At 70.8% G+C, this 48,555-nt stretch carries 39 protein-coding genes and 1 pseudogene; 14 read left to right on the top strand and 26 right to left on the bottom strand.

From position 1 onward, the window contains the following. Positions 1 to 446 precede the first annotated feature (446 nt). The 4 genes and pseudogenes from BFF77_RS01125 to BFF77_RS36450 form a co-directional block, all read right to left on the bottom strand. Positions 447 to 2,132, bottom strand: a complete 1,686-nt coding sequence (locus tag BFF77_RS01125) for a ribonuclease J (protein ID WP_066942816.1) — start codon at positions 2,130 to 2,132, stop codon at positions 447 to 449. 189 nt (positions 2,133 to 2,321) lie between these two features. Further along, entirely contained in the window at positions 2,322 to 3,221 is a 900-nt protein-coding gene (gene dapA, locus BFF77_RS01120) for a 4-hydroxy-tetrahydrodipicolinate synthase (RefSeq protein WP_066942814.1), read from the bottom strand. 227 nt (positions 3,222 to 3,448) lie between these two features. Continuing rightward, positions 3,449 to 4,366: an FAD-dependent thymidylate synthase gene (gene thyX, locus BFF77_RS38020; RefSeq protein WP_425424323.1), complete on the bottom strand. Its 918-nt coding sequence runs from the start codon at positions 4,364 to 4,366 to the stop codon at positions 3,449 to 3,451. Continuing rightward, positions 4,364 to 4,663: pseudogene (locus BFF77_RS36450) on the bottom strand (FAD-dependent thymidylate synthase); the annotation flags it as partial. The gene thyX and the pseudogene BFF77_RS36450, both read right to left, overlap by 3 nt. A 265-nt stretch (positions 4,664 to 4,928) precedes the next feature. Here BFF77_RS36450 and BFF77_RS01110 point away from each other — a divergent pair. Next, the gene (locus BFF77_RS01110) at positions 4,929 to 5,477 is read left to right on the top strand and encodes a hypothetical protein (RefSeq protein ID WP_066942810.1); all 549 of its coding nucleotides are present in this window, start codon (positions 4,929 to 4,931) and stop codon (positions 5,475 to 5,477) included. Between the two features lie 163 nt (positions 5,478 to 5,640). Here the strand turns inward: BFF77_RS01110 and BFF77_RS01105 are convergent, their stop codons facing one another. The 6 genes from BFF77_RS01105 to eccD all read right to left on the bottom strand — a co-directional run bounded on the left by BFF77_RS01105 (position 5,641) and on the right by eccD (position 12,837). Continuing rightward, positions 5,641 to 6,093, bottom strand: a complete 453-nt coding sequence (locus BFF77_RS01105; protein WP_066942808.1) for a tetratricopeptide repeat protein — start codon at positions 6,091 to 6,093, stop codon at positions 5,641 to 5,643. A 5-nt stretch (positions 6,094 to 6,098) separates the two neighbouring features. Next, entirely contained in the window at positions 6,099 to 6,851 is a 753-nt protein-coding gene (dapB, locus tag BFF77_RS01100; protein WP_066942806.1) for a 4-hydroxy-tetrahydrodipicolinate reductase, read from the bottom strand. Positions 6,852 to 6,924: 73 nt separating this feature from the next. Beyond that, positions 6,925 to 8,301, bottom strand: coding sequence for a M16 family metallopeptidase (locus BFF77_RS01095; RefSeq protein WP_066942804.1), 1,377 nt, complete (start codon positions 8,299 to 8,301; stop codon positions 6,925 to 6,927). Continuing rightward, complete coding sequence (locus tag BFF77_RS01090) at positions 8,298 to 10,523, bottom strand: polyribonucleotide nucleotidyltransferase (RefSeq protein ID WP_066942802.1); 2,226 nt, start codon at positions 10,521 to 10,523, stop codon at positions 8,298 to 8,300. The genes BFF77_RS01095 and BFF77_RS01090 overlap by 4 nt, the downstream gene beginning before the upstream one ends. A 341-nt stretch (positions 10,524 to 10,864) precedes the next feature. Then, entirely contained in the window at positions 10,865 to 11,155 is a 291-nt protein-coding gene (gene rpsO / locus BFF77_RS01085; protein WP_066942800.1) for a 30S ribosomal protein S15, read from the bottom strand. Between the two features lie 200 nt (positions 11,156 to 11,355). Next, the gene (gene eccD, locus BFF77_RS01080; RefSeq protein WP_066942798.1) at positions 11,356 to 12,837 is read right to left on the bottom strand and encodes a type VII secretion integral membrane protein EccD; all 1,482 of its coding nucleotides are present in this window, start codon (positions 12,835 to 12,837) and stop codon (positions 11,356 to 11,358) included. Between the two features lie 162 nt (positions 12,838 to 12,999). On the opposite strand from eccD, the gene eccCa reads away from it, so the two are divergent. After that, the gene (gene eccCa, locus BFF77_RS01075) at positions 13,000 to 16,956 is read left to right on the top strand and encodes a type VII secretion protein EccCa (protein WP_066942796.1); all 3,957 of its coding nucleotides are present in this window, start codon (positions 13,000 to 13,002) and stop codon (positions 16,954 to 16,956) included. Positions 16,957 to 17,072: 116 nt separating this feature from the next. Then, positions 17,073 to 17,318: a DUF397 domain-containing protein gene (locus BFF77_RS01070; RefSeq protein ID WP_066942794.1), complete on the top strand. Its 246-nt coding sequence runs from the start codon at positions 17,073 to 17,075 to the stop codon at positions 17,316 to 17,318. A gap of 96 nt (positions 17,319 to 17,414) precedes the next feature. Here the strand turns inward: BFF77_RS01070 and BFF77_RS01065 are convergent, their stop codons facing one another. The 4 genes from BFF77_RS01065 to eccB form a co-directional block, all read right to left on the bottom strand. After that, positions 17,415 to 17,711, bottom strand: a complete 297-nt coding sequence (locus tag BFF77_RS01065) for a WXG100 family type VII secretion target (RefSeq protein ID WP_066942792.1) — start codon at positions 17,709 to 17,711, stop codon at positions 17,415 to 17,417. A gap of 47 nt (positions 17,712 to 17,758) precedes the next feature. Then, complete coding sequence (locus BFF77_RS01060; RefSeq protein ID WP_066942790.1) at positions 17,759 to 18,097, bottom strand: WXG100 family type VII secretion target; 339 nt, start codon at positions 18,095 to 18,097, stop codon at positions 17,759 to 17,761. 154 nt (positions 18,098 to 18,251) lie between these two features. Then, a complete protein-coding gene (gene mycP, locus BFF77_RS01055) occupies positions 18,252 to 19,514 on the bottom strand; it encodes a type VII secretion-associated serine protease mycosin (RefSeq protein WP_066942788.1) in 1,263 nt (420 codons plus the stop codon). A 32-nt stretch (positions 19,515 to 19,546) separates the two neighbouring features. Then, on the bottom strand, positions 19,547 to 21,103 hold the full coding sequence (gene eccB, locus BFF77_RS01050) for a type VII secretion protein EccB (RefSeq protein WP_066942786.1): 1,557 nt from the start codon (positions 21,101 to 21,103) through the stop codon (positions 19,547 to 19,549). Positions 21,104 to 21,303: 200 nt separating this feature from the next. Here eccB and eccE point away from each other — a divergent pair, with 200 nt between their 5' ends. The 8 genes from eccE (at position 21,304) to BFF77_RS01010 (ending at position 33,149) form a co-directional block, all read left to right on the top strand. Beyond that, positions 21,304 to 22,584: a type VII secretion protein EccE gene (gene eccE, locus BFF77_RS01045; RefSeq protein ID WP_066942784.1), complete on the top strand. Its 1,281-nt coding sequence runs from the start codon at positions 21,304 to 21,306 to the stop codon at positions 22,582 to 22,584. Then, positions 22,584 to 23,354, top strand: a complete 771-nt coding sequence (locus BFF77_RS01040) for a hypothetical protein (protein ID WP_066942782.1) — start codon at positions 22,584 to 22,586, stop codon at positions 23,352 to 23,354. The genes eccE and BFF77_RS01040 overlap by 1 nt, the downstream gene beginning before the upstream one ends. 322 nt (positions 23,355 to 23,676) lie before the next feature. After that, on the top strand, positions 23,677 to 26,886 hold the full coding sequence (locus BFF77_RS01035; RefSeq protein WP_066942780.1) for an SCO5717 family growth-regulating ATPase: 3,210 nt from the start codon (positions 23,677 to 23,679) through the stop codon (positions 26,884 to 26,886). 194 nt (positions 26,887 to 27,080) lie between these two features. After that, positions 27,081 to 28,961 (top strand): ABC transporter substrate-binding protein, encoded by a 1,881-nt coding sequence (locus BFF77_RS01030; RefSeq protein WP_066942778.1) that lies wholly within the window; start codon positions 27,081 to 27,083, stop codon positions 28,959 to 28,961. Between the two features lie 3 nt (positions 28,962 to 28,964). Continuing rightward, a complete protein-coding gene (locus tag BFF77_RS01025) occupies positions 28,965 to 30,035 on the top strand; it encodes an ABC transporter permease (RefSeq protein ID WP_066942776.1) in 1,071 nt (356 codons plus the stop codon). Then, positions 30,032 to 31,009, top strand: coding sequence for an ABC transporter permease (locus BFF77_RS01020; RefSeq protein ID WP_066942774.1), 978 nt, complete (start codon positions 30,032 to 30,034; stop codon positions 31,007 to 31,009). Before BFF77_RS01025 ends, BFF77_RS01020 begins: the two co-directional genes overlap by 4 nt. Further along, a complete protein-coding gene (locus BFF77_RS01015) occupies positions 31,006 to 32,007 on the top strand; it encodes an ABC transporter ATP-binding protein (RefSeq protein WP_066942772.1) in 1,002 nt (333 codons plus the stop codon). Before BFF77_RS01020 ends, BFF77_RS01015 begins: the two co-directional genes overlap by 4 nt. A 146-nt stretch (positions 32,008 to 32,153) precedes the next feature. Continuing rightward, positions 32,154 to 33,149: an ABC transporter ATP-binding protein gene (locus BFF77_RS01010; RefSeq protein ID WP_066942769.1), complete on the top strand. Its 996-nt coding sequence runs from the start codon at positions 32,154 to 32,156 to the stop codon at positions 33,147 to 33,149. Between the two features lie 52 nt (positions 33,150 to 33,201). Here the strand turns inward: BFF77_RS01010 and BFF77_RS01005 are convergent, their stop codons facing one another. The 8 genes from BFF77_RS01005 to rimP all read right to left on the bottom strand — a co-directional run bounded on the left by BFF77_RS01005 (position 33,202) and on the right by rimP (position 41,725). Continuing rightward, entirely contained in the window at positions 33,202 to 34,155 is a 954-nt protein-coding gene (locus BFF77_RS01005) for a bifunctional riboflavin kinase/FAD synthetase (protein WP_211280123.1), read from the bottom strand. Positions 34,156 to 34,492: 337 nt separating this feature from the next. Next, complete coding sequence (gene truB, locus BFF77_RS01000) at positions 34,493 to 35,392, bottom strand: tRNA pseudouridine(55) synthase TruB (RefSeq protein ID WP_066942765.1); 900 nt, start codon at positions 35,390 to 35,392, stop codon at positions 34,493 to 34,495. Then, complete coding sequence (gene rbfA, locus BFF77_RS00995; RefSeq protein WP_066942763.1) at positions 35,389 to 35,880, bottom strand: 30S ribosome-binding factor RbfA; 492 nt, start codon at positions 35,878 to 35,880, stop codon at positions 35,389 to 35,391. The genes truB and rbfA overlap by 4 nt, the downstream gene beginning before the upstream one ends. 55 nt (positions 35,881 to 35,935) lie before the next feature. Next, positions 35,936 to 36,229 carry a DUF503 domain-containing protein gene (locus BFF77_RS00990; RefSeq protein WP_066942761.1) on the bottom strand — a complete coding sequence of 98 codons (294 nt, stop codon included), beginning with the start codon at positions 36,227 to 36,229 and terminating at the stop codon, positions 35,936 to 35,938. Between the two features lie 144 nt (positions 36,230 to 36,373). Continuing rightward, positions 36,374 to 39,550, bottom strand: a complete 3,177-nt coding sequence (gene infB, locus BFF77_RS00985) for a translation initiation factor IF-2 (protein ID WP_066942759.1) — start codon at positions 39,548 to 39,550, stop codon at positions 36,374 to 36,376. A 149-nt stretch (positions 39,551 to 39,699) separates the two neighbouring features. Beyond that, the gene (locus BFF77_RS00980; protein ID WP_079124701.1) at positions 39,700 to 39,990 is read right to left on the bottom strand and encodes a YlxR family protein; all 291 of its coding nucleotides are present in this window, start codon (positions 39,988 to 39,990) and stop codon (positions 39,700 to 39,702) included. 176 nt (positions 39,991 to 40,166) lie between these two features. Continuing rightward, entirely contained in the window at positions 40,167 to 41,225 is a 1,059-nt protein-coding gene (nusA, locus tag BFF77_RS00975; protein WP_066942755.1) for a transcription termination factor NusA, read from the bottom strand. Between the two features lie 2 nt (positions 41,226 to 41,227). Further along, positions 41,228 to 41,725, bottom strand: coding sequence for a ribosome maturation factor RimP (rimP, locus tag BFF77_RS00970; RefSeq protein ID WP_066942753.1), 498 nt, complete (start codon positions 41,723 to 41,725; stop codon positions 41,228 to 41,230). A 187-nt stretch (positions 41,726 to 41,912) separates the two neighbouring features. Here rimP and BFF77_RS00965 point away from each other — a divergent pair, with 187 nt between their 5' ends. Genes BFF77_RS00965 through BFF77_RS00955 form a run of 3 tightly spaced genes read left to right on the top strand, consistent with a single transcriptional unit; the run spans position 41,913 to position 43,847 of the window. After that, positions 41,913 to 42,452: a hypothetical protein gene (locus tag BFF77_RS00965; RefSeq protein WP_066942752.1), complete on the top strand. Its 540-nt coding sequence runs from the start codon at positions 41,913 to 41,915 to the stop codon at positions 42,450 to 42,452. Then, entirely contained in the window at positions 42,449 to 42,871 is a 423-nt protein-coding gene (locus BFF77_RS00960; protein WP_066942750.1) for a DUF4439 domain-containing protein, read from the top strand. Before BFF77_RS00965 ends, BFF77_RS00960 begins: the two co-directional genes overlap by 4 nt. A 31-nt stretch (positions 42,872 to 42,902) precedes the next feature. Further along, positions 42,903 to 43,847 carry an aminoglycoside phosphotransferase family protein gene (locus tag BFF77_RS00955; RefSeq protein ID WP_066942748.1) on the top strand — a complete coding sequence of 315 codons (945 nt, stop codon included), beginning with the start codon at positions 42,903 to 42,905 and terminating at the stop codon, positions 43,845 to 43,847. Positions 43,848 to 43,973: 126 nt separating this feature from the next. Here the strand turns inward: BFF77_RS00955 and BFF77_RS00950 are convergent, their stop codons facing one another. From BFF77_RS00950 to ispG, 4 genes are all read right to left on the bottom strand, one after another. Continuing rightward, positions 43,974 to 45,671, bottom strand: coding sequence for a proline--tRNA ligase (locus BFF77_RS00950; RefSeq protein WP_066942746.1), 1,698 nt, complete (start codon positions 45,669 to 45,671; stop codon positions 43,974 to 43,976). Between the two features lie 102 nt (positions 45,672 to 45,773). Then, positions 45,774 to 46,352 carry a GNAT family N-acetyltransferase gene (locus tag BFF77_RS00945; RefSeq protein ID WP_066942744.1) on the bottom strand — a complete coding sequence of 193 codons (579 nt, stop codon included), beginning with the start codon at positions 46,350 to 46,352 and terminating at the stop codon, positions 45,774 to 45,776. A gap of 15 nt (positions 46,353 to 46,367) precedes the next feature. Next, positions 46,368 to 47,228, bottom strand: coding sequence for a GNAT family N-acetyltransferase (locus BFF77_RS00940; RefSeq protein ID WP_066942742.1), 861 nt, complete (start codon positions 47,226 to 47,228; stop codon positions 46,368 to 46,370). A gap of 260 nt (positions 47,229 to 47,488) precedes the next feature. Then, positions 47,489 to 48,555 (bottom strand): flavodoxin-dependent (E)-4-hydroxy-3-methylbut-2-enyl-diphosphate synthase (ispG, locus tag BFF77_RS00935; protein WP_066942818.1); only part of this gene is annotated, 1,067 nt, incomplete at its 5' end.

The raw sequence follows: 48,555 nt of genomic DNA, 5'->3' as shown, positions 1-48,555 counted from the left end.
CATGCTCACAAGGAGCGCGGGCTGCACCACGAGAGCGGAACCACCAGCCGGAATAGGACCGGTGGTTCACAGCGTCCTCGCTGTGTTTATTTCAAAGGAACCTCAACCCGCCAAAACTATTGGCAGGCCGGGGTATCAACATATTTGGCGTTGACTTTTGGCACGCTGTTGAGTTCTCAAGGAACGGACGCTTCCTTCGTACTCACCCTCACGGGCTTTCCTCCGGGCATTTCCCTTCGGTGTTGCTGTCTTGCGTCTCCGACTTTATCAGAGTTATCTGAGCCGGATTTCCCTCTGCCGGAGAAGGGCTCCGGGCGCTTGTTTGCCCGGCTTCCCCCTCAGGTGGAGCCGTAAACGTACTGGAGCGGGGGGCGTCGACGCAAATCGAGGCCCCCCGCTCCCGTAGCCGACGTCAGATGTCGGCCATCGGACGGCAGTTGCCGACGTCAGACCTCGACCACCACGGGGAGGATCATCGGGCGCCGGCGGTAGGTGTCGGAGACCCACTTGCCCACCGAGCGGCGCACGAGCTGCTGGAGCTGGTGCGGTTCCGCGACACCGTCCTGCGCCGATCTGGCGATCGCCTCTTCGACCTTGGGGAGCACGGCGGCGAACGCCGCGTCCTCGATACCGGATCCACGCGCGTGGAAGTGCGGGCCGCCGACGACCTTGCCGGTGGTCGAGTCGACCACCACGAAGACCGAGATGATGCCCTCGTCGCCGAGGATGCGGCGGTCCTTGAGAGAGGTCTCGGTGACATCGCCGACCGACAGACCGTCGACATAGACATAACCGGCCTGGACCTTGCCCACGATCTTGGCCTTGCCGTCGACCAGGTCCACGACCACGCCGTCCTCCGCGATGACGATGTGGTCCTTGGGGACTCCTGTCAGCGCGCCCAGTTCGGCGTTGGCGCGCAGATGGCGCCATTCGCCGTGGACGGGCATCAGGTTCTTGGGCTTGCAGATGTTGTAGAAGTACAGGAGCTCGCCGGCCGAGGCGTGGCCGGAGACATGGACCTTGGCGTTGCCCTTGTGGACGACGTTCGCGCCCCATCTGGTCAGGCCGTTGATCACGCGGTAGACCGCGTTCTCGTTGCCCGGGATGAGCGACGACGCCAGGATCACCGTGTCGCCCTGGACGATCCGGATCTGGTGGTCGCGATTGGCCATGCGTGAGAGCGCGGCCATCGGTTCCCCCTGGGAGCCCGTGCAGACGAGCACGATCTCGTGCTCGGGCAGGTCGTCCAGGGTCTTGACGTCGACGACCAGGCCCGCCGGGACCCGGAGATAGCCGAGATCTCGGGCGATGCCCATGTTGCGGACCATCGAGCGGCCGACGAAGGCGACCCGGCGGCCGTGTTCGTGCGCGGCGTCGAGGATCTGTTGGATCCGGTGGACGTGGCTGGCGAAGCTGGCCACGATGATGCGCTTCTGGGCGCTGCCGAACACCTGCCGCAGGACGTTGGAAATGTCCCGCTCGGGCGGGACGAAACCCGGGACCTCGGCATTGGTGGAGTCGGCGAGCAGCAGGTCGATGCCCTCCTCGCCGAGCTTGGCGAAGGTGGGCAGATCGGTCAGTCTGCGGTCCAGCGGGAGCTGGTCCATCTTGAAGTCGCCGGTGTGGACCGCCATGCCCGCGGGTGTGCGGATGGCGACCGCCAGGGCGTCCGGGATGGAGTGGTTGACCGCGACGAATTCGCAGTCGAAGGGGCCGATGCGTTCCCGGTGGCCCTCGGTGACCTCAAGGGTGTAGGGACGGATGCGGTGCTCCTGGAGCTTCGCCTCGATCAGCGCGAGCGTCAGCTTCGAGCCGATCAGCGGGATGTCCGCCTTCAGCCGGAGCAGATACGGAACACCGCCGATGTGGTCCTCGTGGCCGTGCGTGAGCACGATGCCGTCGATGTCGTCCAGGCGGTCCCGGATGGTGGTGAAGTCCGGCAGGATCAGGTCGATACCGGGCTGTTCCTCCTCCGGGAAGAGCACGCCGCAGTCGACGATGAGCAGACGGCCGTTGTACTCGAAGACCGTCATGTTGCGGCCGATCTCACCAAGGCCGCCGAGCGGGGTGACGCGCAGGCCGTTCTTGGGCAGCTTCGGCGGGGCACCGAGTTCAGGATGCGGATGACTCAAAAGACTCTCCTCACCACACGCGCCACGTACCGCTGAGGCACGTGGCGCGCATGACATTCGTGCACTTGCTGTTGTCTGTGTCGTCTGTTGTGTGCGTTGATCGTTGTCCGTGTTGACCGACCCATCGGTTTGCCGAGGGGGCCGTCGATCCGTGTGCTGTCTTCTCTTATTCAGTTGTGAAGTCAATGATTAGAGCTGTACCCCGCCGGCCACGAGATCGATCTTGAGCTGGGCGGTTTCCTGGGGTGACAGCTCCACGAGCGGAAGCCTGAGCGGTCCCGCGGGCAGCTTCTGGAGCGTGAGGGCGGCCTTGGTGGTGATGACGCCCTGTGTCCTGAACATGCCGATGAAGACCGGGAGCAGCTTCTGGTGGATCTCGGTGGCCTTGTGGACATCGCCGGTGAGGTGGGCGTCGAGCAGCTCGCGCAGCTCCGGGGTGACGACATGGCCGACCACGGAGACGAAGCCGACCGCGCCGACCGAGAGCAGCGGCAGATTGAGCATGTCGTCGCCCGAGTACCAGGCCAGACCGGACTGGGCGATGGCCCAGCTCGCACGGCCGAGGTCACCCTTGGCGTCCTTGTTGGCGACGATGCGCGGGTGCTCGGCGAGACGGACGATCGTCTCGCTGTCGATGGGGACACCGCTGCGGCCCGGGATGTCGTAGAGCATCACCGGCAGGTCCGTGGCGTCGGCGATCGCGGTGAAGTGCCGGAAGAGACCTTCCTGCGGCGGCTTGTTGTAGTACGGCGTCACGGCGAGCAGGCCGTGCGCGCCGGCGCGCTCGGCGGCCCTGGCGAGCTCCAGGCTGTGGCGGGTGTCGTTGGTTCCGACGCCCGCGACGACATGGGCCCGGTCTCCGACCGCTTCCAGGACGGCCCGTACGAGCTGGTCTTTCTCCGCGTCACCGGTGGTCGGCGACTCACCGGTGGTGCCGTTCAGGACCAGGCCGTCGTTGCCCGCGTCCACGAGGTGGACGGCGAGCCGCTGGGCGCCGTCGAGGTCGAGTGCGCCGTCCGCCGTGAAGGGCGTGATCATGGCGGTGAGGACCCGGCCGAAGGGGGTCTGCGGAGTGGAGATCGGAGCCATGGGTAACACGCTACTCGCTGCTCAGCCCACCGTGTCCCTTTGGGGGACGGGACAAGAGGAGCCCGGCACTGCCTGCTCGGGGGTTCAAGCAGTGCCGGGTCCGTTTGATCAGCCTAGATGAACTTCTCGAAACGCCGCAATCCGGGCGCTTCGCCCGACCGACCGCACACCTGTGCTCGGGCCGACCGAACAGGGTCCAGGTCCTGTCCGAAGGTGCCGGACAGGTCCTAGGGTGCGATTCGGCCGTTGGCGTTGAAGGCCGCGTGGGTGAGGGGCATGAGCTTCGCCCAGTGCTCCTCCATCCGCTCTCCGACCATCTCGATCTCCCGCTGCGGGAAGGACGGGACCTTCGCCTGTTCGTGCTGGGTGCGCAGGCCGAGGAAGTGCATCAGCGAGCGTGCGTTGCAGGTCGCGTACATCGAGGAGAACAGGCCGACCGGCAGGACCGCGCGGGCCACCTCGCGGGCCACGCCCTCGGCCAGCATGCGCTGGTACGCCTCGTACGCCTGGAGGTAGGAATCCCGCATCGCGCGCCCGGTGAGCTCCTGCTGCGCGGCGCTGCCCGGCACGAATTCGTACTTGCCGGGCCTGCCCCGCTGGACCAGCTTGCGGTCCTCTGCGGGGACGTAGAAGACCGGCTGGAGGTTGCGGTAGCGGCCCGATTCCTCGTTGTACGAGTTGTGCACGACGATGCCGTTGGCGAGGAAGTTGTGCCAGGGGCCCTCGACGGACAGGTCGTACGTCGTCTCCTCGCCGTCGTCGGCGATCGAGACGATCGCGTCCGGCACGGTGTCACGCTCCGTGGCTTCGGCCAGTACCGCGTCATCCGTGGTGAGCTCACCGGCTTTGCGCCAGCCGTCCGGGGTCAGCACGGCGTGGTCCACCGTGGAGCGCAGCTCCCGCCCGGCGGCCGTGGTGATCCTGATCAGCGGTTTCACGCCCGACTCGATGACGTCGACGATCCGGGCCCGGCGCCCGGTCAGGGTCTCCTCGTCGTAGCAGCGGACCTGCGGCAGACCGGCTCCGGCGTCTCGGCGCCGGAGCCGGTGGAGATCCGCGATGGTGCTGCGGCGGAGCGTCCCCGATTCGCCCTCCAGGGTGATCTCGGTTTCGCCGGCGAGGCACCAGCCCACGCGGTGACGCATGAACTCACGGAAGACGAAGATCGGGGCGCTGATGAAGAAGGTCATCGAGTTGTGCTCGAAAGGGCTGCCGTGGCGGTCCCGCATCAGAAAGTTGATGAGCCCCTTCGAGCGCTCGGGATCCTTCGACACCTCTTCCAGGGACTGCTCTCCCGCCGTGGAGACGCGCGCGGCCCACAGGACGTCGGTGTCGCTGGCGGAGTGCTTCAGCAGCTCGACGGTGACATCGCCGCGGAAACTCGGCTTCGTCTCCGCTGGGGTGTCGGCGGGGGTGTCGCTCACCGGCGGGGGTCCTTCCATTCGCGTCGCTCGGGCGGCGCCCACTCTACGTGGCGGCTCCGACAGCGAGGGCCGGGCGGCCACGGGTGGCCTTCCTTGGCCAATCCGGGGAATTCGGGCACCGAATGAGCTCGTCGTGCGTCCTACCCGGTAACAACTTCCCCGGGAGCGGCGTGCGTCACAAGGCGCTGACTCGTCCGGCCCCCCTGGGGTGGTCCGGTGCGGTGCGCGATCGATAGCCTCACCGGGCACAGCAATCGAGCGTGCTTGTGAGTGAGGATCAGTCGTGCCCCTGCCCTTCCTGACGGCCGACCGGGCTTTTGACGCGACCACCGAGGATGTCGCGCTGCCGTTCGACGATCACGATCATTGGCGGCGTCCGTACCGCCCCGGCCCCTGGCGGGTGGTGGCGGCGGCGCTGCTTCTGCTGCTCGCCTCCTTCGTTCTGCTGGCGACGATGATCATCGCCTTCGCCGGTGCCCTGCCGGGCACCGTGGTGTGTCTGACGGTCGCCGCGGTGATGATCGCCGTCGCGCTGCGGCTGCTGCGGGTCGGCGCGTGGGTGAGCCGACACGGCGTGCGTCGGGTCGCCCTGCTGCGGACCTCGACCGTGGCGTGGGACCAGATCACCGCCGTACGGACGGTCCAGCAGCCGGTGCGCTGGCTCGGGCTGCCGCGTACGGTCCAGGGCCAGGCGCTTGTCGTCGTACGCCGCAGGGGTGAGGCGCTGCCGGTGCTCACCGACCACAACGGGGACTTCCTGGCGCGGCCGGAGGCCTTCGACCGGGCGGCCGACACGGTCGAGGCCTGGGGCGACGAGTACCGCCGTCCCTGACCTGCCCCGCCGAGGGTCCGAGGCGTGCCGTCCTCGCCCCGTGGCCGTACAGCCCGTACAGCCCGTGAACAGTTGAGCGGGGTCCCGCCTGGAGAGGTGGGACCCCGCTCTTCGTTTTCGACTCTTCGTGTTCGAGGGTGGGGCTGGTGTTCGGCGGTGGGGCTCAGGCCCGGACCGGTTTGCCGTCGTGGAGCGCGATGGCTCGCTGCATCGCCTTGCGGGCGCGCGGGGTGTCCCGCGCGTCGTGATAGGCGACCGCGAGCCGGAACCAGCAGCGCCAGTCGTCGGGCGAGTCCTCCGTCTGGGCCCGGCGCTCGGCGAAGACGGCGTCCGCGGACTCCCGGTCGATCCGGCCGCCGGCCGTACGGACCAGCTGGTCCACCGGCAGCCCGCCCTCGGCGTCGAGCTCCGCCGCCAGTCGGTTGGCACGGCTGACGAACTGGGTGTTCTTCCAGAGGAACCAGACGCCGATGACCGGCAGGACCAGCACCGCCGCCCCCAGGGCCACGGTGACCCAGGTGCCCTGCCGGATCAGCAGTACGCCCCGGCTGCCGACCAGGACGAAGTACACGACGAGGACGGCGGCCGTGACGCAGTAGGTGATCTTCGCGCGCATGGGTGTCAGTTCAGATCGAGGAAGTGTTCCAGGCCGTGGGTGAGCCCGGGCGTGGAGACCACACGGCGTACCCCGAGCAGGATGCCCGGCATGAAGCTGCTGTGGTGCAGGGAGTCGTGGCGGATGGTGAGGGTCTCGCCCTCGCCGCCGAGGATGACCTCCTGATGCGCCAGGAGACCGCGCAGCCGTACGGAGTGCACCGGCACCCCGTCGACGTCCGCGCCCCGTGCGCAGTCCAGCGTGCTGGCCGTGGCGTCGGGCTGCGGGCCGAGTCCCGCCTCCGTACGGGCCGCGGCGATCATCTGGGCGGTGCGGCGGGCGGTGCCGGAGGGCGCGTCGACCTTGTTCGGGTGGTGCAGCTCGATGACCTCGACGGACTCGAACCAGCGCGCGGCCGCCTCGGAGAACTTCATCGTGAGCACCGCGCCGATGGAGAAGTTCGGTGCGATCAGCACACCGGTCTCCGGAGAGTCGTCCAGCAGGGTGCGCACCCGCGCGAGCCGTTCGTCCGTCCAGCCGGTGGTGCCGACGACCGCGTGGATGCCGTGGCGTACGCAGAAGCCGAGGTTGTCCAGCACCGCGGCGGGCGTGGTCAGCTCCACCACGACCTGGGCACCGGACTCGGCCAGGGCCTCCAGCTTGTCGTCCCGGTCGAGGGCGGCGACCAGTTCCATGTCGTCCGCGGCCTCGACGGCCCGTGCGGCCTCGGAGCCGATACGGCCCTTGGCACCGAGGACTGCCACACGCAGCTTGCTCATTGGTCTGCTTCCTTACGGCTTCGGCTTGGCTACGGCTTCACAGTGCGGATTGCGGTACACGGGCGGGTGCGGGTCACGAGACGGCTTCGTCGAGGCGTGCCGCCTGCTTGTCCTTCAGCGGGCCTATCACCGACAGCGAGGGACGGTGTCCCAGTACATCGCGGGCCACCGCGCCCACCTCGTCCGGGGTGACCGCGGCTATCCGGCCCAGCATCTCGTCGACCGACATCTGGGCGCCCCAGCACAGCTCGCTCTTGCCGATGCGGTTCATCAGCGCGCCGGTGTCCTCGAGGCCGAGGACGGTGGATCCGGAGAGCTGGCCGACGGCGCGGCGGATCTCCTCGTCGCTGAGCCCTTCGGCGGCGACCCGGTCGAGTTCGTCGCGGCAGATCCTCAGCACGTCGTGGACCTGGCTGGGCCGGCAGCCCGCGTACACCCCGAAGAGTCCGCAGTCGGCGAACCCAGAGGTGTACGAGTACACGCTGTAGGCGAGTCCGCGCTTCTCCCGTACCTCCTGGAAGAGGCGGGAGCTCATCCCGCCTCCGAGGGCGGTGTTCAGCACGCCGAGGGCCCAGCGGCGCTCGTCGGTACGGGACAGCCCCGGCATCCCGAGGACCACATGGGCCTGCTCGGTCCTGCGGTCGAGCAGATCGACCCGGCCCGCGGTGCGTACCGCGCGCCGGCCCTCGCGGGGCGCCACGGGCGTGGCGTCCGTACGGGAGAGGGCGCCCGCCTTGTCGAACGCCTTGCGGACCTGCCGTACCACCGTGGCGTGGTCGATATTGCCCGCGGCGGCGACGACGAGATGCCTCGGGTCGTAGTGCTTCTTGTAGAAGCGTGCGATCCGGTCGCGGTCCAGGCTGTTGATGGTCTCGACGGTGCCGAGGACCGGCCGGCCCAGCGGGGTGTCGCCGAACATGGTGTGCGCGAAGAGATCGTGCACACAGTCGCCCGGGTCGTCCTCGGTCATGGCGATCTCTTCGAGGACCACACCACGCTCGGCGTCGACGTCGGCGGCCTCGATGAGCGATCCGGTGAGCATGTCGCAGACGATGTCGATGGCCAGCGGCAGATCGGTGTCGAGCACCCGCGCGTAGTAGCAGGTGTACTCCTTCGCCGTGAAGGCGTTCATCTCCCCGCCGACCGCGTCGATGGCGGAGGAGATGTCCAGGGCGCTGCGCCTGCTGGTGCCCTTGAAGAGGAGGTGCTCCAGATAGTGGGTGGCGCCGTTGAGCGCGGGGGTCTCGTCGCGCGAGCCGACCTGGACCCAGATGCCGAAGGTCGCCGAGCGGACCGAGGGCAGGGTTTCCGTGACGACGCGCAGACCGCCGGGGAGAGTGGTACGGCGGACCGTGCCGATGCCGTTCTCCCCCTTGAGCAGGGTTTGGGTACGGGCGACGGCCCGCGCCTCCGAGGAGGTGCGGGCCGTCGCCTGGAAGCCGGCTGTCACTGGGTCGCGTCGTCCTTCGCCTCTTCGGCGTCCTCGGCCTCTTCGCCCTCGATCACCGGGATGAGGGAGAGCTTGCCGCGCTGGTCGATCTCGGCGATCTCGACCTGGACCTTCTGGCCGACACCGAGGACGTCCTCGACGTTCTCCACACGCTTGCCGCCGGCGAGCTTGCGGATCTGCGAGATGTGCAGCAGACCGTCCTTGCCCGGGAGCAGCGACACGAACGCGCCGAAGGTGGTCGTCTTGACGACCGTGCCCAGATAGCGTTCGCCGACCTCCGGCATGGTCGGGTTGGCGATGCCGTTGATCGTGGCGCGGGCGGCCTCGGCGGCCGGTCCGTCGGCGGCACCGATGTAGATGGTGCCGTCGTCCTCGATCGTGATGTCGGCGCCGGTGTCCTCCTGGATCTGGTTGATCATCTTGCCCTTGGGGCCGATGACCTCGCCGATCTTGTCCACCGGGATCTTGACGGTGATGATCCGCGGGGCGTTCGGGGACATCTCGTCCGGGACGTCGATGGCCTCGTTCATCACATCGAGGATGTGCAGGCGGGCGTCCCTGGCCTGCTTCAGCGCGGCGGCCAGGACCGAGGCGGGAATGCCGTCGAGCTTGGTGTCGAGCTGGAGCGCGGTGACGAAGGTCTTCGTACCGGCGACCTTGAAGTCCATGTCGCCGAAGGCGTCCTCCGCACCGAGGATGTCGGTGAGGGTGACGTAGTGGGTCTCACCGTCGATCTCCTGGGAGATCAGGCCCATGGCGATGCCGGCGACGGGCGCCTTGAGCGGCACACCGGCGTTCAGCAGCGACATGGTGGAGGCGCAGACCGAGCCCATGGACGTGGAGCCGTTGGAGCCCAGCGCCTCGGAGACCTGGCGGATGGCGTACGGGAACTCCTCGCGCGTCGGCAGCACCGGTACGAGCGCGCGCTCGGCCAGGGCGCCGTGGCCGATCTCGCGGCGCTTCGGCGAACCGACACGGCCGGTCTCACCGGTGGAGTACGGCGGGAAGTTGTAGTTGTGCATGTAGCGCTTGCGGGTGACCGGGGAGAGCGTGTCGAGCTGCTGCTCCATCCGGAGCATGTTGAGGGTGGTGACGCCCAGGATCTGAGTCTCGCCACGCTCGAAGAGCGCCGAACCGTGCACGCGCGGGATGGCCTCGACCTCGGCGGCGAGCGTACGGATGTCCGTGACGCCACGGCCGTCGATACGGACCTTGTCCTTGATGACGCGCTCACGGACCAGGGACTTGGTCAGCGAGCGGTAGGCGGCGGAGATCTCCTTCTCGCGGCCCTCGAACTGCGGGAGCAGCTTCTCGCCTGCGAGGACCTTGACCCGGTCCAGCTCGGTCTCGCGCTCCTGCTTGCCCGCGATGGTGAGCGCCTGGGCCAGCTCGGACCTGACGGCCGAGGTGAGCGCCTCCAGGACGTCGTCCTCGTAGTCGAGGAAGATCGGGAACTCGCCGGTGGGCTTGGCGGCCTTGGCGGCGAGGTCCGACTGCGCCTTGCAGAGGACCTTGATGAAGGGCTTCGCGGCCTCGAGACCGGCGGCGACGATCTCCTCGGTGGGAGCCTCGGCGCCGTCCTTGACGAGCTGGATGGTCTTCTCGGTGGCCTCGGCCTCGACCATCATGATCGCGACGTCGCCGTCGTCCAGCACCCGGCCGGCGACGACCATGTCGAAGACGGCGTCCTCCAGCTCCGTGTGCGTCGGGAACGCGACCCACTGGCCCTTGATCAGCGCGACACGGGTGCCGCCGATGGGGCCGGAGAAGGGCAGGCCCGCGAGCTGCGTGGAGCAGGAGGCGGCGTTGATCGCGACCACGTCGTAGAGGTGGTCGGGGTTGAGCGCCATGATCGTCTCGACGACCTGGATCTCGTTGCGCAGGCCCTTCCTGAAGGACGGGCGCAGCGGGCGGTCGATGAGCCGGCAGGTGAGGATGGCGTCCTCGGAGGGACGGCCCTCGCGGCGGAAGAAGGAGCCGGGGATCTTGCCGGCGGCGTACATCCGCTCCTCGACGTCCACCGTCAGGGGGAAGAAGTCGAGCTGGTCCTTGGGCTTCTTGGAGGCGGTGGTGGCCGACAGCACCATGGTGTCGTCGTCCAGGTAGGCGACGGCGGAGCCGGCGGCCTGACGGGCCAGCCGGCCCGTCTCGAAGCGGATGGTGCGGGTGCCGAAGGTTCCGTTGTCGATAACGGCCTCGGCGTAGTGGGTCTCGTTCTCCACTAGTGATTTCTCCTCGTCTTCGTCCGGTGCCCGTGTGGCAGGGGACGTGGCGGAGAAGCGCTCCTTGGTGCGGGCCGGTCTTCGATCGAAGCACCCGGGACCGCGGCATGGGCCGCGCGTCCTTCCGGGCGCCACTACCGAGGACCGGCGGCGGCGGAGGTCGCTCCTCCTCTTCCTCTTTCAGTTGTACTCGTACGTCTTCAGTTGTACTTGTGCGTCCAGATTACTGAGCTTCGCCGAGGGACGGCATTCCGGCCGTCCCGGGCCGGTGCTCGTACCGTCCCGTACATACGGCAAAGGGAGCGGTCCCCGGTGGCGGGAACCGCTCCCTTCACGGTGTCTTACTTGGCACCGCCGGCCGCACCGCGGCGGATGCCCAGGCGGTCGACCAGCGTACGGAAACGCTGGATGTCCTTCTTGGCCAGGTACTGGAGCAGCCGGCGGCGCTGGCCGACCAGGATCAGCAGACCGCGACGGGAGTGGTGGTCGTGCTTGTGGGTCTTGAGGTGCTCGGTCAGGTCCGAGATCCGGCGCGACAGCATGGCGACCTGGACCTCGGGGGAGCCGGTGTCACCTTCCTTGGTGCCGAACTCGGTCATGATCTGCTTCTTCGTAACGGCGTCGAGCGACACGCGTACTCCTCGTGGGTCTTCATGGCCACCGAGTGCCCCAGGTCGAATACTCTGGGGAGCTTCCGTTACTCGGGAGGCGGGGTCCGCCGGGCGCTGACCGCGGAGCCGATGGCTCCGGTGGTCACGTACACAAACGGCCGCCGCCCAGCGTACCAGCCTGTTGACACGCCCTGTGCCAGCCCTCCCGCGCGCGGGCCGTGTCAGCCGGTGAGGGCGCGGGCCGCGGTGAAGACGTCGAGGACCGCGAGGCAGAGCGGGACCAGCGAGAGCAGTACCGCGCCCTCGGCGAGATCGAGGAGCCGGCCCCAGAAGGGCGAGAGGCCCTTGTGGGGGACGATCAGACCGATCGCGGTGATCAGCGCGGCGCCCGCGGCCACGCTCGCGGCGAGCCAGATCGTACGGAGGTCGAGCGCGCCGCGGTCGCCGTAGGTCAGGAGTTCCCTGACCAGGTCGGCGGGCGGGTTCAGGGAGAGACCGAGGACCAGCAGCGCGATGGCCGCGATACCGGCGACCAGCACACAGGTGACCTGCGAGGTGTAACGGAAGAGCCGGGCGCGCAGCAGCATCGCGAGGCCGGTGGCGAGGGCGAGGAACTGGCCCCGGGCGGTGTCCGAGAAGCCGAGCACCGCCGCGGCGCCGACGACGACCGCCGCGCAGCCGCCGACCAGACCGAGCAGCATCTCGTGGCCGCGGCGGGCCTGGGCGGCGATGCGCTCGCCGTCGACGGGTTCGCTGTCGGGCGCGGCGTGCGGATCGGCGAAGGCGTCGTCGCCGTGGTCGGTGCCCGCCGCGCCGCGAGGTGCCGCGTAGCCGATGGGCAGCCGGGCGAAGCGGGCGGAGAGGCCGGGCAGGAAGGCGACGATCCCGATGGCGAGCGGAGCGCAGACAGCGGCGGTACCGGTGGCCGACTCCTCGGTCAGGATCATCACGAAGGTCGCGAGGGTGCCGGCCGTGGCCAGGAAGGTCGCGGCGACGAAGGGGGCGTCGCCGCTCGGCGTGAGCGCGACGAGGACGACGGAGGCGACGAGCACGGTGACACAGCCGAGCAGGAACTGGAGCCGGCCGGGGCCCTGTCCCGCGTCGGGGCCGATGATCCCGGAACCGGCGATCAGCAGCAGCGGCAGGGCGCCCAGTCCGAGCGCGACGGCCGAGGCGCGGTCCGCGTAGACCCGGGCCCGTACGCCCGCGAAGGCGGTCAGCAGCACACCGGCCGCGCCCGCGATCACACCGGGAAGGCCGTGCATGTCGTGGCGGACGGGATCGGCGAACCAGAGGACGAAGCCCATGAGGACGAGCAGCACGACGCCGCCGACCAGACCGGCCGAGCGCAGCAGACCGTCGCTCCAGAGATGGCGGTCGCGCCGGACGGCGGAGGCGACGGCGTCCGAGACGTCGTCGAAGACCGCGGGCGGCAGGGACTCGGCGAAGGGGCGCAGGCTGAGGACCTCACCGTCGAGCACCTGCTGGGCGACGAGGGTGCGGGCGCCGTCGAGCACGGTGCCGTCGCGCCGGACCAGGTGGTATCCGGTGGGAGTGCCCGGCCTCTGGGTCTGGCCGGTCAGCCTCAGGATCTCCGGGTGGATGTCGGCGACGGGGATGTCCTCCGGGAGCGCGACATCGATCCTGCTGTCCGGCGCCACGACAGTGACGCGGCAGAAGCCGGTCGCTGCGGTCGTAGTCACGTGTCTGTCCCCCTGATTCGCGGTTGCGCACGGTGCGCGCGTCACCCTACCGGGGCGCCCCGCGGAGGTCTGCAAGTAGGATCTCCGTCGCGCGGAGGGAGGCCGTCGCCACGGGGGCGCCGGTACGGAACTGCCCGTCCGTCTTGAGGGATTGATGCTCCGGTGAGCCAGATCGTCGTCAAACGCCCACCACGGTCCCTTCCGCCGGAAGTGCCCACGGATGCCCTGGCCCTGGAGGCGCCGCCGGAACTGCCGCGCGGTCAGCAGGAGGGCATGCTGATGCAGGTCCTGCCGGTGCTCGGCATGGGCTCGTCGGTGGTCTTCTTCTTCTCGCCGCAGGCGCCTCCGTTCATGCGGATCATGGGCGTGCTGATGCTGTTCTCGACGGTGGCGATGATCGTCGCGCAGATCGTCAGATTCCGTCGCGGTACGCAGGGGCAAATGGCCGACGTGCGGCGCGACTACCTCAAGTACCTCGCGCAGACGCGGCGTACGGTCCGCAGGACGGCGCGGGCGCAGCGCGACGCCCAGCTCTATCTGCATCCCTCGCCCGAGCAGCTCTGGTCGGTGGTGGCCGAGGGCTCGCGAGTGTGGGAACGGCGCGTCGGCGACGGGGACTTCGGGCAGCTCAGGATCGGGCTCGGCGCTCAGCGGCTGGCCACGGCGCTGGTCGCGCCCGACACGGCTCCGGTCGACGAGCTGGAGCCGCTGTGCGCCGGGGCGATGCAGCGGTTCCTCGCGGTGCACGGCTCGCTGGACGGGCTGCCGATGGCCGTGTCGATGCGCGCTTTCTACCATGTGACGGTCTCGGGCGAGCCGGAGTCGGCGCACTCGGCGGCCCGCGCGCTGATCGCCCAGTTGGTGACGCTGCACTCGCCCGAGGATGTGACGGTCGCGGTGGTGGCGGCGCCGGGAGCGGTCGCGCGCTGGGACTGGACGAAGTGGCTGCCGCACACGCAGGTGCCGGGACAGATCGACGGCGCCGGTACGAAGCGGCTGTTCGGCGACGATCTCGGTGAGCTGGAGCAGCTTCTGCGGGGCAGGCTGGACGGGCGGCCCCGGTTCAGCAGGGACAGCCGTCCGGTGCTGGACCAGCCGCATGTGGTGGTGGTGCTGGACGGCGGGACGGTGCCGCCGGACTCGCTGTTCGCGGCGGCCGAGGGGCTTCAGGGCGTGACGGTCGTGGAGGTCGTCCCCGGTGAGCTGGACGAGCCGCGCGGCGGACTGTCCGTGGTGGTGCGGCCGGGCCGGCTGCGGCTGGAGTCCGGCGGGGGTCTGGCGTACGAGGGCGTGCCGGACGGGATCTCGCTGCCCGCCGCCGAGGCGCTCGCGCGGCAGCTCGCCCCGCTGCGTACGGGCGGCGGTGACGAGGACGAACCGCTGCTCGCCAACCTGGACTTCACGGATCTGCTCAATCTCGGTGACGCGGCGGCGGTCGACGTGGCCCGTACCTGGCGGCCCCGGTCGACGGCCGAGCGGCTGCGCGTGCCGATCGGTGTCGGCGAGGACGGCCGGCCGGTGATGCTCGACCTCAAGGAGGCCGCGCAGGAGGGGATGGGACCGCACGGGCTCTGTGTCGGCGCGACCGGTTCCGGCAAGTCGGAGCTGCTGCGCACGCTGGTGCTGGGGCTCGCCGTCACCCATTCCTCGGAGACGCTGAACTTCGTCCTCGCCGACTTCAAGGGCGGCGCGACCTTCGCCGGGATGTCGCAGATGCCCCATGTGGCGGCGGTCATCACCAACCTGTCGGACGATCTGACCCTGGTCGACCGGATGGGCGACGCGATCCGCGGTGAACTCCAGCGCCGTCAGGAGCTGCTGCGCTCGGCGGGCAACTACGCCAACATCCACGACTACGAGAAGGCGCGGGCGGCGGGCGCGGCGCTGGAGCCGCTGGCCTCGCTCGTGCTGGTGATCGACGAGTTCTCCGAACTGCTCACCGCCAAGCCCGACTTCATCGACATGTTCATCCAGATCGGCCGGATCGGCCGGTCCCTGGGGGTGCATCTGCTGCTGGCCTCGCAGCGGCTGGAGGAGGGCAGGCTGCGCGGGCTCGACACGTATCTGTCGTACCGCATCGGTCTGCGGACGTTCTCGGCGGCCGAGTCGCGCACGGCGCTGGGCGTGCCCGACGCGTACCACCTGCCGTCGGTGCCCGGCTCCGGCTATCTCAAGTTCGGTACGGACGAGATGACCCGGTTCAAGGCGGCGTACGTCTCCGGCACGTACCGCACCGGCGGTCCCGATCTCCCGGTGGGACAGCTCCATGTGGAGCGGCGGCCCGCGCTCTTCACGGCCGCTCCGGTGCCCGTGGTGTACGCGGCGCCGGATCCGGCCGCCGCGCCCACGCCCTCGGCCCCGCAGGACGACGCGCTCGCGGACACCGTCCTCGATGTGATCGTGCGCCGGCTGGACGGGCAGGGGGTGCCCGCGCACCAGGTGTGGCTGCCGCCGCTGGACGAGGCACCGACGCTCGACCAGCTGCTGCCCGGGATCGCGGTGACCGCCGAGCGCGGGCTGAACGCGACCGAGTACACCCGGCCCGGCGGTCTGACCGTACCGCTCGGTCTGATCGACAAGCCCTTCGAGCAGCGCCGTGAGGTCCTCTACCGGGACTTCTCCGGAGCGGCCGGCCACATGCTCGTGGTGGGCGGTCCGCAGTCCGGCAAGTCGACGCTGATGCGAACGCTGATCGCGTCGTTCGCCCTCACCCACACCCCGCACGAAGTGCAGTTCTACGCACTGGACTTCGGCGGTGGCGGGCTTGCCTCGCTCGCCGATCTGCCGCATGTCGGCGGAGTCGCGTCCCGGCTCGACCCGGAGCGGGTCCGGCGCGCGGTCGCGGAGGTGCTGGGGGTGCTCAACCGGCGCGAGGAGTTCTTCCGTTCGAACGGCATCGACTCCATCGCGACCTACCGGCGCAGGCGCGCGGCGGGCGAACTGCCCGGTGAGCCCTGGGGAGACGTCTTCCTGGTCATCGACGGCTGGGGCGGCTTCAAGAACGACTACGACCTGCTGGAGCCGGTCGTCTCCGATCTGGCGGCGCGCGGTCTGGGCTACGGCGTCCATGTCGTGGTCACCGCCGCCCGTTACATGGAGGTGCGCGCGGCGCTGAAGGACCAGATGCTGGGGCGGCTGGAGCTGCGGCTCGGTGATGTCATGGACTCGGAGTTCGACCGCAAGGTCGCGGCCAATGTGCCGACGGGAGTGCCGGGCCGCGGTCAGGTGCCCGAGAAGCTGCACTTCATGGGCGGGCTGCCGCGGATCGACGGAGTGAGCGGCGCCGCCGATCTCTCGGACGGCCAGACGGCGTTCGTCCGCGCGGTCAGGGAGGGCTGGACGGGACCGGCGGCTCCGACCGTACGGCTGCTCCCCCGCAAGCTGCCCGCCGAGCAGCTTCCCAAGGGCTTCGAGTTCCCGCAGCACGGCATCGCGATCGGTATCGACGAGACCGGTCTGGAGCCGGTGTTCGTCGACTTCGAGACCGACCCGTTCTTCATGGTCTTCGGGGAGAGCGAGTCCGGGAAGACCGCGCTGCTGCGGCTGATCGCCAAGCAGATCTCCGAGCGCTACACACCGGAGCAGGCGCGGATCGTGGTCGGTGACTACCGCCGTTCGATGCTGGAGGCCGTACCGTCCTCGCATCTGCTGGAGTACGCGCCGATGGCGTCGGCCATGCAGATGCACATGGACGCCATCGGCACGGTGATGCAGAAGCGGGCACCGAAGCCGGACATCACTCCGCAGCAGCTCCGCGACCGGAGCTGGTGGAACGGTCCGCAGCTCTTCGTGCTGATCGACGACTACGAGCTGGTCGCGACCGGCTCGGGCAATCCGCTGGCGGGCCTGGTGGAACATCTCCCCTTCGCCCGGGACGTCGGTATCCGCTTCGTCGTCGCGCGCAGTGCGGCGGGCGCCTCGCGCGCGATGTACGAGCCGTTCATGCAGCGGATGAAGGAACTGGGCGCCCAGGGCGTGATCCTCTCCGGCGATCCGGGCGAGGGCGACATCCTCGGCAATGTCAGGGCCCGTCCCATGCCCGCGGGCCGCGGCACGTTCGTCTCGCGCAAGCGCGGCGCGCCGCTGGTGCAGGTGGGATGGCTGCCGGACCGGACCTAGAACCGGCCCCGGAAACGGAGCCGGGAACAGACCTGGGAACGCGCCGTCCCGCCGTCTTTCGCCGCACTAGGGTGAGTGATGTAGCTCGCACGCAATACCCCGGGAGGGATCGCACGATGGCTGACGCGACGGACAAGGAACGTCAGAAGGAAGAGCTGTACGCCCTGGACATCTCCGGTGTGGAGTGGCTCGGCGCGCCCGGGACGAGTCCGGACGAGGAGCGGGTGGAGATCGCGTATCTGCCGGAAGGGGCCGTCGCGATGCGGTCGTCGCAGGATCCGCAGACGGTGCTGCGGTACACGAAGGCGGAGTGGGACGCGTTCGTCCTGGGCGCCCGGGACGGGGAGTTCGACCTCAAGTAGCACCCGGGACCCGAGCGGCTCGGTACGACGCCGGGCCCGGGGAACGGCGAAGGGGGTGTCCGCGCGGCGGACACCCCCTTCGGTACGTGCGGCGGATCAGCCCATCTGCATCCGGAACCGGGCCGCGTTGCCGCGGTCGGTGTCCTGGTAGCCGATGACCGACTCGTCGAGCAACTGGGCGATACGGGCCAGGTCCTGGTTCATCCCTGCCATGTCGCGGGTGAGGCGGTCCTGGCTCTCGCGGTAGGCGACCTTGGCCTCACCTTCCCAGTTCTCGGCGACGGCCCTGACCTTGGCCATCAGATCTTCGAGTTCCTGGTTGAGCTGAGTGGCGGTCAGCCGGACGTCACCGGCCGCCTGGGTCACCGTGTCGTAATTGACGGCAGTCGTCATGTCATGCTCCTCAAGACGGAATTCGGCGGGAGGTGGCGGACGGCGGCTCAGGCCATCCCGAGAATGGCGCTCCGGCCCTGGGAGGAGTCGTCCATCCGCCGGAAGGACGCGATGCGGTCCTCTTCCTGCTGGGTGAAACCGTCGGCGCTCATACGCATGATCTCTTCGAGCTTGACCAGCTCGACGCGCATGTTCCGCAGGCGCTGGTTCAGATCGTTCTGCACCCGGTCGTACTCCTTGCTGGCCGCACCCTGCCAGCCCGCCTGAATACGGTCCACCACACCGTTGAGGGAGGTGATACGCGACTGAAGCTCGTCGTGGAAGCCCTGGATCTTGTTGGCGAGATCGATTTGATCTCCACTGGTGACATTCAGATCCTTCGACATCTTGCCCCTTCTTCCTGTCTTCCTGCGATGCGCCATGAAGATCCGCGCCATGGACGGGAAGCATCTCGATGCCGCCCCCGTGTGGAATCGGCGGTCACCCGCACAATCCCGCCGTTCACTTTAGCCACTCGGTACGGCAGTTCCAACTGCAAAGTCACATAGGGGGAGTTGACTCGACCGCGGCCCGCCCGGCGGCTTTCGCACGGGTGTCACGGACCACCGTGGCCGCGCCCGCGACGACCGCGACCAGCACCGCCGCGATCCCGAGGGCATAGGTCGCGTGGCGTTCGGTGCGCTCCTGGGCGGTCTCCGACACGGCCAGATACGCGGGCTCCGGCGCGGGCGGCCGGGGCGGTCCCGGGTCGGGGGTCGGGGACTCGGGCGCGCGGTCGTCCTCGCTCAGCGCGCGCACCGGATCGACCACTCCCCAGCCGACGAAGGCGTCATGGCCGTTGATGCCGCGCACGGCGGTCTGCTCGATCTGGGCGATGATCTGGTGCGCCTTCCAGTCGGGATGCTCGGCGCGCAGCAGGGCCGCGACTCCCGCGACATAGGGCGCCGAGAAACTGGTGCCGTTGTCGACGCACTGGCCGTCGCCGGGGACGGTCGAGACCATGTCCACGCCCGGCGCGGCCACTCCCACGAACTCCCCGGACTGCGAGAAGGCCGCGCGCTCGTTGTTGCGGTCGGAGGAGGCGACGGCGAGGACACCGTCGAAGGCCGCCGGATAGGTGTCCTTCAGCCGGCCGTCGAGGCCGTCGTTGCCCGCGGAGGCGACGACGACGATCTCCGCCTGGACGGCCCGTGCCACGGCCCGGCCGAGTTCGGAGTCCGGGCCGAGAGGTTTGGTGGTGTCCTGGGAGATGTTGATGACATCGGCGCCCTTGTCGATGGCATGGTCGATCGCCGAGGCCATGGTCAGCTGGTCGCCGCTGTTCCGCTCGTCGTTCTGGCGGATCGGGATGATCGTGGCCTCGGGAGCGAGTCCCACGAAACCGGTGCCCGGGCGCGGGCGCGCGGCGATGATTCCCGCGACCTTGGTGCCGTGGCCGACGCGGTCGTCCGTGCCGTCGGCCGGCGAGCCCCTCTCCATCTTCTTGGCCAGGAACTCCGTTCCCGAGGAGGTGTCGACGGCGGACCTGAGCTGGGGATTGGCGTTGTCGACCCCGGTGTCGATGACGGCCACCCGTACCCCCTTGCCCTTGGTGTCCGCCCACAGCTCGTCGAGCATCACCCGCTGGAGGGCCCAGGGAGTGCCCGCGATCTGCGTCCTCATCGGGAAGGCGCACTCGCCGCTGCCGTCGGTACGGAGGTTCCCGGGCCGCTCGCCGGCGGATGCCGCCGGTGGCAGGGCCGACAGACCGGTGAGCGCCAGGGCGGCGGTCAGCAGGACGGTCCTGCGGCACGCGTACGGCATCGCTCGTACTCCCCTCATGAGCCGTACGCCCGTCATGAGCCCTGGGGCTGACGGGCGCTGTTGGTGTCGAGCCGCGGGCCCTTGGACAGGAACTCCGACCAGGCGATGGGGACCAGGCTCGGGGTGACCTTCTCGTAGCCGAGCCGGATCTGTGCCTGGCTGGGCTCGGGCCTGCCGTCCTGCTGCTCCCGCCGACCGCCGGTGCCGATGTCGGAACGGGCCGCGTCGCTGTCGCCGTTCGTCTGGACCGCGTAGCGCAGTCCGGTGTCGGTCACCAGGAAGAGCGACCCGTCGGGACGGGTCTGCCGGCCCTGGACCTGGGTGTAGAGCAGACCGCTGCCGGGAGTGACATAAGTGCTGGTGCCGCCGGCGGTGATGTCCGCCGGGTACGAGGGTCCCGCCCAGGTGGCCAGGGCCGTACCGCCCTGGCCGTCGACCTTGAGCAGCACACTGCACACGGTGTCCCGGGCGCCCCCGCCGCCGGCCGAGTTGACCTGGACGGCCCTGTGTTCGGGCCAGTGCGGCGCCTGTCCGGCGAAGGGGCGCGCGTCGGGGACGAAGTCCTGGAGGCCGACGGAGCGCGCCTCGCCGTCCATGTTCAGCGGCGCGGTCTGCGGAGAGCTGATGAGCAGCCGGGCGGTGAATTCGGAGATCGGCCGGGCCGTGCCGGCCAGCACCACGTAGTAGCTCGGGCCGTCGCCGGTCTCGGTCCGCAGGATCGTGCCGATCCTGTTCTCCTCCGGGGAGAGCTGTCCCTCGACGTCCGCCGGAGCGCCCACCGTCCCCGGGATCGTGGGAAAGGTGATCGGGCTGCCGGTGTGCAGCGTGGCCAGCCAGTCGTCGGTCACGGCCTGGGGGAGGCGGTTGCCGACCAGGGCGTCGGTCAGATGGCCCTCGTCGGCCGCTGTCTCACCGATCGGGTATTTGATGCCGGTCGCGTCGACCAGGAAACGTGCCCTGTCCTGCTGGCCCTGGACGTACAGCACCTGACCGCCCGTCAGCCGGTGCTTCCCCTCCGTCCTGGAGAGGTCGCGCTCCGCGAGGATGAACGCGGCCTTCTGGACGCTCGCGCCCTCCCCGCCGCCCGGCTGTTCGCAGACCGCCCACCGCTTGGCCTTCGCGGCCTCCGTGTCGGAGGGCAGCCGGTCCGGGGCGTAGGGAATGCCCAGGACCGGACCGCGGGGAGGCCGGCCCGCGTCCAGGATCTTGTCGGGCACCTGGATGACCTTGCCCTGCTGCGGGGTGAGCAGCAGCCGGGCCGAGGCGAGGTTGAGCACCGGATGGAGCAGGGTCTGGTCCTTCTTTTCCTTGCCCGGTGTGTTCAGCACGACATAGCGGGTGGTGGAGTCCTTGCCGACGATCACATGGGTGTTCGGCGCGGCCCAGTCCTTGGGGGCGGACGGCTTGAACATGCCCCAGGCGCCGAACCCGGCCAGGACGAGCGCGCCGACGACCAGTCCCGGGACCACGGCACGCAGCGGCCTGGGAGCGCCCTCCTCCGTACCGGTGGGCGAAGGTTGGAGAAAAGCGGCCACCGTGCGCCTCTTCGCAAAGGTGTACGCGTTCAGCTCGTCCCGCCGTGATGCCATGAGTCCCCATCGGTGAAAAAGGCGAGGTCTCTCCCCGGGGGCGGTGCGAGTCGGCGTGTCCCCCGGGCCCTGCCTGACTGTCGGACCGGCCCCCTACTATGCCTTGTAGGCCGGGCGTGTATACGGGGCGGGTAGGGTGATTCAGCCTCAACGCCCTGGCCGGCCAGGGTGATCGGGACAATCTGGGGGGTTTCTCCATCATGGCTTCCGCGACGCAGACGCGGTCCCCGGCGGCGGGGCCGTCCGCCACCGCCTCCCGGGCTCCGGCGGCACCAGGACCGGGGGCGGGCGGCCGTGTCGGCCCGTTCCGAATGCAACAACTCGTTCTGATCGAGATCGCCGCCGCCCTGCTGCTGGTGGCCTGGGTGATCGATCCGCTGCTGCTGGTGCCGGCCGGTGTGATCGCCGCACTGCTGGTGCCGCTGGCGCTGGTGCGCAGACACCGGCGCTCACTGCCCGAGTGGCTGTCGACGATCGTCGCGCTGCGGGCGCGCACGCGCAGGGCCGCCTCCATGGTGCTCCCGCCCGGTACGGAACCGGGGCTCGCGCCCGCCGTCGAGTGCGATCCCGCGCTGCGGACGTATTCGTACAGCGACCGTGACCGGCGCCCGGTCGGGATGATCGGCGACGGCACGTTCCTGACGGCCGTGCTCCAGATCGAGTCGCAGGCCACCGCTCTGCGCCCCGACCGCTCGTCCCGTCCGCTGCCCGTGTCGCTCGTACGGGACGTGCTCGACGTGGACGGCATCCGGCTGGAGTCGGCGCAGATCGTCCAGCACACCCAGCCTGCGCCGGCCCCGCATCTGCCGGAGCAGTCGGTGGCCGCGCGCAACTACGCGCCGCTCCAGGCACAGACCGGCTCGCCCGCCGTCCGGATCACCTGGATCGCGCTCAAGCTCGATCCCGAGCTCTGCCCGGAGGCGATCACCGCGCGCGGCGGGGGTCTGACGGGGGCCCAGAAGTGTCTGGTGCGGGCGGCGGACCAGCTGGCGAGCCGGCTGACCGGCGCCGGATTCCGGGCGACGGTGCTGACGGAGCAGGAGCTGACCGCCGCCGTCGCCATCTCCTCCTGCGCCAATCCACTGGCCATCGCCCAGGCGGGCCGTACGGACGCACCGGGCCGGCGTACGAAGGAGACCTCGCGCACCTGGCGCTGCGACGACCGCAGGCATACGACGTACTGGGTGGGCCGCTGGCCGCAGCTGGGCGGCGACGGAGCCTCGATGCCGCAGCTCGTCGCGCTGCTGACCTCGATCCCGGCCCTGGCCACCACCTTCAGTCTGACGCTGGGGCGGGGTGACCGGCAGGGTGTGACGCTCAGCGGGCACATACGGATCACCGGCCGCAGCGACGACGAGCTGGTGACCGCCCGTCATCAACTGGAGCGCGCGGCCCGCGGGGTGAGGACCGGGCTGGTACGACTGGACCGCGAGCAGCTCCCCGCGATGCTCGCCACGCTGCCGCTCGGGGGTACCCGCTGATGTCCGTCCCGTCACACACCGCTCCCTCGGCCGCCGCTCCCGCGCCCGGCGCGGCCAGGAGCGGCGGCAGGCCGCGGATCGGCTTCGGGCTGATCGGGCCCCGACGTGGGCGTCATGCCCTCTCGGCCGACCAGTTGGAGGCGTTCGCCCTGCCGGTCGGTGACGACGGCGTGGTGATAGGCGTCGATCCGGGGAACAGACCCGCGGTGCTCGGTATCAACCGGCCCACGCCGTACGACATCACGCTGATCGGCGGGCTGTGGACGGCACAGGTGCTGGTGCTGCGCGCGGCGGCGACGGGCGCGCGGATCGCCGTCGAGACGGGCCGGGCGCAGGCGTGGACGGCGCTGGCGCAGGCGGCGGGCGGCGGCCAGCCGTGTGTGACGCTGCACGACGTGGGGCGGGTGCCGCCGCAGGGGGCCTCGGCCGGCAGTCCGGTGGTCGTGGTGCGCGACTGCGGTATGCGTCCGCCGCGCGGCCGGGTGGTCTCGGCGCCCTGGCAGTCGGTGATGACCCTGCTGCCCTATCTCAGTCCGGTCGCGCCGAGGCTGATGGAGAAGTCGGGGCTGGTCGGTGTCCAGCGGGTGTCGCCGGACGAGGCGGCGCGGATCGGCCGGATCATGAGTCTGCCGCGCGCCGAGACGGAGGCGCTGTCCACCCTGGCCGACGGTGTCACGCTCTGGTGCACGGCGCGGGACCGCCAGTTCGTGATGGTTCAGGCGACGGACGCCGAGACCGGATTGTTGGGTAGCGCCCGCCGGATGGACTGAAGTCCGCCGAACGGGCTCCGAGCGAACGGCCGGTGCGGATCGCGCCGGGATCTCGTAGGGAGATATGCGGATTTGACCGCGCCCCGGCCTCACGCCTCTCCCCGGACTGTTCACATGAGGGCGGGGCAGGACGTACACGCCGGCCGCCGGCGGGCGGAACCGGCCTGACGTACCCGCGCCGTTGGCGATTAGGGTGGGAGCGGGCGCGGGAGTAGAGACCTGCGGACAGGACCTGGGAGCCTGAGCCGGGCGTACCGGACACGGCGATGCGGACGCCCCACCCACCACGGCACAAGGGTGCTCGACCACACCAGGAGGCAAAGTGAACGGCGATCGGGACGAGATCCGCGGAGGCTGGAACCGGCCTCCCGTGGACGATCAGTCCGACGCGGAGCCCGAGATGACGGGTGAGTTCACCATCGACTACACCCCTCCCGCCTGGTACACGCAGAACGCGCCGGGGGGCACGTCCGGTGGTGGTGCCTCGGGTGCGCCCGCGTCGTTCACGAACTCGCCTCCGCCGCCCGACGGTGCGCCCGTCGCCGTGCCGGGGCTGCCCGCGGGCAGCGGCTTCGAGCCGAACTGGGCGCCCGCGGCTCCACCGGTGCCCGCGCCGGTCCCGGTGCCCGATCCGACTGCGCCGGTCACCGCGGCACCGGGCTCCCCCTCCCCGGCGGCGGAGCCGTTGGGCGGTGACGATCTGGAGAGCGGGACGACGGTACGGATCTCACCCGCGGCGCTCAAGCGGGAGATCGCCGAGCGGGAGTCCGCGCGCACCGACGGAAAGCCGGGGACGGCCGCGTCCGGTGATGCCGGGGAGACCGGCGGCGCCGGAGCGGACCCGCAGGGCGTGGCGCCTCCGGCCGCAGCCGTGCCCGCACCTGGTGACGAGGCCGATGACGAGGCCGAGCGGTCCGCCGAGCCCACGGACCGGAGCAAGGACGAGGACGGGGCCGCCGACACCGACGGGGACGGCGACACCGACGCGGACGCCTCGGCCGACGTAGCACAGGCCGCGGCCACTGACGGTGCGGGGGACGCCGACGAGAGCGCCGAAACCAAGGACGCGGAGACCGTCGAGGAGACGGCCGAGGCAACCCCCGCCGCCGGAACCACGGGCGAGGGCACGGCCGAGGGCGAGATCAACGAGGGCGAGGCCGAGGACGGATCGGCCGGCACCGTGCCCGAGGACACCGTCAGGGACGCGGTGCCCCAGGACGCCGACGCCGTGGCGGCCGACGAGCCCCAGGACGCCGCCCCGGCAGCCACCCCGGCACAGTCCTGGGCGCTTCAGCCGCCCGCGCCCCAGGACTCCGCGCTGCCGCCGCTGCCGCCCGCGTTCCAGCCGGCCGCGCCGGCGTCCGCGCCGCAGTGGCCCGTGGCCGCACACGCCGCCGAGCAGCCCTCCCCCGCGCCCGTACCCGCGCAACATCAGCCGCAGCCGCAGCCCCAGAGCTCGCAGCAGCCCGCGAATCCGTATCCGTGGGCCGCGCAGCCGCCGCAGAGCGGCTACGGCTTCCCTCCGCAGGGCCACCCTCAGCAGCAGCCCGGCCCGGTCGCACCGGCGGGCCCCGTCGCACCGGCGCCTCAGGCCGCGCTGCCGCCCGCCGTACCGGGCGCCGACGCCTCCGTACCGCCGGGCGCCGTACCGCCCGCCGGTTACGGATTCCCGCACCAGCAGGCACAGCCGGGACAGCAGCCGGGACCGTACGGACCCGGGCCCGCGCCGCAGCACGGTGGCTACGGCTTTCCGCACCAGGACCCGTCCGGGCAGCCCGGCGCGCAGGCGCTCCCGGCCCCGTACGGCGCTCCGGGCGCGCACGCTCCCGTACCCGCGCCCGTCCAGACGCCCGTTCAGCCACAGCCTCCGCACCAGCAGCAGCCCGCACAGCACCAGCAGCCACAGCAACAGCCCCCGCACCACCAGCAGCCCGGCGCCCAGCCGCCCGCCGTGGATCCCCGGGCCGCCGTGGATCCCCGGGCCGGCACGGCCTGGCCCTCGCCCGTCGCGCACGACCACCGCGAGCGCTCCGTCCCGGGCGCGCCGCTCGGCTACACGGCCGCCGTCGAGCTGTCCTCCGACCGTCTGCTGCGCAACAACAAGCAGAAGCCGAAGAGCAGCCGCAATCCGTCGGCGGGTTCGCGCTTCAGGATCGGCGGAAAGGCCGCGGAGCACGAGTACCGGCGCAAGCTGGAGCTGATCCGTACGCCCGTCCTCTCCTGCTACCGGATCGCGGTCATCAGCCTCAAGGGCGGTGTCGGCAAGACCACGACGACCACCGCGCTGGGAGCGACGCTGGCCACCGAGCGGCAGGACAAGATCCTGGCGATCGACGCCAATCCGGACGCCGGTACGCTCGGGCGCCGCGTACGGCGCGAGACCGGCGCGACCATCCGCGATCTGGTGCAGGCGATCCCGTATCTCCACAGCTACATGGACATCCGCCGGTTCACCTCGCAGGCGCCCTCCGGTCTGGAGATCATCGCCAACGACGTGGACCCGGCCGTCTCCACCTCGTTCAACGACGAGGACTACCGGCGTGCGATCGAGGTCCTCGGCAAGCAGTATCCGATCATCCTCACCGACTCGGGCACCGGTCTGCTCTACAGTGCGATGCGCGGGGTGCTCGATCTCGCAGATCAGCTGATCATCATCTCGACTCCGTCCGTCGACGGCGCGAGCAGCGCCTCGACGACGCTCGACTGGCTGTCCGCGCACGGATACGCGGATCTGGTGCAGCGCTCGCTCACGGTCATCTCCGGCGTCCGCGAGACCGGAAAAATGATCAAGGTCGACGACATCGTGCAGCACTTCGAGACGCGCTGCCGCGGTGTGGTCGTGGTGCCGTTCGACGAGCATCTCGCGGCGGGTGCCGAGGTGGATCTCGACATGATGCGGCCCAAGACGCGCGAGGCGTACTTCCATCTCTCGGCGCTGGTCGCGGAGGACTTCGTACGGGCGCAGCAGGCCCAGGGGCTGTGGACCGCGGACGGCAATCCGCCGCCGCATCTCGTGCCCCCGATGCCGGGACCGGGGCAGCGGACGCAAAGTCAGCCGCCTTACGGGCAGGTCCCGTACGGGCAGGTGCCGTACGGACAGCCGGTGCAGGCACAGCCGGTGCAGGGACAGGGGCAGGGGCAGCCGTACGCGCCTCAGCAGTATCCGCAGCCGTACGCGCAGCCCCAGCAAGGTCAGCCGCAGCCTCCGTACCAGCCGTATCCGCAGCAGCAGGTTCAGGGTCCGGGGCCCGGTGTGCAGCAGGGCTGGCAGCAGTCGCCGCCGTCCCAGGCGCAGTCACCCGCGAGCCCGGCCGGTCCGCAGTTCGGACACCTCCCGCCCGGACAGGCCGCGCAGCCGGGCCAGCAGATCCAGCCCGGTCACCCGGGACAGCCGGCCCTGCCGGGACCGTACGGCCAGCAGCCGCAGCAGCAGCCGCCGCCTCAGGGCCAGACCGATCTGCAAGGTCCCGTCCCGCCCGGCGGATGGCCGCAGCAGCAGCCTCCGCAGGCACCGCCAGCGCCTCAGCAGTAAGGCAACAGAGGTCGAGACCAATGAGGGCCCGCACCGTCCCCCGGTGCGGGCCCTCGGCGCATTCCCGCAGCCCACACGCGGTTTGACCACCCGTTGACGCGCCCTGACGCCCGCTGATAAACCTCGCTTCACCGATTGGCGAACCAGATTCAACCCGGCTTCTCCTGCGAGTGATGACGCGAGGTCACCGTCCCATGGTCCACAGCGTTCCGCCGCGCACACCGCGGCAGCCCGTCCGGCAACGCCCCCGTCTCCGACTGCTGCCGGCCTCCGCCGTCGCGTCCGCGGTGCTCGTGGCCGCGACCGTCCTCCCTGTCCAGCCGCTCCTCCCGGCGCCGCAGCAGGCCGAGGCGGCCGGCGACCGCGCACAGGTCCTGACCGTCGCGGTCAGCCAGAGCGTCGACTCCCTCAGCCCGTTCCTGGCCCAGCGGCTCGTCAGCACCACCGTCCACCGGCTGGCGTACGAGTATCTGACCAACTACGACGCCAAGGACGCGCGGACGGTCCCGGGCTTCGCCACCGCGTGGCAGCCCTCCGCCGACAAGCTGACCTGGACCTTCACCATCCGCGACGACTCGAAGTGGTCCGACGGCCGGCCGGCCACCGCCGAGGACGCCGCCTGGACCTTCAACAAGATGATGTCGGACCCGAACGCGGCCACCGCCAACGGCAGTTTCACGGCCAACTTCAAGCAAGTCACCGCACCGGACGCGAAGACCCTGGTCATCGAGCTGAAGAAGCCTCAGGCCACCATGACGGCACTCGATGTGCCGATCGTGCCCAAGCACATCTGGGAGAAGGTCGGCGACTTCTCGAAGTTCAACAACGACAAGCGGTTCCCGATCGTCGGCAACGGACCGTTCGTCGTCACGGACTACAAGGTCGACCAGTACATCAGGCTGAAGCCCAACCGGGACTTCTGGCGCGGCGCGCCCCAGTTCGACGAACTCGTCCTCAAGTACTACAAGGACGGCGACGCGGCGGTGGCCGCGCTCCAGAAGGGCGAGGTCTCCTTCGCCTCCAATCTCACACCGGCCCAGGCCGCCGCGCTGAAGAACGCCGACCACATCAAGGTCAACGACGCGCCTGGCCGCCGTTTCTACGCGCTCGCCATCAACCCGGGCGCCAGGTCCAAGGACGGCAAGAGGTTCGGCAACGGCCATCCGGCGCTGCGGGACCCGGCGGTGCGCAAGGCCCTCTTCCAGACCGTCGACCGCGAGAGCATCATCGACCGGGTCTTCCAGGGCCATGCCGTCGAGGGCCAGGGCTACATCCCGCCGCGCTTCGGCCCGTACTTCTGGCAGCCCTCGGCGGAGCAGAAGATCGCGTACGACCCGGACGCGGCGGCCCGGACACTCGACCGGGCCGGCTACCGGAAGAACGCCGGAGGCAAGCGCGTCGGCAAGGACGGCAGGCCGCTCGACCTCCGCATCCTCTGCCATGCCACCGATCCGAACGACAAGGCCATCGGCAAGTACCTCCAGGAGTGGTGGGGCCGGCTCGGCATCGGGCTGAAGGTCGAGTGCCTCGACAACGTCTCCGATCCCTGGCTCGCGGGCGACTACGATCTGGCCTTCGACGGCTGGTCCGTCAACCCCGATCCCGACTATGTCCTCTCCATTCATACGTGCGGAGCGCTCCCCGCCACTCCCAAGGACAGCGGCGCCACCGACAACTTCATCTGCGACAAGGCGTACGACTCCCTCTACGCCCAGCAGGCCGTGGAGTACGACGCGGCCAAGCGCGCGGAGCTCGTCAAGCAAATGGAGTCGAGGCTCTACGACACCGGGTACATGAATGTCATGGCGTACCCGAACGCGGTCGAGGCGTACCGTACGGACCAGATCAAGTCGATCACGACGATGCCCGAGGCCGCCGGCAACCTCTGGGGCCAGGACGGCTATTGGAGCTGGTGGTCCGCGGTCCCGGCCGACGACGGCGACGGCGGCACATCCGGTGGCGGCTCCTCCTCGACCGCCGTGGCGATCGGGATCGGCGCCGCCGCGGTGGTCGCCGCCGGGCTCGGGCTCCTCGTCGCGATGCGGCGCCGTTCCACCGCGGAAGACCGTGAATAGACCATGAGCACCGCAAGCACTCCCGGTGTGGTGCGGGACGCGGTCGACGGCCCGGCACGGACCGGGCCGTCCGACCCCGCGGCCCGCGCCGGCACCAGGACCGCGTATCCGCTCCATGTGGCGGGCAAGCTCGGCGGCGCGGCCGTCTCGCTGCTCGCCGTCCTCGTCACCAGCTTCTTCCTCTTCCGGATCGTCCCCGGCGACCCGGTCCGGGCCATGACCCACGGCGCCCCGACATCCGCCGAGCAACTGGCCACACTGCGCAGGCAGTTCGGGCTGGATCTGCCGCTGTGGCAGCAGTTCACCGACTACTGTGCCAAGGCGCTGACCGGCGATCTGGGCACCTCGTACCAGTTCCACGCGCCGGTCGGTGAGCTGATCGCGGCGAAGCTGCCCGCGACACTGCTGCTCACCGGTGTCGCGGTGGTGATCTACTCGGCGCTCGGCCTCTGGCTCGGCACCCGCTCCGCCTGGCACCACGGCGGTCTCGGCGACCGGCTGAACACGGGCGTGGCACTCACACTCTGGTCCGTGCCGTCCTTCTGGCTGGGCCTGCTGCTGATCATCGTCCTGTCGGTGGGCATCGGCCCGGTCCCCGGCGTGTTCCCGACCGGCGGTATGGAGTCGGGCGGCACGGCCGGCTTCGCCCGGGTCCTCGACGTGGCGCACCACATGGTGCTCCCGGTGGCCACACTGGTCGCGGTGGGGTACGCGCAGACGCTGCTGGTGATGCGCTCCTCGCTGCTGGACGAGATGGGCGGCGACTATCTGACGACGGCGCGGGCGAAGGGGCTGCGGGACGACCTCGTACGGCGGCGGCACGCGGTGCCCAACGCGCTGCTGCCCACCGTCACCATGGTCTTCATCAATCTGGGCCATGTGGCGGGCGGTTCGATCCTGGTGGAGACGGTGTTCTCCTGGCCGGGCCTCGGCGGGCTCTTCTACCAAGGGCTGAGCGTGCCCGATCTGCCGCTGGTCCAGGGGCTGTTCCTGGTCTTCGCCGGCGCGATGATCGTGATGAACCTGCTCGCCGATCTGCTCTATCCGCTGCTCGATCCCCGGGTGGGCCGATGACCTCCGCGAAGCCGCCGGCCCCGTCACCCGCGCCGGAGGAGCCGTCCGCCCCCGATGCCGTCGCGGCCGGCGGCGCCCCTTCCCCGTCCGCCTCCTCGTTCGCGTGGGCCCGCAGACGCGCGTCGGTGGTCCGCTTCTGGCAGCACTACCGCACGCACCGCGCCGGGCTCTTCGGTCTCGCCGGGCTCGCGCTCGTCGCACTGGCCGCCCTGGCCGCGCCGCTGCTCGTCGGCGGCGATGTGCAGAGCGTGACGCGGGCGCCGGGCAGGGCGCTGGAGGCGCCGAGCGGCCGGTTCCCGCTCGGTACGGACCAGTTCGGGCGGCCCCTGCTGGGGCTGCTGGTGTGGGGCGCCCGGATCTCGCTGACCGTGGGGCTGCTGGCCGCCGCGCTGTCGGTGGCCATCGGTACGCTCGTCGGTGTGCTCGCCGGGCACTACGGAGGCTGGGCGGCGACGGTGATCATGCGGATCACCGACTGGTTCCTGGTGATGCCGACCCTCGTCCTGGCGATCGTGCTGGCCACGGTCATGTCACGGTCCGTCTGGACGGTGATCGTGGCGATCGGCGTCACGAGCTGGCCGACGACGGCGCGGCTGGTACGGGCACAGACGATCGCCGTCGAGTCACGTCCGTACATCGAGCGGGCGCGGGCGCTGGGCGGCGGGCACGGCCACATCATGAGCCGCCATGTGCTGCCCAATGTGATGCCGCTGGTGCTCGCGCAGACCACGCTCGGCATCTCCAGCGCGATCCTGACGGAGGCGACGCTCGCCTTCCTGGGTCTCGGCGATCCGACGATCGTCTCGTGGGGCGGCATGCTCCAGGATGCGCGGGAGGCGGGCGCGGTCTCCTCCGGGCACTGGTGGTATCTGGCACCGCCGGGACTCGCGATCGCGTTCGTCGCGCTGGCGTTCACACTCTGCGGCCGGGCGATCGAGACCGTGCTCAACCCGAAGCTGGGAGTGCCCCGTTGACCGACGGCGCGTCGAATCTGCTGGAGATCAGGAATCTGTCCGTGACGTACGGCTCGGGGGCGTCGGCCGTGCCCGCCGTCCGGGGCGTCGATCTGACCATCGGACCGGGCCGGAAGCTCGGTGTCGCCGGGGAGTCGGGCTGCGGCAAGTCCACCCTGGCGCTGGCGCTGCTCAGACTGCTGCCGCCGACGGCGAAGCTCACCGGCGAGATCCTGCTCGACGGCGAGGATGTCCGCACGATGAAGTGGGGCCGGCTGCGCGCCGTACGGTGGGCCGGCGCGTCGATCGTCTTCCAGGGCGCCATGCACTCGCTCAACGCGGTGCACCGGATCGGGGACCAGATCGCCGAGCCGGTGCTGCTGCACCGGCGTGCCACGCCGGCGGCCGGCCGCTCGCGCGCCGCCGAGCTGCTGGAGCAGGTCGGGCTGCCCGCCGCGCGCGCCGACGCGTATCCCCATGAGCTCTCCGGCGGCCAGCGTCAGCGCGTGATGATCGCGATGGCGCTCGCCTGCGATCCACGGCTGATCGTCGCGGACGAGCCGACCACCGCGCTGGATGTGATGATCCAGGCTCAGATCCTGCGGCTGATCGAGCGGTCGGTGGCGGAGCAGGACATCGGTCTGCTGATGATCAGCCATGATCTGGCGGTGCTGTCGGACACCTGTGACCGGCTCGCCGTGATGTACGCGGGCCGGATCGTGGAGGAGGGCCCGGCGCGGGAGGTCTACGACGCGGCGGAGCACCCCTACGGCCGGGCGCTCTCCGCCGCCTTCCCGCGCGTCGGTGATCTGGCGTCCCGGCGCGCGCCGCGCGGGCTGCCCGGTGATCCGCCGGACCCTTCGGCGCTGCCGTCCGGCTGTACGTTCCATCCGCGATGCCCGGTCGCGCTGGAGATCTGCGCGCGGGAGGACCAGAGGCTGCGGCCGGCCGGTCCTGGCCGGAGCGCGGCCTGCCTGCGGGTGGGCTCCGCGGTCCCCGTCGCGGAGCCGCCGCGGTGAGGGCCGCCCGCGCCGTACGCCCTCTTCCGCACGGCCGGACCTCTCCCGGTGGAACCGGCCCTCTCCCCATGGGGCGGACCCTCTCCCGTAGAGACCGCCCTCTGCCGTAGAGCCCGGTGAAGCCCGGCCACCCTCCAGGAGCCTCCATGACGACGACCACCATCGCCTCCCCGGTCCCGCTGCTGTCGGCCGCCGGGCTGAATGTCACATTCCCGGGGCGGCGCGGCGCTCCGCCGTCCCGGGCCGTCGACGGCGTCGATCTCGACATCGGCGCCGGGGAGATCGTCGCCCTGGTGGGTGAGTCCGGCTGCGGCAAGACCACCCTGGCCCGGACACTGCTGGGTCTGGTGCCGCCCACCCGGGGCGGGGTGACCTTCGCCGGGGAGCCGCTGGGGTACGGCGCCCGCGCGCTCAAGGCGTACCGCAAGCGCGTCCAGCTCGTCCTCCAGGATCCGAGCGGATCGCTCAATCCGCGCCATACGGTGTACGACGCGGTGGCCGAGGGGCTCCGGATCCACGGTCACCGGGGCGATGAGCGCGCGGCCGTCGCCGAGGCGCTGTCCCGGGCCGGTCTCCGGCCGCCCGAGCGCTTCTTCCCGCGCTATCCGCACGAACTGTCCGGCGGCCAGCGGCAGCGGGTCGTCATCGCGGGCGCGCTCGTCCTCGAACCCGAACTCATCGTCGCCGACGAGCCGGTGGCGTCCCTGGACGCGTCCGTACGAGGTGAGATCCTCGCGCTGCTGCTGTCACTGCGCGACGAACTCGGCCTGTCCGCGCTGGTGGTGACCCACGATCTCGGTCTGGCGTGGAACATCGCGGACCGGGTGGCGGTGATGTATCTCGGGCGGATCGTGGAGACGGGCCCGGTGGAGAATGTGCTGACGGACCCTCAGCATCCCTACACGCAGGCGCTGTTGTCCGTGCTGCCGGAGTCGGGGCGGACGCCGGTCGTGCTCACGGGCGAGCCGCCGGACCCGTCCCGTATCCCGGGCGGCTGCCGCTTCCACGCCCGGTGCCAGGTGCTCGCCTCGGGCGAGGCGGCACGGGCGGGTGTCGAGGAGCGGTGCCGTAGGGAGTCACCGCCGGTGCTGACGGGCGGCCCGACCGCACAGGTCGCGTGCCACTGGGCGACGGCGACCTGAGCCGGGCCCCGACAGGACCCGAAGGCCGCCCCTACTGCCCGGCGTCGCCCTTCTATCCGGCGTCGTACTCCTCCGTCAGCGCCCGTGAGCGCTTGACGTCGTCGGCGATCGCCTCCAGCAGCGCGTCGATCGACTCGAACTTCCGCTGGCCGCGGACGTACGAGAGGAAGTCGACGGTCACATGGAGCCCGTACAGATCCAGCCCCACCCGGTCGATCGCATACGCCTCGACCGTCCGCTCCGTCCCCTCGAACTGCGGGTTCGTACCGACCGAGATCGCCGCCGGCATCCGCTCGCCGTCCGCCGTGAGCCAGCCCGCGTACACTCCGTCGGCCGGGATCGCGGTGTGCGGCAGCGTCTCCACATTGGCCGTGGGATAGCCGAGTTCCCGTCCGCGCTGCGCGCCGCGCACCACCACGCCCTCGACCCGGTGCGGCCTGCCGAGGATCTCCGCGGCGCCCGCGACATCGCCCTCGGCGACCAGACGGCGGGTGAGCGTGGACGAGAAAGGCTCGCCGCCGCCGGCCTCGCCGGTCACCCGCAGATCGATGACCTCGACCTCGTAGTCGTAGGTGGCGCCCAGATCGGCCAGTACGGCGACGTTCCCGGCGGCCTTGTGGCCGAAGCGGAAGTTGGGGCCCTCGATCACGGCACAGGCGTGCAACTTGTCGACCAGCACCTTCACGATGAAGTCGCCCGGCGACAGCCGGGAGAACTCGACGGTGAACGGCAGGATCAGCAGCGCGTCCACGCCCAGCTCCGCCATCAGCTCGGCACGCCGGTGGTGCGGCGCGAGCAGTGGCGGATGGCTGCCGGGCCGTACGACCTCGCTCGGATGCGGGTCGAAGGTCACGACGACCGACGGCACTCCCCGTTCCCGCGCCCGCTCCACCGCGCGGCCGATGATGAGCTGGTGTCCGCGGTGCACCCCGTCGTAGGAGCCGATGGTGACGACGCTGCGCCCCCAGTCCTGGGGGATGTCCTCCAAGCCACGCCAGCGCTGCACTGAGACCGCTCCTCCGCCCGAACCCATGTACGTCATTTCCCGTCACGCAATGCTAAGACTGCCATGCCCCGTACCCGTGGCACGCATCGGCCACCGGGCTCCGGAAACGGCTCAGATGCGAACGCGCCCCCCAGTGCACCGTCTCTCCCCTCCAAGCGCCTGCTCCCAGGGGTGAATGACGGGCCCGGGATGGACAGACCCTTCTCGGAGGGGGGCCGTGGAGCCGGGCAGGCGTGCCTGCCCGGCTCCACGGTGCGGTCCGGCGCTCCACCCGTGCGGGGCCGGTCCGGCCCGGTCGCCGCGGTCGCGGCTCCGGATCCGGCCGGCCGCTCCGGTCTCAGCCGAAGACCGCGAGGCTCCTGGCCTTGCCCCGCTGTTCCTCGACGAGCGCCAGGAAGCGCCCCTCGGGGCCGAACGCGGCGACGGGCGCCGAGTCGAACACCGGCATGTCCAGCCGTACGCCGTTGAGCAGCAGCCCGGCCCTTTTCTCGTCCACGTCCCAGCGCGGGAACGCGGCGGCGGCGGCCTCGGCGACCGGCATGACGGTCAGCTCCTGCTGGAGCTGCTCCAGCGTTCTCGCCGAGTCCAGCGCGTACGGTCCCACGCGGGTCCTGCGCAGCGCGGTGAGATGGCCGCCGACGCCGAGCCCGGCGCCGAGATCCCGGGCGAGGGCGCGGATGTACGTACCGGACGAGCAGACGACGGAGACGATCAGATCGAGGACCGGGGTGCCGTCCTCGGCGACGGCCTCACGGACGTCGTAGAGCCGGAAGGAGGAGACGGTCACCGGCCGGGCGGGGATCTCGAACTCCTCACCGCCGCGTACGCGTGCGTAGGACCGCTTGCCGTCGATCTTGATGGCGCTCACCTTGGAGGGCACCTGCATGATCGCGCCGGTCAGTGCGGCGATCCCGCTGTCGATGGCGGCGCGCGCGAGCAGCGACGCGTCCGCGGACGAGATGATCCCGCCCTCCGCGTCGTCGGTCACGGTGCTCTGTCCCAGCCGGATCGTACCGAGGTACTCCTTCTCGGTCAGCGCGAGATGCCCGAGCAGTTTCGTGGCCCGTTCCACACCGAGGACGAGGACGCCCGTCGCCATGGGATCGAGGGTGCCGGCGTGGCCGACGCGCCGTGTTCCGGCGATCCCGCGCATCTTGGCGACGACGTCGTGCGAAGTGAAGCCCGACGGCTTGTCGACGATGACAAGGCCGTCGGGCGTCCTGTTCTGCTGAGTCATTCCGCGGCGGCGCCGTCCGTGCTGTCCCCGTCGGCGTCCGCGCCGTCGGCGGCGGCCGCGTCCTCGGCGTCGTCGGCCTTGCGGTACGGGTCGGCCCCGGCCGCGTAGGTCTTGCCGGTGGACACCTCCCGTACCTCGGCGTCCTTGGCACGCGCCCGGTCGAGGAGGTCCTCGATGGTGCGCGCGTTGTCCGGCAGGGCGTCCGGGACGAACGCCAGCGTCGGGGTGAAGCGCACGCCGGTCTGGCGGCCCACCTCGGAGCGGAGGACGCCCTTGGCGCTCTCCAGGGCCGCCGCGGAGGCCGCCCGCTCCTCGTCGTCGCCGTAGACCGTGTAGAAGACCGTGGCCTCCCGCAGGTCGCCGGTGACACGGGCGTCCGTGATGGTCACGAACCCCAGTCGCGGGTCCTTGATACGCCGGTCCAGGGTCTCCGCGACCACGACCTGGATGCGATCGGCCAGCTTGCGGGCCCGCGCGTTGTCGGTCACCGGTCCGTCACTCTTCCTTCTGGGTTTTCTTGTCCACTGGTCAGTCTTCGTCCGGTCAGTCCTCGTCGCCGTGCAGCCGCCGCCTTACCGACAGCAGCTCCACCTCCGGATGCCCGGCGACCATGCGTTCGCACCGGTCGAGCACCTCGGTGAGATGGGACCGGTCGCCGGACACCACCGCCAGACCGATCTCGGCCCTGCGATGGAGGTCCTGGCTGCCGGTCTCCGCGGCGCTGACCGCGAATTTCCGCTGGAGCTCGGCGACGATCGGCCGGACGACGGAGCGTTTCTCCTTCAACGACCGTACGTCGCCGAGGAGCAGATCGAAGGACAGCGTCCCCACATACATGCACGTCCGGATGTCCCGCCGGTACGGGTTCGGTGCCCTGCCAGCGCTTGGCAGGGGCACAAGAACCGTACACGCAACGGCCGGGGCCGATCGACGGAAATTCGTCCCGTCGACCGGCCCCGACCTGAGCGGTCAGCCCGTGCGTCAGCCGCGCGGCTTCTCGCGCATCTCGTAGGTGGCGATGACGTCGTCGATCTTGATGTCGTTGAAGTTTCCGAGGTTGATACCGCCCTCGAAGCCCTCGCGGATCTCGGTGACATCGTCCTTGAAGCGGCGCAGACCCTGGATGTTGAGGTCCTCCGCGATGACCTTGCCGTCGCGGACGAGCCGGGCCTTGGTGTTGCGCCTGACCTCGCCGGAACGGATGAGAACACCCGCGATGTTGCCCAGCTTGGACGAGCGGAAGACCTCGCGGATCTCCGCCGTACCGAGCTCGACCTCTTCGTACTCCGGCTTGAGCATGCCCTTGAGGGCGGACTCGATCTCCTCGATCGCCTGGTAGATGACCGAGTAGTACCGGACGTCCACGCCTTCGCGCTCGGCCATCTGCGCGGCACGCCCCGCGGCGCGCACGTTGAAGCCGATCACGATGGCGTCGGAGCCCATGGCCAGGTCGATGTCCGACTCGGTGACCGCACCCACACCGCGGTGCAGCACCCGGATGTCCACCTCTTCGCCGACGTCGAGCTGGAGCAGCGAGGACTCGAGGGCCTCCACCGAACCGGACGCGTCGCCCTTGATGATGAGGTTGAGTTCCTGCACCAGACCGGCCTTGAGGGCCTCGTCCAGATTCTCCAGGGAGAACCGGACGCCCCTGCGGGCGAAGGCCGCGTTCCGCTCACGGGCGGCACGCTTCTCGGCGATCTGCCGGGCCGTACGGTCCTCGTCGACGACCAGGAAGTTGTCACCGGCACCGGGCACATTGGTCAGACCCAGGACCAGGACGGGCGTCGAAGGCGTCGCCACGTCGACGTTGTTGCCGTTGTCGTCGAGCATGGCCCGCACCCGGCCGTACGCGTCACCGGCGACCATCGTGTCACCGACGCGCAGCGTGCCGCGCTGGACGAGCACGGTGGCGACGGCGCCGCGGCCGCGGTCGAGATGGGCCTCGATCGCGATGCCCTGCGCGTCCTGCTCCGGGTTGGCCCGCAGGTCGAGCGAGGCGTCCGCGGTCAGGACCACGGCCTCCAGCAGGCTGTCGATGTTCAGGCCCTGCTTGGCGGAGATGTCGACGAACATGGTGTCGCCGCCGTACTCCTCGGCCACCAGCCCGAACTCGGTGAGCTGACCGCGCACCTTGGTCGGGTCGGCGCCCTCGACGTCGATCTTGTTGACCGCGACCACGATCGGCACGTCGGCCGCCTTGGCGTGGTTCAGCGCCTCGATCGTCTGCGGCATCACACCGTCGTTGGCCGCGACCACCAGGATCGCGATGTCGGTGGACTTCGCACCACGGGCACGCATGGCGGTGAACGCCTCGTGGCCCGGGGTGTCGATGAAGGTGATCCTGCGCTCTTCACCGTTGACGTCGGTGGCGACCTGGTACGCGCCGATGTGCTGCGTGATACCGCCGGCCTCGCCCGCGACGACGTTCGTCTTGCGGATCGCGTCCAGCAGCCTGGTCTTACCGTGGTCGACGTGACCCATGACGGTGACGACCGGCGGACGGGACACGAGGAATTCCTCGCCGCCCTCGTCCTCGCCGAACTCGATGTCGAAGGACTCGAGCAGCTCGCGGTCCTCCTCCTCCGGGCTGACGATCTCGACGACGTAGTTCATTTCATCGGCGAGGAGCTGGAGGGTCTCGTCGGAGACGGACTGGGTCGCCGTGACCATCTCGCCGAGGTTCATCATCACGGCGACGAGCGACGCCGGGTTGGCGTTGATCTTCTCCGCGAAGTCGGTGAGCGACGCACCGCGCGACAGCCGGACGGTCTGTCCGTTGCCGCGAGGCAGCATCACACCGCCGACCGACGGGGCCTGCATGGCCTCGTACTCCTGGCGCCTCTGCCGCTTCGACTTGCGGCCACGACGGGCGGGCCCGCCGGGACGGCCGAACGCGCCCTGTGTGCCACCGCGGCCACCGGGACCACCCGGACGTCCGCCGAAGCCGGGACGGCCACCGCCGCCGCCACCACCGAAGCCGCCGCCGCCACCGGGACGACCCGGAGCGCCGCCACCGCCGCCGCCACCGGGACGACCGGCGAAGCCACCGCCGCCGCCACCGCCACCGGGACGGCCCGCGAAGCCACCGCCGCCGCCACCGGGACGACCGCCGCCGCCACCGCCGCCGGGACGACCCGCGGCGCCGCCACCGGGACCACGGCCACCGCCGGGGCCACCGCCGGGACGCGGACCGGCCGCGGGACGCTGGGGCATCATGCCCGGGTTGGGACGGTTGCCACCGGGGCCGCCGCCCGGACCGCCCGCGGAGCGGGGGGCCTGCGGACGCGGCATGCCGCCGGGGGTCGGGCGTCCGGTCTGTCCGCCGGGACCGCCCTGCGGACGGGGACCGCCCTGGCCGGAGCCCTGCGGACGCGGACCGCCCGGGGCACCGGGGCCGCCGGGACGCGGGGCGCCGCCGGGACGGGGCGCCTGCGGGCGCGCCATACCGGTGGAGCCGCCGGAGGTGAAGGGATTGTTGCCGGGACGCGGTCCGGCCGGACGGGCACCGGGACGCGGGGCCTGGCCGGGGCGCGCGCCGCCGGAGCGGCCGCCCTGACGCTGGTCGCGGTCGCCCTGGCGCTGCTCGCGGTCGCCGCCCTGGCGCTGGTCACGCTGGTCGCTGCCGGGACGGGCGGACGGACGCGGTCCGGGCGTGGCACCGGGCCGGGGTCCGGCGGCCGGGGCCGACGGAGGCGCGGTGAACTCCGGCGCGGCCGGAGCGGCGGGAGCCGGCTTCGGTGTGACCGGGGCGGGCCTGGGGGCCGGCGCCGGACGCGGTCCGGGGCTCGGCGCGGTGGGAGTGCTTCTGGGCGCCTCGGCGACGGCCGGCTTGGGAGCCGGGACACCGGGCTTGGGCGCCGCGGGACGCGCGGTCTGCGCCGGCGACCCCGCCGACGGGACGGCGGGCGCGGCCGGGGCAGCGGGTGCGGCCGGCCTCGCGGGGGTCGCCTTGCGCGGCGCCCCGGGCTTGGCAGTGGTCTTGCCGGCGTTGCCGCCGGGCCCCTGCAAAGCGTCAGTCAACTTACGTACAACCGGCGCCTCGATCGTCGACGACGCCGAACGGACGAATTCACCGAGTTCTTGGAGCTTGGCCATGACGACCTTGCTCTCGACGCCGAACTCCTTGGCGAGTTCGTATACCCGGACCTTAGCCACTTCGCTCCTTTTAGGTCCGGGTTACCGCCGGACCGTCGCTACTTCATGGGCGTACTCATCGCGTACTCATCGAGTGCTCATCGCAATCTCGACCTACTTCCAACTCGCGAGGTACCTGAACCGCACGGGGTTCCGTGCCGTACTTCTTCTTACAGTGCGGCCTGCGCCGTGACCGCCTCGACGGCCCGGCGCAACTCCGCGCTGTCGAGCGGACCCTGGACCCGGAAGGCCCTGGGGAACGCCCGGCGGCGGACCGCCAGATCGAGACAGTTCAAGGAGGGGTGCGTATACGCACCCCGGCCGGGCAGCGTACCGCGTCGATCGGGGACACACTGTGTCCCGACCACCACGATGCGCAGCAGATCGTCTTTGGCCGCTCGTTCCCGGCAGCCCACGCACGTTCGCTCAGGGCAGGCTCGGGCCCTCGTCCGGCCAGACATGTTCAAGTCTACCTCCCCGCGCCGACCTCACCCCTTTGGGGCAAGACTCGAACGCGTGACAGCTCGGAAGATCGTGTCGGCGCGCGCCGACCGGTGTCGGCCGGCCGGCGCGGGATGTCGCGGCGCGCGACGGAACCCCGTCCCGAGATCGTCCCGCCGAACGGCCGGCCCGGCGGTCAGCCCCGGTCGCGCTCGCCTCCGCGGCCCCTGTCGCCTCCGCGGTCACGGTCGTCACCGCGGTCACGGTCGTCGTCCGGCTGCTCGGTGTCCGGGCGGATGTCGATCCGCCAGCCGGTGAGCCGGGCGGCGAGGCGGGCGTTCTGCCCTTCCTTGCCGATCGCCAGCGAGAGCTGGTAGTCCGGCACGGTCACCCGCGCGGAGCGCGCGGCGAGATCGACGACCTCGACCTTGCTGACCCGGGCCGGCGACAGCGCGTTGGCCACCATCTCGGCCGGGTCGTCCGACCAGTCGACGATGTCGATCTTCTCGCCGAGCAGCTCGGCCATGACATTGCGGACCCGGCCGCCCATCGGACCGATGCAGGCGCCCTTGGCGTTGAGACCGGACCGGGTCGACCGTACGGCGATCTTGGTGCGGTGGCCCGCCTCGCGGGCGATCGCGGCGATCTCGACCGAGCCGTCCGCGATCTCCGGGACCTCCAGCGCGAAGAGCTTCTTCACCAGATTGGGGTGGGTACGGGAGAGCGTCACCGAAGGGCCGCGCACGCCCTTGGCCACCCGCACCACATACGTGCGCAGCCGCAGACCGTGCGTGTACTCCTCGCCCGGCACCTGCTCCTGCACCGGAAGGATGGCCTCCAGTTTGTCGTCCAGCTTGACGAGGACGTTCTTGGGGTCCTTGCCCTGCTGGACCAGGCCGGCGACGACATCGCCCTCCCGGCGCGCGTACTCGCCGAAGGTGACATCGTTCTCGGCGTCCCGCAGCCGCTGCTGGATGACCTGGCGCGCGGTGGTCGCGGCGATCCGGCCGAAGTCCGACGGGGTGTCGTCGAACTCCTTGGGCTCCTGGCCCTCCTCCAGCTCGGCGGGGTCCTCCTTGGCCCAGACCGTGACATGGCCGTTGTCCCGGCTCAGCACGGCCCGCGCGTGCCGGCGGCTGCCCTCCGTGCGGTGATAGGCGATGAGGAGGGCGGATTCGATCGCCTCGACCAGCAGATCGAAGGGGATCTCCTTCTCTTGTGCCAAGCCCTTCAGGAGCTTCACATCGATGTCCACGGCTACGCCTCCTCTTCCTTCTTGTCCTTGCGGCTGAACTCGATCTCCACCCGCGCCCTGGCGATCCGCGCGAACTCGACCCGGCGGGCGGTGGGCTTGCGCCCCTTCACGCCCGGCACCTCGACGTCGAGGCCCTCGTCGTCCACGGTGAGGATGCGGGCCACCAGCTCGCCGTCCTCGTGGAGCTGGAATCTGGCCAGCCGGCCGACGGCGCGCAGATAGTGACGGTGCTCGGTCAAAGGGCGCTCGGCGCCGGGCGAGGTGACTTCGAGCTGGTACTCGTCCTCGCCCATCGCGTCGGTCTCGTCGAGCTTCTCGGAGATGGAGCGGCTCAGCTCGGCACACTCGTCGAGGTCCACGCCCTCGTCGGAATCGACCACGACTCTCAGCACACGACGCCTGCCTGCCCGGGACACCTCGATCTCCTCCAGATCCAGGTCCTTCGCGCTGACGAGCGGTTCCAGCAGTCCGCGCAGCCTTTCGCTCTGGGTGGTGCTCATCCGGGTGACTCCTCGGCCGCGTGTGCTGTTGTGGGATCGTCGTGTGTCCGATCAAAGGGTATCCGGTCCGAAGGGGTGTTGCCGTCCACCTGTGGATGACCCGCGGGTACGCTCGCCTGCGGTGATCATCGCGAGGCCCGAGGAGAGACGCGTGGGGCGCACGGGGACGACACGGAGGCGTGTGCTCATGGCCGCGGGCGCCGCGGGAGCCATGGCGGCCGGGGCGCTGACCGGCTGCACCTCCGATCCCACCGGCGGACGGAGGTCCGGGAGCGGGACGGGCGCGCGGTCCGAGAGCGCGCTGCGGCAGCGGTCCGCCGCCACCAGCCGCGCGCTGCTCGGACAGTACGACGCGGTGCTGGCGCTCCACCCGGACGAGGGCGAGCTGCTGACGCCGCTGCGGACGGCGGTCGCGCGGCAGGTGGAGGCGCTGGCGCCGGCGGTACGCCGGCCCGTGAGTCCGTCGCCCTCCGCCGCGTCGTCCGCACCCGAGTCCGGCGCCGAGTCGCCCGGCGCCTCTCCCGGACCGAGGCCGCCGGTCCTTCCCGCCGTCGCGGACGACCCGGCGCAGGCGCTCAAGGCGCTGGCCACGGCCGAGCGCAGGACCGCCGACGCGCACACCGCCACACTCATGGACGCGCCCGCGGAGCTGGCCAGACTGCTGGCCTCCCTCGCGGCGGCGGGCGCCGCCCACGCCTATCTGCTGACGGAAGGATCCCGCTCGTGAGCACCGGTGTGCTGGACGCCGCGCAGGCCGCACTCGCGGCGGAGCACGCCGTCGTCTACGGGTACGGAGTCGTCGGCGGCCGGGTCGACGGCGACCGCCGTGGCGAGGCGGACGCCGCGTACACCGCGCACCGCGCCCGGCGTGACGCGCTCGCCCGGACCGTGCGCGACCTCGGCGGTGAGCCCGCGGTGGCCGCGCCCGCGTACGCCCTGCCGTTCGCGGTGCCGGACGCCGCGGCGGCCGTACGGCTCGCCGCCGAGCTGGAGGACCGGATCGCGGGCGTCTACTCCGATCTCGTACGGGCCGCGGAAGGGCCGCTGCGCCGGGAGGCGGCGGGCGCGCTGCGGGAGGCCGCGGTGCGCGCGGTGCGCTGGCGCGGCACGGGCGTAGCCTTTCCTGGGCTCGCCGAGCGCGCGTGAGCCCCGAGCCTCGAAGGGGAACGGCGCACGTATGGGTTTCGAACCACCGCAGCGTCTGGTGCGCGCGCTGGGCCGGCAGTACGGCGAGCCTGCCGCCGCCGAGTGGCTGAACCGGCTCCCGGCCCTTACCGGGGAAGCCGTCGCCGCGCGGGGGCTGGATGTCGAGCGGGTGGTCGCGCCGGGCGGCAGGAGCGCTCTGGTGGTGCTCGTACGGCGGCCCGACGGCTCTCCCGCGACGCTCAAGATCACACCGCCCCTCGCGGCTCCGTCGCTGGAGCGGGCGGCGCTGGCGCACTGGAAGGGCTGGGGCGCGGTGGAACTGCTCGACACCGGCGCCGGCACCGCCGCCCCTGACACCGCCACCGACGACACCGCCACCGACCGCGCGCTGCTGCTGGAACGTCTCCAGCCGGAGATCTCGCTGCGCTCGCTGCCCGAGGCGAAGGCCCTGCTGGAAGCGGCGGGAACGGTCCGCAGGCTCTGGGTCGACCCGCCCGCGGGCCATGGCTTCGAGACGGTGGCCGAGCGGACGGAGCGGGAGTCGGCGGAGCTGCGCGCGGCGGACGACGCCGACGGCGGCCTCGCGCCGCTCGTCTCGGCCGCTCTGGCGGCGCGTGAGGAGCTCTGCGCCACGGCCACGGAGACACGGCTCCTGCACGGCGCGTTCGGCCAGGGCAAGGTGCTGGCGGGCGAGCGGGCGCCCTGGCTCGCCGTCGGTCCCGAGCCGCTGGTCGGTGAGCCCGCCTACGACCTGGCGCGGCTGGCCCGCGACCGGGTCGAGGATCTGGTGGCCGCCTCGTCGGGCCCCTCCTCGGCGCGGCGCCGGGTGAGCCGCCTGGCGGACTCGCTGGACATGGACGGGGGGCGGCTGCGGGGCTGGACGCTGTTCCGCGCGGTGGAGTCCGGGGTCCGGGCGCTGGCGGCGGGCCGCCGCCAGACCGCGGAACTCCTCCTGGAATTCGCGGGCTGGCTGTAGCGGCGGGCCGGGAGCGCCCGCGGCGGGCTTGCCCCCCGGCCCGCTCCTTCCCGACACCGGGGCCGCGCCCCGGATGTCCTCGGTCGCCGGACGGGCTTGTTCCGAGGACACCGGGGCCCCGAGGCGTCAGCCGATCAGGCGGGCGACGGCCTCCTCGGCCGACAGTTCCTCGCGCTCACCCGTGCGGCGGTCCTTCAGCTCCAGGATGCCCTCGGCCGAGCGGCGGCCCGCCACCAGGATGTGCGGTACGCCGATCAGCTCGGCGTCGGTGAACTTGACACCCGGGGAGACCCCGGGCCGCTCGTCCACCAGCACGCGCAGCCCCGCCTCCGCGAGCTTCTCCGAGACGTCGAGCGCCAGCTCCGTCTGGAGCGCCTTGCCCGCCGCCACCACATGGACGTCCGCAGGAGCGATCTCCCGGGGCCAGCACAGGCCCTGCTCGTCGGCCGTCTGCTCGGCCAGCGCGGCCACGGCGCGCGAGACGCCGATGCCGTACGAGCCCATGGTCACGCGCACCGGCTTGCCCTGCTGGCCCAGCACATCGAGCTGGAAGGTGTCGGCGTACTTGCGGCCGAGCTGGAAGATGTGGCCGATCTCGATCGCGCGGTCGAGCTTGAGGCCAGTACCGCAGACCGGGCAGGGGTCGCCCTCCTCGACGACGACCACGTCGAGAACGTCGTCGATCTCGAAGTCCCGTCCGGCGACCACGTTGCGCGCGTGGGTGCCGGGCTTGTTGGCGCCGGTGATCCAGGCGGTGCCGGGTGCGACGCGCGGGTCGGCGATGTAGCGGATCTTCAGGCCCTGCGGGCCGACATAGCCCCGTACGAGCTCGGGCCGCTCCTCGAAGTCCTCGGCCGTCACCAGCTCCACCACGGCGGGCGCGAGATGCTCGCCCAGCTTGCCGAGGTCCACCTCGCGGTCGCCGGGGACGCCCACCGCGGTGATCTCGCCGTCGACCTTGACCAGCAGGTTCTTCAGGGTGGCCGAGGCGGGTACGCCGAGGAACTCGGCGAGCGTCTCGATGGTCGGGGTGTCGGGCGTGTCCAGCTCCTCGACCGGGCCGTGCCCGGCCGCCGCGGGAGCGGGAGCGGGAGCGGCGAAGGTGACCGCCTCCGTGTTGGCCGCGTAGTCGCAGGCCGGGCAGTCCACGAAGGTGTCCTCCCCCGCCGCGGCGGGCGCGAGGAACTCCTCGGACGCGGAGCCGCCCATCGCGCCGGAGACCGCCGAGACGATACGGAAGTCGAGGCCGAGCCTGGCGAAGATCTTCTGGTACGCGGCGCGGTGCAGCGCGTACGACTCGGCGAGGCCCTCGTCCGTGGTGTCGAAGGAGTACGAGTCCTTCATCTGGAACTCACGGCCGCGCAGCACACCGGAGCGCGGCCGGGCCTCGTCGCGGTACTTCGTCTGGATCTGGTAGAGCATCACCGGCAGGTCCTTGTAGGACGCGCACTGGTCCTTGACGACCTGGGTGAAGATCTCCTCGTGCGTCGGGCCCAGCAGATAGTCGGCGCCCTTGCGGTCCTTGAGACGGAACAGCAGATCGCCGTACTCCTCCCACCGGCCGCTGGCCTCGTACGGCTCCCTGGGCAGCAGCGCCGGCAGCAGCACCTCCTGCGCGCCGATCGCGTCCATCTCCTCGCGGACGACGCGCGAGATGTTGTCGAGGACCTTCTTGCCCAGCGGCAGCCAGCTCCAGATGCCGGCGGACGTACGGCGGACATACCCCGCGCGGACGAGCAGCTTGTGGCTGAGGGTCTCGGCGTCCGCCGGGTCGTCGCGCAGTGTCTTGACCATCAAACGGGACATGCGCTGGACCTGGGACATGGGGAACACTCCTGGCGATCTGCGTTCTGCGTTCTCTCGGTTGATTCCAGGAGGTTAGCCGGGGCGCACCGGCAGGCGGAAATCAGTTCCCGCCCGGCTGCCTCAGTCGCCGCCGTCCTGTCCGCGCAGCGGCAGTGTGGCGCCCATCACGGCGTACGGCTTGGGCGCGCTGGGGAAGTGGACCTGGCGGGCGAGATCCTCGTACCCGAGTGAGCGGTAGAGCCTGCGGGCCGGGCTCTCGATGTCGATGGCGGACAGGATCGACTTCGGCTGTGCGGCGCCGTCCGTGATGGTGGTGATCAGCGCGCGGCCGATGCCCCGGGCCTGGAACTCGGGATGGACATGGAGTTCGGTGATCACGAAGGAGTCGTCGAGCCAGCCGTCGGAGGCGGTGGCGCGCAGATACGGCTCGACGACCGTGGACCACCAGTGGCCGCGGTCGTTCGGCAGGCCGTACACGAATCCGACGAGCCGGCCGGCGCCGGTGGTCGCGCCGAAGGCACGGCAGCCCGGGTACATCAGATGCCGGAGCACGATGTGGCGGCGTACCCCGATCTCGTCGTCGCTGAGCCCGAAGGCGAGGGCCTGCACGGCGAGTGCCTCGTCGACGCGGGAGGCGAGATCGACCGGCGCTACCTGTACGGCGGGAATCCGGGGGGTGTCCCCGGGGATGCTCAGCATGGCCGAACCCTACTTTCAGAACAGCACGCTCATGAAGGCGCCCACCTCTCGGAACCCGACGCGCCGATAGGCCGCGCGGGCAGGGGTGTTGTAGTCGTTCACGTACAGGCTCACGACGGGTGCGACATCGGCCAGCGCGTACCGTACGACCGCCGCCATGCCCGATTCGGACAGCCCGCGACCGCGGTACTCGGGATCGACCCAGACGCCCTGGATCTGGCAGGCCTGGGTGGTCGCCGCGCCGATCTCGGCCTTGAAGATGACTCTGCCGTCGTCGATACGGGCGAACGAGCGCCCCGCGCCCACCAGTTCGGCCACACGCGCCTGGTAGAGGAGTCCGCCGTCGCCCGCGAGCGGCGAGACACCGACCTCCTCGGTGAACATGGCGACACAGGCCGGCATGATCACCTCCAGCTCGTCCTTGCGGATCCGGCGTACGAAGGGGTCGGGCGCGACCACGGCGGGGATCTCCTCGGTCACCATCAGTGGCTGATGGGTACGGACCTCCCTGGCGGGACCCCAGCTGGGCTCCAGCAGCCGCCAGAGCTGGGCGGTGGCCCCCGCGGGGCCGACGATGGAGGAGCAGCGGCGGCCGGTTCTGCGGGCGCGGTCGGCGAAGGCGCGCACGGCCTCGGGACCGGCGCAGATCGGCACGAGATTGGCGCCGGAGTAGCACAGGGAGCGCAGCCGCCCGTCCGCGTACCAGCCCCACATCTCGCCGCCGAGGCGCCAGGGATCGAGCCCCGCGACCTGCACCCGGGAGGTCACGAAGGCGTTGGCTACGGGCTCGCTCTCCAGGATGGCGAGCGCTGCGCCGAGTTCACCGGGTTCGAGGACCCGAGTGGTGGTCTGCGTCAACACGAGGGGCCTCACCATACGGTCTGCTGATCTCCGCACTGTACCTGGCGGGTCCGTGACATGCCGCCCACAGGAGAAGGTCCCGCGGCCGTCGTCCTGGAGGGACGGGCCGCGGGACCCCAGACAGGTAAACCAGACAGGTAAAGGCGTGGGCGGGAAGGAAGCCGGAAACGGAGGCCGGCGGAGGGCGGTACGCGCGGGCCCGGAGCGGTCGCCGGAGCCGTCGGCCCGGCGGGATCCGTCGGTGAGATCCGTCGGTGGGATCCGAGCGGAATCCGTCAGCTCACGGAGACCTCGGGCTCGCCCGAGGCGATTCCGTCCTTCTCCATCTGCTCGGCGATCTTCATCGCCTCTTCGATCAGCGTCTCCACGATCTTCGACTCGGGCACCGTCTTGATCACCTCGCCCTTCACGAAGATCTGACCCTTGCCATTACCCGACGCCACACCCAGATCCGCCTCACGGGCCTCACCCGGACCGTTCACCACACAGCCCATCACCGCGACCCGCAGCGGAACCTCCATACCCTCCAGCCCCGCCGTCACCTCGTCCGCCAGCCTGTACACATCCACCTGCGCACGCCCGCACGACGGACACGAAACGATCTCCAGCCGCCGCTGCTTCAGATTCAGCGCCTCCAGAATCTGCAGCCCGACCTTGACCTCCTCCGCGGGCGGAGCCGACAGCGACACCCGGATCGTGTCCCCGATCCCCTCACTCAGCAACGCCCCGAACGCCACCGCCGACTTGATCGTCCCCTGGAACGCCGGACCCGCCTCGGTGACACCCAGATGCAGCGGATAGTCGCACTGCGCGGCGAGCTGCCGGTAGGCGTTGACCATCACCACCGGATCGTTGTGCTTCACCGAGATCTTGATGTCCCGGAAACCGTGCTCCTCGAACAACGACGCCTCCCACAGCGCCGACTCCACCAGAGCCTCCGGCGTCGCCTTCCCGTACTTCCGCAGCAACCGCGCATCCAGCGAACCCGCGTTCACCCCGATACGGATCGGCGTCCCCGCATCACCCGCAGCCCGCGCGATCTCCCGCACCTTGTCGTCGAACTGCTTGATGTTCCCCGGATTCACCCGCACCGCCGCACACCCCGCGTCAATCGCCGCGAACACATACTTCGGCTGGAAATGAATATCCGCGATCACCGGAATCTGCGACTTCCGCGCGATCACCGCCAACGCGTCCGCATCATCCTGCGTCGGACACGCCACCCGCACAATCTGACACCCCGACGCCGTCAACTCGGCGATCTGCTGCAACGTCGCACCCACATCCGACGTACGCGTCGTCGTCATCGACTGCACCGACACCGGCGCATCCCCACCGACCG

The organism is Streptomyces lushanensis (assembly GCF_001700515.1).
In the GTDB taxonomy this organism is placed as follows: Bacteria; Actinomycetota; Actinomycetes; order Streptomycetales; family Streptomycetaceae; genus Streptomyces; species Streptomyces lushanensis.
Note: the sequence above shows the minus strand (reverse complement) of the source record. Positions and strands in the feature narration are given on the sequence as shown.

Excerpts from the sequence above, each read along its gene's own strand:
- BFF77_RS00980 (WP_079124701.1), bottom strand. The coding sequence starts at position 39,990 with ATGTCTGGCCGGACGAGGGCCCGAGCCTGCCCTGAGCGAACGTGCGTG.
- BFF77_RS01040 (WP_066942782.1), top strand. The coding sequence starts at position 22,584 with ATGTCCGTCCCGTCACACACCGCTCCCTCGGCCGCCGCTCCCGCGCCC.
- BFF77_RS00950 (WP_066942746.1), bottom strand. The coding sequence starts at position 45,671 with ATGTCCCAGGTCCAGCGCATGTCCCGTTTGATGGTCAAGACACTGCGC.
- BFF77_RS01030 (WP_066942778.1), top strand. The coding sequence starts at position 27,081 with ATGGTCCACAGCGTTCCGCCGCGCACACCGCGGCAGCCCGTCCGGCAA.
- BFF77_RS01060 (WP_066942790.1), bottom strand. The coding sequence starts at position 18,097 with ATGTCGAAGGATCTGAATGTCACCAGTGGAGATCAAATCGATCTCGCC.
- BFF77_RS01065 (WP_066942792.1), bottom strand. The coding sequence starts at position 17,711 with ATGACGACTGCCGTCAATTACGACACGGTGACCCAGGCGGCCGGTGAC.
- thyX (WP_425424323.1), bottom strand. The coding sequence starts at position 4,366 with ATGCGTCACCGCGTGGGCTGGTGCCTCGCCGGCGAAACCGAGATCACC.
- rimP (WP_066942753.1), bottom strand. The coding sequence starts at position 41,725 with ATGAGCACCACCCAGAGCGAAAGGCTGCGCGGACTGCTGGAACCGCTC.
- mycP (WP_066942788.1), bottom strand. The coding sequence starts at position 19,514 with ATGCCGTACGCGTGCCGCAGGACCGTCCTGCTGACCGCCGCCCTGGCG.
- BFF77_RS00955 (WP_066942748.1), top strand. The coding sequence starts at position 42,903 with ATGGGTTTCGAACCACCGCAGCGTCTGGTGCGCGCGCTGGGCCGGCAG.
- eccB (WP_066942786.1), bottom strand. The coding sequence starts at position 21,103 with ATGGCATCACGGCGGGACGAGCTGAACGCGTACACCTTTGCGAAGAGG.
- dapB (WP_066942806.1), bottom strand. The coding sequence starts at position 6,851 with ATGAGCAAGCTGCGTGTGGCAGTCCTCGGTGCCAAGGGCCGTATCGGC.
- BFF77_RS01025 (WP_066942776.1), top strand. The coding sequence starts at position 28,965 with ATGAGCACCGCAAGCACTCCCGGTGTGGTGCGGGACGCGGTCGACGGC.
- dapA (WP_066942814.1), bottom strand. The coding sequence starts at position 3,221 with ATGGCTCCGATCTCCACTCCGCAGACCCCCTTCGGCCGGGTCCTCACC.
- BFF77_RS01105 (WP_066942808.1), bottom strand. The coding sequence starts at position 6,093 with ATGCGCGCGAAGATCACCTACTGCGTCACGGCCGCCGTCCTCGTCGTG.
- truB (WP_066942765.1), bottom strand. The coding sequence starts at position 35,392 with ATGACTCAGCAGAACAGGACGCCCGACGGCCTTGTCATCGTCGACAAG.
- BFF77_RS00990 (WP_066942761.1), bottom strand. The coding sequence starts at position 36,229 with ATGTATGTGGGGACGCTGTCCTTCGATCTGCTCCTCGGCGACGTACGG.
- BFF77_RS01020 (WP_066942774.1), top strand. The coding sequence starts at position 30,032 with ATGACCTCCGCGAAGCCGCCGGCCCCGTCACCCGCGCCGGAGGAGCCG.
- BFF77_RS00940 (WP_066942742.1), bottom strand. The coding sequence starts at position 47,228 with ATGGTGAGGCCCCTCGTGTTGACGCAGACCACCACTCGGGTCCTCGAA.
- BFF77_RS00965 (WP_066942752.1), top strand. The coding sequence starts at position 41,913 with ATGGCCGCGGGCGCCGCGGGAGCCATGGCGGCCGGGGCGCTGACCGGC.
- BFF77_RS01010 (WP_066942769.1), top strand. The coding sequence starts at position 32,154 with ATGACGACGACCACCATCGCCTCCCCGGTCCCGCTGCTGTCGGCCGCC.
- BFF77_RS00945 (WP_066942744.1), bottom strand. The coding sequence starts at position 46,352 with ATGCTGAGCATCCCCGGGGACACCCCCCGGATTCCCGCCGTACAGGTA.
- eccE (WP_066942784.1), top strand. The coding sequence starts at position 21,304 with ATGGCTTCCGCGACGCAGACGCGGTCCCCGGCGGCGGGGCCGTCCGCC.
- BFF77_RS01070 (WP_066942794.1), top strand. The coding sequence starts at position 17,073 with ATGGCTGACGCGACGGACAAGGAACGTCAGAAGGAAGAGCTGTACGCC.